The sequence below is a fragment of the Kribbella sp. NPDC054772 genome (assembly GCF_053611945.1).
Genome location: NZ_JBSHBJ010000037.1, coordinates 1 through 47,608, shown reverse-complemented (window position 1 = coordinate 47,608; position 47,608 = coordinate 1). Strand labels below are relative to the sequence as shown.

At 69.2% G+C, this 47,608-nt stretch carries 49 protein-coding genes; 9 read left to right on the top strand and 40 right to left on the bottom strand.

All coding sequences use genetic code 11. The features are described 5' to 3' along the window. Window positions 1-151 precede the first annotated feature (151 nt). Both metK and ACWGID_RS35805 read right to left on the bottom strand, forming a co-directional pair. Entirely contained in the window at window positions 152-1,345 is a 1,194-nt protein-coding gene (gene metK, locus ACWGID_RS35810) for a methionine adenosyltransferase (RefSeq protein ID WP_452203782.1), read from the bottom strand. A 188-nt stretch (window positions 1,346-1,533) separates the two neighbouring features. Continuing rightward, complete coding sequence (locus ACWGID_RS35805) at window positions 1,534-2,646, bottom strand: winged helix DNA-binding domain-containing protein (protein ID WP_452203781.1); 1,113 nt, start codon at window positions 2,644-2,646, stop codon at window positions 1,534-1,536. Between the two features lie 97 nt (window positions 2,647-2,743). On the opposite strand from ACWGID_RS35805, the gene ACWGID_RS35800 reads away from it, so the two are divergent. Further along, window positions 2,744-3,643 carry an N-acetyltransferase family protein gene (locus ACWGID_RS35800; protein ID WP_452203780.1) on the top strand — a complete coding sequence of 300 codons (900 nt, stop codon included), beginning with the start codon at window positions 2,744-2,746 and terminating at the stop codon, window positions 3,641-3,643. Window positions 3,644-3,646: 3 nt separating this feature from the next. Here ACWGID_RS35800 and coaBC read toward each other — a convergent pair whose 3' ends face one another. The 5 genes from coaBC to ACWGID_RS35775 all read right to left on the bottom strand — a co-directional run bounded on the left by coaBC (window position 3,647) and on the right by ACWGID_RS35775 (window position 6,752). Then, window positions 3,647-4,948: a bifunctional phosphopantothenoylcysteine decarboxylase/phosphopantothenate--cysteine ligase CoaBC gene (gene coaBC, locus ACWGID_RS35795; protein WP_452203779.1), complete on the bottom strand. Its 1,302-nt coding sequence runs from the start codon at window positions 4,946-4,948 to the stop codon at window positions 3,647-3,649. Window positions 4,949-4,983: 35 nt separating this feature from the next. Beyond that, complete coding sequence (gene rpoZ / locus ACWGID_RS35790) at window positions 4,984-5,286, bottom strand: DNA-directed RNA polymerase subunit omega (protein WP_355478349.1); 303 nt, start codon at window positions 5,284-5,286, stop codon at window positions 4,984-4,986. A 2-nt stretch (window positions 5,287-5,288) separates the two neighbouring features. Further along, window positions 5,289-5,882 (bottom strand): guanylate kinase, encoded by a 594-nt coding sequence (gene gmk / locus ACWGID_RS35785; protein ID WP_452203778.1) that lies wholly within the window; start codon window positions 5,880-5,882, stop codon window positions 5,289-5,291. Between the two features lie 64 nt (window positions 5,883-5,946). Then, window positions 5,947-6,261, bottom strand: a complete 315-nt coding sequence (mihF, locus tag ACWGID_RS35780) for an integration host factor, actinobacterial type (protein ID WP_387785175.1) — start codon at window positions 6,259-6,261, stop codon at window positions 5,947-5,949. 116 nt (window positions 6,262-6,377) lie between these two features. Continuing rightward, window positions 6,378-6,752 (bottom strand): hypothetical protein, encoded by a 375-nt coding sequence (locus ACWGID_RS35775; protein ID WP_452203777.1) that lies wholly within the window; start codon window positions 6,750-6,752, stop codon window positions 6,378-6,380. A gap of 248 nt (window positions 6,753-7,000) precedes the next feature. On the opposite strand from ACWGID_RS35775, the gene ACWGID_RS35770 reads away from it, so the two are divergent. Further along, complete coding sequence (locus ACWGID_RS35770) at window positions 7,001-8,014, top strand: hypothetical protein (protein ID WP_452203776.1); 1,014 nt, start codon at window positions 7,001-7,003, stop codon at window positions 8,012-8,014. Window positions 8,015-8,057: 43 nt separating this feature from the next. Here the strand turns inward: ACWGID_RS35770 and ACWGID_RS35765 are convergent, their stop codons facing one another. Continuing rightward, window positions 8,058-8,438, bottom strand: a complete 381-nt coding sequence (locus tag ACWGID_RS35765) for a hypothetical protein (protein WP_452203775.1) — start codon at window positions 8,436-8,438, stop codon at window positions 8,058-8,060. Window positions 8,439-8,470: 32 nt separating this feature from the next. Next, window positions 8,471-9,412: an EamA family transporter gene (locus ACWGID_RS35760; protein ID WP_452203774.1), complete on the bottom strand. Its 942-nt coding sequence runs from the start codon at window positions 9,410-9,412 to the stop codon at window positions 8,471-8,473. A 69-nt stretch (window positions 9,413-9,481) separates the two neighbouring features. Between ACWGID_RS35760 and ACWGID_RS35755 the strand changes: the two genes are divergently transcribed. After that, complete coding sequence (locus ACWGID_RS35755) at window positions 9,482-10,333, top strand: LysR family transcriptional regulator (RefSeq protein ID WP_452203773.1); 852 nt, start codon at window positions 9,482-9,484, stop codon at window positions 10,331-10,333. Window positions 10,334-10,437: 104 nt separating this feature from the next. Here the strand turns inward: ACWGID_RS35755 and pyrF are convergent, their stop codons facing one another. The 8 genes from pyrF to pyrR are packed head-to-tail and all read right to left on the bottom strand — an operon-like array spanning window position 10,438 to window position 20,077. Continuing rightward, on the bottom strand, window positions 10,438-11,277 hold the full coding sequence (pyrF, locus tag ACWGID_RS35750; RefSeq protein ID WP_452203772.1) for an orotidine-5'-phosphate decarboxylase: 840 nt from the start codon (window positions 11,275-11,277) through the stop codon (window positions 10,438-10,440). After that, a complete protein-coding gene (locus ACWGID_RS35745; RefSeq protein ID WP_452203771.1) occupies window positions 11,274-12,350 on the bottom strand; it encodes a quinone-dependent dihydroorotate dehydrogenase in 1,077 nt (358 codons plus the stop codon). Before ACWGID_RS35745 ends, pyrF begins: the two co-directional genes overlap by 4 nt. Further along, window positions 12,343-15,648: a carbamoyl-phosphate synthase large subunit gene (carB, locus tag ACWGID_RS35740; RefSeq protein WP_452203770.1), complete on the bottom strand. Its 3,306-nt coding sequence runs from the start codon at window positions 15,646-15,648 to the stop codon at window positions 12,343-12,345. Before carB ends, ACWGID_RS35745 begins: the two co-directional genes overlap by 8 nt. Then, a complete protein-coding gene (gene carA, locus ACWGID_RS35735) occupies window positions 15,648-16,778 on the bottom strand; it encodes a glutamine-hydrolyzing carbamoyl-phosphate synthase small subunit (protein WP_452203769.1) in 1,131 nt (376 codons plus the stop codon). Before carA ends, carB begins: the two co-directional genes overlap by 1 nt. After that, entirely contained in the window at window positions 16,775-17,260 is a 486-nt protein-coding gene (locus ACWGID_RS35730) for a PH-like domain-containing protein (protein WP_452203768.1), read from the bottom strand. The genes carA and ACWGID_RS35730 overlap by 4 nt, the downstream gene beginning before the upstream one ends. Then, window positions 17,257-18,549 carry a dihydroorotase gene (locus ACWGID_RS35725; protein WP_452203767.1) on the bottom strand — a complete coding sequence of 431 codons (1,293 nt, stop codon included), beginning with the start codon at window positions 18,547-18,549 and terminating at the stop codon, window positions 17,257-17,259. Before ACWGID_RS35725 ends, ACWGID_RS35730 begins: the two co-directional genes overlap by 4 nt. Next, window positions 18,546-19,481, bottom strand: coding sequence for an aspartate carbamoyltransferase catalytic subunit (locus ACWGID_RS35720; RefSeq protein ID WP_452203766.1), 936 nt, complete (start codon window positions 19,479-19,481; stop codon window positions 18,546-18,548). The genes ACWGID_RS35725 and ACWGID_RS35720 overlap by 4 nt, the downstream gene beginning before the upstream one ends. After that, window positions 19,481-20,077 (bottom strand): bifunctional pyr operon transcriptional regulator/uracil phosphoribosyltransferase PyrR, encoded by a 597-nt coding sequence (gene pyrR, locus ACWGID_RS35715; protein WP_452203765.1) that lies wholly within the window; start codon window positions 20,075-20,077, stop codon window positions 19,481-19,483. The genes ACWGID_RS35720 and pyrR overlap by 1 nt, the downstream gene beginning before the upstream one ends. A 206-nt stretch (window positions 20,078-20,283) precedes the next feature. On the opposite strand from pyrR, the gene bldD reads away from it, so the two are divergent. Continuing rightward, window positions 20,284-20,799 (top strand): transcriptional regulator BldD, encoded by a 516-nt coding sequence (gene bldD / locus ACWGID_RS35710; protein ID WP_130449595.1) that lies wholly within the window; start codon window positions 20,284-20,286, stop codon window positions 20,797-20,799. 324 nt (window positions 20,800-21,123) lie between these two features. Here the strand turns inward: bldD and nusB are convergent, their stop codons facing one another. Next, window positions 21,124-21,534: a transcription antitermination factor NusB gene (nusB, locus tag ACWGID_RS35705; RefSeq protein WP_387785197.1), complete on the bottom strand. Its 411-nt coding sequence runs from the start codon at window positions 21,532-21,534 to the stop codon at window positions 21,124-21,126. Between the two features lie 33 nt (window positions 21,535-21,567). Next, window positions 21,568-22,131 (bottom strand): elongation factor P, encoded by a 564-nt coding sequence (gene efp / locus ACWGID_RS35700; protein WP_452203764.1) that lies wholly within the window; start codon window positions 22,129-22,131, stop codon window positions 21,568-21,570. Window positions 22,132-22,275: 144 nt separating this feature from the next. Here efp and ACWGID_RS35695 point away from each other — a divergent pair, with 144 nt between their 5' ends. Further along, window positions 22,276-23,025: a hypothetical protein gene (locus ACWGID_RS35695; RefSeq protein WP_452203763.1), complete on the top strand. Its 750-nt coding sequence runs from the start codon at window positions 22,276-22,278 to the stop codon at window positions 23,023-23,025. On the opposite strand, the gene fxlM is transcribed toward ACWGID_RS35695, so the two are convergent. Further along, the gene (gene fxlM, locus ACWGID_RS35690; protein WP_452203762.1) at window positions 23,009-24,175 is read right to left on the bottom strand and encodes a methyltransferase, FxLD system; all 1,167 of its coding nucleotides are present in this window, start codon (window positions 24,173-24,175) and stop codon (window positions 23,009-23,011) included. The two genes, ACWGID_RS35695 and fxlM, sit on opposite strands and share 17 nt — an antisense overlap. Before the next feature lie 6 nt (window positions 24,176-24,181). Further along, window positions 24,182-24,679, bottom strand: a complete 498-nt coding sequence (locus ACWGID_RS35685; RefSeq protein ID WP_452203761.1) for a MarR family winged helix-turn-helix transcriptional regulator — start codon at window positions 24,677-24,679, stop codon at window positions 24,182-24,184. A gap of 73 nt (window positions 24,680-24,752) precedes the next feature. On the opposite strand from ACWGID_RS35685, the gene ACWGID_RS35680 reads away from it, so the two are divergent. Next, window positions 24,753-25,682 carry an EamA family transporter gene (locus ACWGID_RS35680; protein WP_452203760.1) on the top strand — a complete coding sequence of 310 codons (930 nt, stop codon included), beginning with the start codon at window positions 24,753-24,755 and terminating at the stop codon, window positions 25,680-25,682. Here the strand turns inward: ACWGID_RS35680 and ACWGID_RS35675 are convergent. The 3 genes from ACWGID_RS35675 to ACWGID_RS35665 form a co-directional block, all read right to left on the bottom strand. Next, window positions 25,641-26,258 carry a helix-turn-helix domain-containing protein gene (locus ACWGID_RS35675; RefSeq protein WP_452203759.1) on the bottom strand — a complete coding sequence of 206 codons (618 nt, stop codon included), beginning with the start codon at window positions 26,256-26,258 and terminating at the stop codon, window positions 25,641-25,643. The two genes, ACWGID_RS35680 and ACWGID_RS35675, sit on opposite strands and share 42 nt — an antisense overlap. 68 nt (window positions 26,259-26,326) lie before the next feature. Then, the gene (aroQ, locus tag ACWGID_RS35670) at window positions 26,327-26,764 is read right to left on the bottom strand and encodes a type II 3-dehydroquinate dehydratase (RefSeq protein WP_452203758.1); all 438 of its coding nucleotides are present in this window, start codon (window positions 26,762-26,764) and stop codon (window positions 26,327-26,329) included. A 5-nt stretch (window positions 26,765-26,769) separates the two neighbouring features. After that, complete coding sequence (locus ACWGID_RS35665; RefSeq protein ID WP_452203757.1) at window positions 26,770-27,360, bottom strand: TetR family transcriptional regulator; 591 nt, start codon at window positions 27,358-27,360, stop codon at window positions 26,770-26,772. 55 nt (window positions 27,361-27,415) lie between these two features. On the opposite strand from ACWGID_RS35665, the gene ACWGID_RS35660 reads away from it, so the two are divergent. Continuing rightward, on the top strand, window positions 27,416-29,254 hold the full coding sequence (locus ACWGID_RS35660; protein WP_452203756.1) for a HelD family protein: 1,839 nt from the start codon (window positions 27,416-27,418) through the stop codon (window positions 29,252-29,254). Here the strand turns inward: ACWGID_RS35660 and ACWGID_RS35655 are convergent. From ACWGID_RS35655 to ACWGID_RS35635, 5 genes are read right to left on the bottom strand one after another with little or no spacing between them, the layout of a single operon-like run. Further along, window positions 29,246-30,334, bottom strand: a complete 1,089-nt coding sequence (locus ACWGID_RS35655; protein ID WP_452203755.1) for a Gfo/Idh/MocA family protein — start codon at window positions 30,332-30,334, stop codon at window positions 29,246-29,248. The two genes, ACWGID_RS35660 and ACWGID_RS35655, sit on opposite strands and share 9 nt — an antisense overlap. A 33-nt stretch (window positions 30,335-30,367) precedes the next feature. Further along, window positions 30,368-31,456: a 3-dehydroquinate synthase gene (aroB, locus tag ACWGID_RS35650; protein WP_452203754.1), complete on the bottom strand. Its 1,089-nt coding sequence runs from the start codon at window positions 31,454-31,456 to the stop codon at window positions 30,368-30,370. Next, window positions 31,453-31,953 carry a shikimate kinase gene (locus ACWGID_RS35645; protein WP_452203753.1) on the bottom strand — a complete coding sequence of 167 codons (501 nt, stop codon included), beginning with the start codon at window positions 31,951-31,953 and terminating at the stop codon, window positions 31,453-31,455. The genes aroB and ACWGID_RS35645 overlap by 4 nt, the downstream gene beginning before the upstream one ends. Continuing rightward, window positions 31,950-33,149, bottom strand: a complete 1,200-nt coding sequence (gene aroC, locus ACWGID_RS35640; RefSeq protein WP_452203752.1) for a chorismate synthase — start codon at window positions 33,147-33,149, stop codon at window positions 31,950-31,952. Before aroC ends, ACWGID_RS35645 begins: the two co-directional genes overlap by 4 nt. Window positions 33,150-33,199: 50 nt before the next feature. Then, window positions 33,200-33,403 carry a hypothetical protein gene (locus tag ACWGID_RS35635; RefSeq protein WP_387785222.1) on the bottom strand — a complete coding sequence of 68 codons (204 nt, stop codon included), beginning with the start codon at window positions 33,401-33,403 and terminating at the stop codon, window positions 33,200-33,202. Between the two features lie 125 nt (window positions 33,404-33,528). Here ACWGID_RS35635 and ACWGID_RS35630 point away from each other — a divergent pair, with 125 nt between their 5' ends. Further along, entirely contained in the window at window positions 33,529-34,641 is a 1,113-nt protein-coding gene (locus ACWGID_RS35630) for an ADP-ribosylglycohydrolase family protein (RefSeq protein WP_452203751.1), read from the top strand. Here the strand turns inward: ACWGID_RS35630 and ACWGID_RS35625 are convergent, their stop codons facing one another. The 10 genes from ACWGID_RS35625 to ACWGID_RS35580 all read right to left on the bottom strand — a co-directional run bounded on the left by ACWGID_RS35625 (window position 34,642) and on the right by ACWGID_RS35580 (window position 45,506). Further along, window positions 34,642-36,228 (bottom strand): FAD-dependent oxidoreductase, encoded by a 1,587-nt coding sequence (locus tag ACWGID_RS35625; protein ID WP_452203750.1) that lies wholly within the window; start codon window positions 36,226-36,228, stop codon window positions 34,642-34,644. It lies immediately after the preceding gene. Window positions 36,229-36,317: 89 nt separating this feature from the next. Next, window positions 36,318-37,025, bottom strand: coding sequence for a prepilin peptidase (locus ACWGID_RS35620; protein ID WP_452203749.1), 708 nt, complete (start codon window positions 37,023-37,025; stop codon window positions 36,318-36,320). Between the two features lie 11 nt (window positions 37,026-37,036). Then, on the bottom strand, window positions 37,037-38,086 hold the full coding sequence (locus ACWGID_RS35615) for a DUF2330 domain-containing protein (RefSeq protein WP_452203748.1): 1,050 nt from the start codon (window positions 38,084-38,086) through the stop codon (window positions 37,037-37,039). 13 nt (window positions 38,087-38,099) lie between these two features. Further along, a complete protein-coding gene (locus ACWGID_RS35610) occupies window positions 38,100-39,656 on the bottom strand; it encodes an FAD-binding protein (RefSeq protein ID WP_452203747.1) in 1,557 nt (518 codons plus the stop codon). After that, a complete protein-coding gene (locus ACWGID_RS35605) occupies window positions 39,643-40,464 on the bottom strand; it encodes a shikimate dehydrogenase (RefSeq protein ID WP_452203746.1) in 822 nt (273 codons plus the stop codon). The genes ACWGID_RS35610 and ACWGID_RS35605 overlap by 14 nt, the downstream gene beginning before the upstream one ends. A gap of 2 nt (window positions 40,465-40,466) precedes the next feature. Then, a complete protein-coding gene (mltG, locus tag ACWGID_RS35600; RefSeq protein WP_452203745.1) occupies window positions 40,467-41,657 on the bottom strand; it encodes an endolytic transglycosylase MltG in 1,191 nt (396 codons plus the stop codon). An 11-nt stretch (window positions 41,658-41,668) separates the two neighbouring features. Further along, complete coding sequence (ruvX, locus tag ACWGID_RS35595; protein WP_387785239.1) at window positions 41,669-42,127, bottom strand: Holliday junction resolvase RuvX; 459 nt, start codon at window positions 42,125-42,127, stop codon at window positions 41,669-41,671. Window positions 42,128-42,187: 60 nt separating this feature from the next. Then, window positions 42,188-44,857 carry an alanine--tRNA ligase gene (gene alaS, locus ACWGID_RS35590; RefSeq protein ID WP_452203744.1) on the bottom strand — a complete coding sequence of 890 codons (2,670 nt, stop codon included), beginning with the start codon at window positions 44,855-44,857 and terminating at the stop codon, window positions 42,188-42,190. 5 nt (window positions 44,858-44,862) lie between these two features. Next, window positions 44,863-45,099 carry a DUF6167 family protein gene (locus ACWGID_RS35585; RefSeq protein ID WP_452203743.1) on the bottom strand — a complete coding sequence of 79 codons (237 nt, stop codon included), beginning with the start codon at window positions 45,097-45,099 and terminating at the stop codon, window positions 44,863-44,865. Next, window positions 45,096-45,506 carry a DUF948 domain-containing protein gene (locus ACWGID_RS35580; protein ID WP_130388436.1) on the bottom strand — a complete coding sequence of 137 codons (411 nt, stop codon included), beginning with the start codon at window positions 45,504-45,506 and terminating at the stop codon, window positions 45,096-45,098. Before ACWGID_RS35580 ends, ACWGID_RS35585 begins: the two co-directional genes overlap by 4 nt. A 178-nt stretch (window positions 45,507-45,684) precedes the next feature. Between ACWGID_RS35580 and ACWGID_RS35575 the strand changes: the two genes are divergently transcribed. Further along, a complete protein-coding gene (locus tag ACWGID_RS35575) occupies window positions 45,685-46,278 on the top strand; it encodes a hypothetical protein (protein ID WP_452203742.1) in 594 nt (197 codons plus the stop codon). A 401-nt stretch (window positions 46,279-46,679) separates the two neighbouring features. Here the strand turns inward: ACWGID_RS35575 and ACWGID_RS35570 are convergent. Next, a partial coding sequence (locus tag ACWGID_RS35570; RefSeq protein ID WP_452203741.1) for an AAA family ATPase occupies window positions 46,680-47,608 on the bottom strand: 929 nt, incomplete at its 5' end.

Genomic DNA, 47,608 nt, shown 5'->3' with positions numbered 1-47,608 from the left:
CCGTGGTTGTGTCCCGGGCGGGGGGGTTGTTTTTTTTTTAAACCCCCCGGGGGGCGCCGCCGTGTTGTGGGTCCCGGGGGGCCTTTGCCCCCAGCGCGGCGAGGTGCCGTGCCGAGTGCCGCGCAGTAGGCGGGGGACCGGGAGACATGCCCTACTTGTTGACCGCTGCTTTCAGGGCCTCGACGCGGTCGGTGCGCTCCCAGGTGAAGTCCTCGCCGGTGCGGCCGAAGTGGCCGTTCTTGGCGGTCTGGGCGTAGATCGGCCGGAGCAGCTCGAGGTCGCGGATGATCGCGGCCGGGCGCAGATCGAAGACCTCGCGGACGGCGTCGGCGATCTTGCCGACCTCGACCTTCTCGGTACCGAACGTGTCGACGTAGAAACCGACCGGCGCGGCCTTGCCGATCGCGTACGCGACCTGGCACTCCACCCGGTCCGCGAGCCCGGCCGCGACGATGTTCTTCGCCACCCAGCGCATCGCGTACGCCGCCGAGCGGTCCACCTTCGACGGGTCCTTGCCGGAGAACGCGCCACCACCGTGCCGCGCCATGCCGCCGTACGTGTCGATGATGATCTTCCGCCCGGTCAGGCCGGCGTCGCCCATCGGGCCGCCGATCTCGAACCGGCCGGTCGGGTTCACCAGCAGCTTGTAGTCGGTCGAGTCGATGTCGAACTGCTCGAGCACCGGGTCGACGACGTGCTTCTTGATGTCCGGCGTCAGCATCGAGTCCAGGTTGATGTCCGCCGCGTGCTGGCTGGACACCACCACGGTGTCGATCCGGACCGCCTTGTCACCGTCGTACTCGACCGTGACCTGGGTCTTGCCGTCCGGGCGCAGGTACGCCAGGGTGCCGTTCTTGCGCACCTCGGCGAGCCGCTCGGACAGCCGGTGCGCGATCGTGATCGGCAGCGGCATCAGCTCCGGCGTCTCGTTCGACGCGTAGCCGAACATCAGGCCCTGGTCACCCGCCCCCTGCAGGTCCAGAGCGTCCTGGGACGCGGCCGACCGCGTCTCGTACGCCGTGTCGACACCCTGTGCGATGTCCGGCGACTGGCTCCCGATGGCGACCTGCACCCCACAGGACGCACCGTCGAAGCCCTTCAGCGACGAGTCGTAGCCGATCTCGAGGATGCGCGACCGCACGATCCCCGGGATATCGACGTAGGCCGTCGTGGTGACCTCACCCGCGACGACGACCAGACCCGTGGTGATCAGGGTCTCGACCGCGACCCGGCTCTTCGGGTCCTCGGCCAGCAACGCGTCGAGGATGGAGTCGCTGATCTGGTCAGCGATCTTGTCCGGGTGACCTTCGGTCACGGACTCGGACGTGAAAAGGCGCCTCGCCACAGTTCTCCCTCGAATTCCTCTTGTGCCGCCCGGCTACGCGTTGGCACGGCCGCGCGATCCCCCCATGCACCGGCGGTTGGCGATGCATCTTGGGAAGTATGCCAGCAGTCTCACCCGAAGGCCCGGCGACGCTCCGAAATCATCCGGAATACGAGACCTTCATCCATATTCTGGACAGGCGCAGTATTTCACGCGTGCGGGCCGACCGCCACGTCGCCGAGTGTGAGCGACGGCGTACCACCGAGGATCGCTCCCAGCCGGTCCACCTCTGCGTCCAGGAGGGCGCGGCGGCGCCGGTCGAGCGGGGTCAGGGCCTCGACGGTGACCTGCAGTTTCTTGCCGGCCTTCTTCTGGTGCCAGACCCCCGCCACGACACCGTCGACGAGCAGCAGCGGGTAGTTGCCGGCCTGACCGCGGGCGGTCGCGCGCTCGAAGGCCCGGCCGGGGAACAGCAGTTCACGCGGGAAGCTGCCGACGCCGTACGCGTCGAAGTACGGCAGCAGCCGCACGCCGCTCGCGCGCTCGTCGGGGAAGTCCTCGTCGCCGGGTGCGACGTACGCGATCTCGCCGTTGAGCACGACCTGCGGCAGGCCGTCGAAGTACGGCTTGACCTGCGTCGGCGTGGTCTTGAGCCAGCGGGCGAACTGCTGCGGCGTCGCGGGACCGTACGAGTACAGGTAGCGGTGCAGCAGTTCGGTGAGTGCCTTCTCGGCGGGCATCGGGTCGAACGGCCGCAGCCGATGCGGGTTCGAGTACGTCGTGAGCCGCCCGCGCATCGGCCCGTGACAGAGGACACCGGCGTGCGCCGCGACCGAGATCGCCTGCCGCCATCGCGACCACTCGCCCTGGAACGCGGGCAGCGTCGGTTCGTGCGCCCACGGCCCGGTACGACGTACCACTTCCTCGGACAGCTCGTCGACGGTCAGGTCGTCGTGCGCGAGCGCCTCGCCGATCGCGACGATCACCTGGTCGACCTCGTCCGGGGTCATCCGGATCGGCGGCGGTTGCTGCGACGCCGGCGGAAGCGCGGACAACGCCCCGGTCCACATCGGGAGGTCGTCGAGCGGCAGCAGATGCACGGTCCCGCGCGGCCCGAACGTCTTCACCAGCCCCTCGTCCTGCTGAACGGTCGCCCGCGTCGCCCCGTCGACCCGCAACGCCACCGACACCTCCCCCGCCGCCGCGATCTGCGCATGCGCCCCACACATCGCCCGTACGACGTCCACCGCGCTCTCGGCCGACTCGCTCAGAAAGTGCCGCCGCATGCGCCGCGCGACCACGGCGTCCCAGGTGATCTCCATACCCTGACCCTATGAAAAGAAGCGGTCAGGTTCTGTCCTCAGCCCGCAGCGGCAAAAATGCGGAGCCCCTCGCGGCAAGGTGAGGCAAGCTGACGTCATGACGACCATCCGGACCGCGATCACCGACGCCGACTACGAAGCCTGGCGCGCGGTGCGGATCGCGGTGCTGCCGTACGAGCGCTGCCCGTCAGTCGCCGAACTGCGTGACCTCGACCGCCCCGGCCGGCTGATGCTGCTCGCGGAGCTCGACGGCGAGGTGGTCGGCAGCGGACTGGCGGACCGCTCGGGCGACGGCGAGCGGGCGAAGCTGACGGCGCGCGTCCACCCGGACTTCCGCCGACGCGGCGTTGGCTCGGGTCTGCTCCGGGTGCTCGCCGACCATGCCGTTGCCCAGGGGTACGACGTCGCGGGCGCCAGCGTCGACGACGCGGAGTCCCGGCTCTTCGCCGAGCGGTACGGCTTCGTGGAAACGAACCGGGAGGTCGAACAGCTGCGGAAGATCGGCGACGAACCTCAGCCGGCGGCGCCGACGGAGTACACGATCGTCTCGGTCGCCGAACGCCCGGAACTGTGGGCCGCGGCCTATCACCAGGTCGCGCTGCCGACGATCCCGGACATGGATCCGACCGCGCTGAAGGTTTCCATCACCGAGTGGGAGACCGAGTGGATCAACGATCCGGCCGCGATGTTCGTGGCCGTCGCCGGTGAGGACGTGATCGGCGTCGCAGGGTTGATGCTCGATTCCGATCGCCCGGAGCGCGCGGAGGTCGCCTACACCGCCGTACGCCGGGAGTGGCGCGGCAAGTCGGTCGCCGCCACCCTCAAACGCACCAGCATGGCGTGGGCCGCCGAGAACGGAATCACCGAGATCTACACCTGGACCCAACGCGGCAACGACGCAATGCGCAGCCTCAACGAGCATCTCGGCTTCACCTACGGCATCACCAGCATCACCATGCGAGCCCCACTCCCCCTCAGGTGGGACTCAGGACACTAGCTCTTACGACCAGTGGGTGGCGACCAGGTTCCAGATGACGCCGGCGAGGGCGTCCTTGCTGCCGGACGGGACCGGGAGGGCGCTGCCGGTGCGGTCGAGGATGACGGCTTCGTTGACGTCGCTGCCGAAGACCTTGCCGCCGGAGACGTCGTTGACGACGAGCAGGTCGCAGCCCTTGCGTTCGAGCTTGGCGCGGCCGAGCTCGAGGACGGTGTGGTCGGCGTCGCCGGTCTCCGCGGCGAAGCCGACGATCACCTGACCGGCGCGGGCACGGTCGTGCGCGACCGTCTGCAGGATGTCCGGGTTCTGCACCAGGCTGACCGCGGGCACGGAGCCGTCGGCGGTCTTCTTGATCTTGTGCTCGGCGACGTCGGCCGGGCGGAAGTCGGCCGGGGCCGCCGCCATCACGATCGCGTCGGCGTCACCCGCGCGCCCGGTGATCTCGTCGTACAGATCGCGGGTGCTGGTCACCGGGACGACCTGGACGCCGGCCGGGTCGGGCAGCTCGGAGTTGGCCGCGACCAGCGTCACCTTGGCGCCGCGGGCGGCGGCGATCCGGGCGAGTGCGTACCCCTGCTTTCCGGACGACGAGTTGCCGAGGTACCGGACCGGGTCGAGGTGCTCCCGGGTGCCGCCGGCGCTGATCAGGACGTGCTTGCCGGTCAGATCGGCGACCGACTGACCGGCCGCGCGGGCCGCCTCGTCGGCGAGCATTAGCTGGCTGATCGCGAAGATCTCCGACGGCTCCGGCAGCCGGCCGCGGCCGGTGTCGGCGCCGGTCAGCCGCCCGACGGCGGGCTCCAGGACCGTGATCCCGCGGGAGCGCAGGGTCTCCACGTTCGCCTGCGTCGCCGGGTGTTCCCACATCTCGGTGTGCATCGCGGCCGCGAAGAGGATCGGGCAGCGCGCGGTGAGCAGCGTGTTCGTCAGCAGGTCGTCGGCCAGGCCGTGCGCGGCCTTGGCGATCAGGTTCGCGGTCGCGGGGGCGACGACGACCAGCTCGGCCGCCTTGCCGATCCGGACGTGCGGCACCTCTTCGACGTTGTCGAACGGGTCGGCCGTCACCGGCTGCCCAGACAGCGCGGCCCAGGTCGCCGCGCCGACGAACTCCAGCGCAGCCTCGGTCGGCACCACCCGCACACTGTGCCCCGACTCGGTCAGCCGCCGCAGCAGGTCACAGACCTTGTACGCCGCGATGCCGCCGCCGACCCCGAGCACGACCTTCGGCTTGTGTGCGTCGTGCGAAGGCACCACGACAGCCCCCGGGTCGCTGGGGACACCGGGGGTTTCACCGGTTGCGGACATCTGCGTCGACTCCGTTCCCGGTCGTCAGCGGGGTCTTACTCGGACTTCTCCGCCGCCGCGGCTTCCGCCTCGGCCTCGGGGTCGATGTCGGTGCAGGTCAGCACGCCGTCGTTGATCTCGCGCATCGCGATCGACAGCGGCTTCTCCTGGACGTGCGTCTCGACCAGCGGTCCGACGTACTCCAGCAGGCCCTCGCCGAGCTGCGAGTAGTAGGCGTTGATCTGCCGCGCCCGCTTGGCCGAGTACAGCACCAGCTTGTACTTGGAGTCGGTGTGGGTGAGCAGGTCGTCGATCGGCGGAGAGGTGATGCCGATGGCGACGGGCTGGTTGCCAGACAAGTTCAGCTCTTTCCAGAGATGGAGGGTGATCGAATCAACTTTACCAACTGATCGGCGGCCTCCCGAACCGAGGCGTTCACGATCGTCACGTCGAACTCCTTCTCGGCCGCGAGCTCGAGCACCGCGGTCTCGAGCCGGCGTTCGCGCTCCTCCTGCGTCTCGGTGCCGCGACCGACCAGGCGGCGTACCAGCTCGTCCCAGCTCGGCGGGGCCAGGAAGACGAACTGCGCCTCCGGCATCGTGTCGCGGACCTGGCGAGCGCCCTGCAGGTCGATCTCCAGCAGCGCCGGCCGACCCGCGGCGAGCTTGTCGAGCACCGGTTGCTTCGGCGTGCCGTAGCGGGCCGCCTTGTGCACGACGGCCCACTCGAGCAGCTCGCCGTCGGCGATCATCCGGTCGAATTCCGCGTCGGACACGAACAGGTAGTGCACACCGTGCACCTCGTTCGGCCGGGGCTTGCGGGTGGTCGCCGAGACCGAGATCCAGACGTCCGGGAACCGCTCGCGGATGTCGGCCGCGACGGTCCCCTTGCCCACCGCCGTCGGCCCGGCCAGCACGGTCAAATGGGCCGGGGTCTCACCTGGGTGCGTGGTCATCGTCACACCAGTGTCCAACGAACCGGGCAGTGTTTCGGTCTGGCTCACCCTGGATCACTCAGCTTCACTCAGCGAATTCGCGCTCGAGCGCGGCGATCTGGTTCGAGCCGAGGCCGCGCACCCGCCGCGTCTCCGAGATCCCCGCCCGCTCCATGATCTGCTGGGCGCGGACCTTGCCGACGCCCGGGATGCACTGCAGCAGCTGGCTCACCCGCATCTTGCCGATGACCTCGTTGGTCTGCCCCTCGTGGAGCACCTCCGTCGGAGACGCTCCCGAATGCCGGATCCGGTTCTTGATCTCGGCTCGTTCACGCCGCGCCGCCGCGGCCTTGTCCAGAGCGGCCGCACGCTGCTCCGGGGTCAAAGTAGGAAGTGGCACCGTTTCACCTGTCCCGTTGTATGGCTTCGCATGGGAACCTAACACGGGTTCAGCCCGCGGCCGGGGCGCGGTACAGGGAGTCGCGCGGCAACACCGCGTTTGGAACGATCAGTTGATCAGTTCAGCGCCGGGAGGTCGACCTTGCAGCTGTCCTTCGCCTGGCTGGAGATGTTCTTGTACGCCGTCATCACGGCGCCCGTCTCCTTGCTCAGCTTGGCCAGCTCGACCCGGTCCGAACCGGCCTTCTGCGCCTTCTCAGCGAAGCTCACGACGACGCCCCAGTCGTCCTTCACGTCCTTCGGCGCGGACTCCTGGAGCTTCTTCGCGTCGTCCAGGATCTTCACGTAGTCGACCGGCTTCTGCGGGTCGACGTCGACGGCCTTGGTGGCGTACTTGGCGAGGTCCACACAGTAGGCCTGCTCGTCGGTACAGGCGGTCAGCACACCGGCTCCGGCGGCCAGGGTGGCAACAAGGGCGAGAGAACGCTTCACGGCTTCATCCTCGGGGGTCGGGAGGTCGTGTCCCGCCGACGCTACCGGGAGTCACCAACCCATCCGAAACGAATACGTTCCGCAGCCCAGCGAAACGAGGCGCGAGTGCGGGTGGGACGGGCACCTGCAGCAAGATGCAATCTGTGAGCAACCGCTTGCCCACCGGAACCGGCCCCTGAACCATTTCGACCATCAGGGCGAACACAACCGATCGTCGCCCGATGCGTGAGGCAAAGGGGTGGTGACCGGTGACACGTCTGCGTGCAGCAGCTCTGGCCGGTGTCATGGCAACACTGTCGACGGTAGTAGCAGTAATCGGCGTGACCGACGCCGACGCGAAAAGTCCGGAGCCGATCCGCCGGAACGCGATCGCGAGGCATTCGTTCGACATCCCGACCGCGGCGGACAAGGTCCGCGAACTGTCGCGAACGAGTTCGGCCTGGGCGGGCGACTACGCCGGGGACATCGCGTTCATCCATCCGGGCGACCACAGCCTGGTGGTGCTCGTCAGCGATCACGTCGACGAGATCTACGACCGTGTACCGGCCGCCTTCAAACCGTTCGTGACCGTCAGCCTTGGCGGTGTCGCCGACATGGCAGGGTCACCTGCCGACGACAGAGGGGGCTGGACCGGTGGGAACTGGATCGATGGCTGGAACAGCGGCAGCGCTTCCTCGGGCTGCACGGAAGGCTTCACCTGGCGGACCTGGGGCGGCGCAGTGCTCGGGAGCACGGCGAAGCATTGCGTCGCGCCGACCTCGTCCGACCCGTACAACGACTGGTCCAACAACGGCAGATGGCTCGGCAAGCGCACTCAGGACGGGACCGGGACGCTCGACGTGACGCTGCTGACGCCGTTGGCCGGCACGTCGTTCAATGCGAGCATCTGGGTTCGACTGTCTGCCAGCGCGGTCGAAGAGCGGATCGTTAGCACCGCTACCGTCAACGCGGAGGGGCAGGCCATCGCGTTCTACGGAAGAACGTCCCGAGGCGGCAGCGGGACGATCCTGATGCACGGGGCACCGCTGTACAACTCATGGATCTACACCGACGCGAAGGCGGTCCGGCCCGGTGACTCCGGTGGACCTGTCTACCGGACGAACAGCAACGGCACCGTCGACGCCCGCGGGACAGTGTCCGGAGCCACCTGGGAGGACAAGGACGGTGACCGGAAGTACGACCCGGACGAGACGACCGGGATGATCTTCATCGACGCCGGACTGACCTCGTCCGGCTTGCGCGCTTCGATCTCCACCCCGTGATGGCTGTGGGACGGCGCGCGCAGCGCCGTCCCACAGTCCGGGATCAGTTGTTGCCGGCGCCCGGGAGGTCCATCTTGCAGGTGTCCTTGGCCTGCTTGGTGATCGCCTCCATGGAGGTCTGGATCTTGGGGCCGTCAGACTTCGCGAGTTCCAGCAGCTTGGTCGTGTCGCCTTTGGCGTCCTGGGCCTTCTCCGCGTAGTCGATGACGGCCTTCCAGTCGTCCTTCAGGTCGTCCGGCGCGGACTTCGACACCTTCTTCATCGAGTCCAGCATCTTGCCGACCTGGTCGGAGTCCTTGATGTCGACGCCCTTCGCCGAGTCGACGTAGCCTTTCAGGCTGTCGCAGTAGTTGCCGCCCGAGCAGGCCGTCAGGGTGCCAACACTCATCGTCACAACGGCCGCGAGGGCTGCGAGCTTCCGCATCGTGTTCCTTACTGTGTCGCGCGAGAAGACCGTTACTTCCCGTCCGCGGACACCTTTCCGAACGCCGGGGTCATCGCGAGTTCCGGCGCGCCGTGAAGAACATCGCACGAGTCGACTGGAACCGGGTTGTGATCTGCCGCGTCGCGCCCGAACGAGACCGCCACAGCGTTCGCCGCAACGATCACCAGGATCGCGACCCAGTCGACAACCGCCGGTCGTTGGTGCAGCACCACCAGCCCGACCATTGCCGCCAGCACCGGGTTGACGCTCATGAACACCCCGAAGAACTGCGCCGGCACCCGCCGCAACGTCAACAGATCAACGAGGAACGGCACCGCGGACGACATCACCCCGGCCACCAGCGCGTACGACGCCGCGGCCACCGTCGGCGGATGATGCCAGAGCACGACCGCACCGATCGGCACGTACGCCAGCCCGGACAACCCGGCCGCCGCGGCCGAACCCGTTGCGCCCGGCAACTCTCGGCCGACGACGCGGTTCAGCAGGATGTAGAACGCCCAGCACGCCGCGGCGAGCAGCCCCAGCCCGATCCCGAGGTAGTCCGTCGTCGCCTGCGGCCGCATCAGCAGCAGCACCGCGGGCGCCGCCACCAGCGCACACACCAGGTCGAGCACCCGCCGCGATCCGAGCAACGCGACGGCCAACGGACCGAGGAACTCCAGCGTCACGCCGAGCCCGAGCCCGACCCGGTCGATGGCCGTGTACAGCGACAGGTTCATCACCGCGAACACGGCCGCCAGACCCACCACCGGCCGCCACTGCCGGGCCGTGATCGACCGCAGTCGCGGCCGTCCGACCGCGAGCAGCACGATCGCCGCCACCCACTGCCGGATCGCCACCACGCCCGCCGGACCGATCACCGGGAACGCCAGCGCCGCCACGGACGCGCCGATCTGTGTCGAGAACCCGCTCCCGAGCATCATCGCCACACCGACCAACCGATTTCGCCTCACGATCACGAGAGTCGGTGCGGCGATGAGATTCGCAAAATGCATCGATCGGCGGATCTATACGCTGGAGTCATGGATATCCGGCAGCTGCGGTGTCTCGTCGAGATCGTGGACTCCGGCACGTTCACCGACGCCGCCATCGAGCTCGGCATCTCGCAGGCCGCGGTCTCCCGGAACCTGCTCGCCCTGGAGCGTGAGCTCGGCGTCCGGCTGCTGCACCGCACCAGCCGTTCCCTCACCCCGACCACCGCCGGCGTCCGGGTGCTGGCCCGGGCTCGGCACATCCTCGCCGAACTCGATGAGCTGATCACCGAGGCGACCAGCGGTCACACCCGCCTGCGAGTCGGCCATGCGTGGTCGGCGTTCGGCAGCCACACGCGCGAGTTCCAGCGCCGGTGGGCGGCCGACCATCCTGGCGTCGAGCTCCAACTGATTCGCACCAACACGACGACCGGCGGCCTCGCCGAGGGCCTCTGCGATCTCGCGGTCGTCCGCAGTCACCTGGACCTACGCCGCTTCGCCCACGTCCTCCTGACCGAGGAGCAGCGGTACTGCGCTCTGCCCGCCGACGACCCGCTGACTCGCAAACGGTCGGTGACGCTCGATCAACTGCGCGAACGGACGCTCGTCATCGACCGCCGTACCGGAAGCACCACGGTCGACCTGTGGCCGGAGAACGCGCGACCGCCCATCGAGTACACGCAAGACGTCGACGACTGGCTGGCGGCCATCGCGTCCGGCCGGTGCGTCGGAATGACCGCACAGGCGACCACAACGCAGTACCGCCGCGACGGCGTCACCTATCGCCCGGTGCGCGATGCACCACCAATCGACGTACACCTCATCTGGCACCGCGAGGACCCGCACCCGGCAACCCAAGCAGCCGTGGAGCTACTGACCACGCTCTACCAGTCTGCGACCTGACGGCATCTCGACAGGAGGTGTCGGCTCATCTGATGCGATTGGCCGCGCCGCTGAGCGTGACCACGGCCGGTGAAGCCGGACACCTCCTGTCGAGATGCCGATACTCAGTAGCCGAGGACTGTTCGGTAGGCGTCGTTGGCGCGGGTGGCGGCGGCTTGGAGGGCGGTTGCGTCGGGGCCGGCGCCGAGGATCTCTCGGGAGCTGGCCGGTACGACGTTGCGTACCGCGGAACCGAAGATCTTCGTGAGGCCCTCGGCGGTACCGCCCTGGGCGCCGAGGCCGGGTGCGAGGAGGGGGCCGTTGATGTCGAGGTTCTCCGTGGTCGGGTTGATGGTCGCACCAACCACCGCGCCGAACGAGCCGAGGTCGTCGCTGTCCGCGTTCAGCTCACGCAGTCCGTCCAGCACGGCCCCGCCGACGGTGGCTCCGTCCGCGGTGCGCGCCGACTGGAACTGCGGGCCCTCGGGGTTCGAGGTGAGGGCGAGTACGAACAGACCGGCGCCGGACTCGCGGGCCTCGTCGATGGCCGGCTGTAGCGAGCCGAACCCGAGGTACGGGCTGACCGTCAGCGCGTCACACGCCAGCGGCCCCTTCTCCGCGAGGTACGCCGACGCGTAGCCGGCCATCGTGGTGCCGATGTCGCCGCGCTTCGCGTCGATGATCACCAGCGCGCCGGCCTCGCGGAGCCGGACCGTGGCCTGCTCGAGGACCGCGATCCCGGCCGACCCGAAGCGCTCGAAGAACGCGGACTGCGGCTTGAACACCGCGACCCGGTCGGCGAGCGCGTCGACGACGCCGTACGTGAACGACGCCAGGCCCTCCGGGGTGTCCGGGAGGCCCCAGGCGTCCAGCAGGTGCGCGTGCGGGTCGATGCCGACACACAGCGGACCACGGGTGTCCATGGCCGCGCGCAGCCGGGCGCCGAACGGTTTGTTGTTGCTCATGGCAAGCTCCTGTTGATCTGGCGGATCAGGCCGGGTCCCCGGTAGATCAGCCCGGTGTACACCTGGACGAGGCTCGCGCCCGCGTCGAACAGGCGGGTGGCGTCGGAGGGTTCGAGGATGCCGCCGACCCCGATGATCGGCAGCGCTCCTTGCGTCTCGTTGTGGATGTGGGCGACGACCTTGGCCGAGGTCTCGGTCAGCGGGCGCCCGGACAGACCACCGGCCTCGGCGGCCAGCGGGTGCGACTCGACGCCGGGGCGGCCGATCGTGGTGTTGGTGGCGATGATCCCGGCGACGCCGACATCGGTGCAGACCTGGAGCAGTTCGTCGATCGCGGACGTGGTCAGGTCCGGCGCGATCTTGACCAGGATCGGTTTCGGCGCCAGCCCGGTCAGGCTCAGCGAAGCGGCCTCGGTGTGCAGCGCCGTCAGCAGTTCGCGCAGGTGCCCGGCGTCCTGCAGAGCACGCAGTCCGGGCGTGTTCGGCGACGACACGTTGACCGCGAAGTAGTCGCCGTACCGGTAGAGGCGGCGGAGCGAGGTCACGTAGTCCTCGACCGCCTCCTCGAGCGGCGTCACCTTCGACTTCCCGATCGAGATTCCGAGCGGGTACCCGAGATCGCCGTACGCCGCCAGTCGCGCGGCCAGCGCCTCGCTGCCGAGGTTGTTGAAGCCCATCCGGTTGATGACGGCCTCGTGGTCGACGAGGCGGAACAGCCGCGGCTTCTCGTTCCCGGGTTGCGGATGGGCCGTGACGGTGCCGACCTCGACGAAGCCGAACCCGATCGCCGGCCAGGCGCGCAGGGCGATCCCGTTCTTGTCCATGCCCGCCGCGAGCCCAACCCTCGACGGGAACCTGATCCCGAAGACGGACACCTCCGCGGCCGCTCCGAACACCTTGGAACCGAGCGCGGCAGCGCCCGGGACGCGCCCGAGCAGGCCCATCCCGTTCAGCGTCTGCTCGTGCGCGACCTCCGCGTCACCGCGACCCAACCGGTACAGCACCGGCCGGACGACCCGCTCGTACGCCGACCGCCGCGCCCCGGACCGAGCCGGTACAGATCGGTCAGGCACCGTGGATCCTCGGCACCCAGTCCTGGAGCGACCGGACCCCGATGTCGCCAGACCGCTGCGACTCGATGCCCTGGACCGCGGCCGCGAGCCCCTGCACGGTGGTGATACACGGGATGTTCCGCGCCACCGCCGCACTCCGGATCTCGTACCCGTCGAGCCGCGGCGAACCGCCCTGGGTGATCCCGATCGGGGTGTTGACGATCAGGTTCAGCTCACCGTCCTGGACCATCTGGACGATCGTCGGCTCACCGTTCGGGCCGGGACCCTGGCTGCTCTTGCGAACCGTGACCGCCTCGACGCCGTTGCGCCGCAGGACGTCCGCGGTGCCCTCGGTCGCGTAGATCTGGAAGCCGAGGTCCGCGAGCCGCTTGACCGGGAAGATCATGTGCCGCTTGTCCCGGTTCGCGACCGACACGAACACCTTGCCGTCACCCGGCAGCGGCTGCGACGCCCCCGCCTGCGACTTCGCGAACGCCGTCCCGAAGGTGTCGTCGATACCCATCACCTCGCCGGTGGACTTCATCTCCGGCCCGAGCACCGTGTCGACCGACGAGCCGTCGATCGTCCGGAACCGGTTGAACGGCATCACGGCTTCCTTCACCGCGATCGGCGTGGTCGGCGGCAGCGTGCCGCCGTCGCCCTCGGCCGGCAGCATGCCCTCGCCGCGCAGGTCGGCGATGGTCGCGCCGAGCATCACCCGGGCCGCGGCCTTGGCCAGCGGCGTCGCGGTCGCCTTGGACACGAACGGCACCGTCCGGGACGCCCGCGGGTTCGCCTCCAGCACGTACAGCACGTCGCCGGCCAGCGCGTACTGCACGTTCAGCAGACCGCGTACGCCGACACCGCGGGCGATCGCCTCGGTCGACCGGCGAATGTTCTCGATGTCCGCGTTCCCGAGCGTGATCGGCGGCAGCGCGCAGGACGAGTCGCCCGAGTGCACGCCCGCCTCCTCGATGTGCTCCATCACGCCACCGAGGAACAGTTCGTTGCCGTCGTACAGCCCGTCGACGTCGATCTCGACCGCGTCGTCGAGGAACCGGTCGATCAGCACCGGGTGCTCCCACGAGCCCGAGCCGGCGCTCAGCCGGTCGAGCGCCGCGGTCAGCTCGGCGGAGCTGTAGACGATCTCCATCCCGCGACCGCCCAGCACGTACGACGGCCGGACGAGCACCGGGAACCCGATCTCCTCCGCGACCGCGTGCGCGGCCTCGGCCGACAGCGCCGTACCGTGCTTCGGCGCCGGCAGCTGCGCGTCCGCGAGCACCTTGCCGAACGCACCCCGCTCCTCGGCCAGGTGGATCGCCTCCGGCGACGTCCCGACGATCGGTACGCCGGCATCCGCGAGCCGCTGCGCCAGACCGAGCGGCGTCTGGCCGCCGAGCTGGACGATCACGCCGGCCACCGGGCCCGCCTGCATCTCGGCGTACACGATCTCGAGCACGTCCTCGCAGGTGAGCGGCTCGAAGTACAGCCGGTCGGAGGTGTCGTAGTCGGTCGAGACCGTCTCCGGGTTGCAGTTCACCATGATCGTGCAATAGCCGGCTTCGCGGAGCGCCATCGACGCATGCACGCAGGAGTAGTCGAACTCGATGCCCTGCCCGATCCGGTTCGGCCCCGAGCCGAGGATCAGTACGGCGGGCTCGGTGCGCGGCGCGACCTCGGACTCCTCGTCGTACGACGAGTAGTGGTACGGCGTCTCGGCCTTGAACTCGGCCGCGCAGGTGTCGACCGTCTTGTAGACCGGCCGGATCCCGAGCGCCTGCCGGACACCGCGGACCACGTCCTCGGTGAGCCCACGGATCTCGGCCAGCTGCAGGTCGGAGAACCCGTGCCGCTTGGCGAGCTTGATCACCTCGGGCGTCAGCCGCGGCGCGGCCGCGACCTGCAGCGCGGTCTCGTGGATCAGGTACAGCTGGTCCACGAACCACGGGTCGATCTTCGTCGCATCGAAGATCTGCTCCGGCGTCGCCCCGGCCCGGATCGCGTCCATGACGATCCGCAGCCGGCCGTCCTGCGGCGTCTTGATCGTCTCCAGCAACGGCTCCAGCTCGCTGGCCGGCTGACCGGCCCAGGAGAACCGGGCCTCCGGCTTCTCCAGCGAGCGCAGCGCCTTCTGCAACGCCTCGGTGTAGTTGCGGCCGATCGCCATCGCCTCGCCGACACTCTTCATGTGCGTGGTCAGCGTGGCGTCCGCGGCCGGGAACTTCTCGAACGCGAACCGCGGCACCTTCACCACGACGTAGTCCAGCACCGGCTCGAAGCTGGCCGGCGTCTGCCGGGTGATGTCGTTCGGGATCTCGTCCAGGGTGTAGCCGATCGCGACCTTCGCGGCGATCTTCGCGATCGGGAAGCCGGTCGCCTTCGACGCCAGCGCCGAGGACCGCGACACCCGCGGGTTCATCTCGATCACGATCAGCCGGCCGTCCGCCGGGTTCACCGCGAACTGGATGTTGCAGCCGCCGGTGTCGACGCCGACCTCGCGGATGATGCCGATCGCGAGGTCCCGCATCACCTGGTACTCGCGGTCGGTCAGCGTCATCGCCGGCGCGACCGTGACCGAGTCACCGGTGTGCACGCCCATCGGGTCGACGTTCTCGATCGAGCAGATGATCACGACGTTGTCGGCCTTGTCGCGCATCACCTCCAGCTCGTACTCCTTCCACCCGAGGATCGACTCCTCGATCAGTACCTCGGTGGTCGGACTCGCGTGCAGGCCGGCGCCGGCGATGCGGCGCAGGTCCGCCTCGTCGTACGCCATGCCGCTGCCGACGCCGCCCATCGTGAACGACGGCCGGACGACCAGCGGGTAGCCGAGCGCGGCCGCCGCGCCCATCACGTCGTCGATGGTGTGGCAGATGCGCGAGCGCGCGACCTCGGCGCCCAGCTTCTCGACGATGTGCTTGAACGACTCCCGGTTCTCGCCGCGCTGGATCGCGTCGACCGACGCGCCGATCAGCTCGACGCCGTACTTCTCCAGTACGCCGTTGTCGTGCAGCGCGATCGCCGCGTTCAGCGCGGTCTGCCCGCCGAGCGTCGCGAGCAGCGCGTTCGGGCGCTCCTTCTCGATCACCTTCTCGACGTACTCCGGGGTGATCGGCTCGACGTACGTGGCGTCGGCGAACTCCGGGTCGGTCATGATCGTGGCCGGGTTGGAGTTCACCAGGACGACCCGGAACCCCTCCTCCCGGAGCACCCGGCAGGCCTGGGTGCCGGAGTAGTCGAACTCGCAGGCCTGACCGATCACGATCGGGCCGGAGCCGATCACCAGCACCGACTCGATGTCTGTACGACGTGGCATCAGGCCCGCCCCTCCATCAGTTCTACGAAGCGGTCGAACAGGTACGCCGAGTCGTGGGGACCCGCCGCCGCTTCAGGGTGGTACTGCACAGAGAACGCGAGCACCCGGCCGTCGCGACCGGTGAGCTTGAGTCCTTCGACGACGTTGTCGTTGAGCGAGACGTGCGACACCTCGGCGGTCCCGTACGGCGTCTCGACGGTCTGATCGATCGGCGCGTCCACGGCGAACCCGTGGTTCTGCGCGGTGATCTCGACCTTGCCGGTGGCCCGGTCGAGCACCGGCTGGTTGATGCCGCGGTGCCCGTACTTGAGCTTGAACGTGCCGAGTCCGAGGGCCCGGCCGAAGACCTGGTTGCCGAAGCAGATCCCGAAGTACGGCTTGTTCTGCTCGAGCAGTTGCTTGAGCAGCGTGGTCGGGTGCTCGGTGGTCTCCGGGTCGCCGGGGCCGTTGCTCATGAAGATGCCGTCCGGGTTCACCGCGAGGACTTCCTCGAGCGTCGCGGTGGCCGGCAGCACGTGCACCTCGATACCGCGCTCGGACATCCGCTGCGGCGTCATCGCCTTGATCCCGAGGTCCAGCGCGACGACGGTGAACCGCTTCTCGCCCACGGCGGGCACGACGTACGGCTCGAAGGTCGTCACCTCGCTGGCGAGGTCGGCACCGACCATCGGTGGCTGCTCGAGCACCTTCTTCAGCAGCTCCGCCGGGTCCAGGATCTCGGTGGAGATGCCGGCCCGCATCGCACCGCGCTCGCGCAGGTGGCGGGTCAGGGCGCGGGTGTCGATCCCCGAGATACCGACGATGTTCTGCGCCTTCAGCTGGTCGTCGAGCGAGCGCTTCGCGCGCCAGTTCGACGGCACCCGGGCGGGGTCGCGGACGACGTACCCGGAGACCCAGATCTTCTGCGACTCGTCGTCCTCGTCGTTGATCCCGGTGTTACCGATGTGCGGCGCGGTCTGGGTGACGATCTGCCGGTGGTACGACGGGTCGGTCAGTGTCTCCTGGTAGCCGGTCATCCCGGTGGTGAACACCGCCTCGCCGAAGGTCTCGCCGGTCGCCCCGTACGACGTACCGGCGAACGCCCGGCCGTCCTCGAGGACCAGCAGCGCTTGCAGGGCCGGCTGGCTCATTGTGCTCCGATCAAGGTCGAGATGGATGCGGTCAGGGCTTCGGTGTCGGCCTTGCGACGCGGGCGGAAGCCGGTGTCGAGCTCGTGGCCGTCGTGGGTCCAGGTGACCACCACCAGGCCGGACTTCTCCGCGGTCACCTTGCCGGCGATGCCGCGGTCGGTCCGGACGCCGGTCACCTGGTCCGCGGGGATGAAGACATCCGCCGCGCCCTGCCGGTGGAAGATCAGGCCGTCCGCACTGACGGCCAGGTCCGCGATGCTGCGGACGCCCAGTTCGTGCACGGCGATCCGGTCCATCCAGTCGCCGGCCGTGGTCGTAGCGACGTAGACACCTTCGGTGCCCCGCGTCTTGTCCTCCGGCACCGCGGGCAACGGCGCCAGGTCGGCCTGCCGGGACTGACGGTTGCGCCAGCCCCGGTACATACCGAAGTAGCCCGCCGCCAGGATCAGCAGCGTGCCGAGAATGCCCAGAACGGCCTTCACCGAGTGAGCTCACCGTCCAGGACGGTCGGCGTACCGCGGAGGAAGGTCGCGACGACCTTGCCCGGCAGCGTCATGCCCTCGAACGGGTTGTTCCGCGACAGCGACACCGACGCATCCGGTACGACGATCTGCTCGACGCGCGGGTCGTACAGCACGATGTTCGCCGGGGCGCCCGCCTCGAGCGGACGACCGTGATCAGCGGCTTGGCCGATCGCAGCCGGGCGGTAGCTCAACCGGTCGGCGACATCCGTCCAGCTGAGCAGGTTGGTGTCCACCATCGCGTGCTGTACGACGCTCAGCGCCGTCTCGAGCCCCGTCATACCGGGTGAGGCCGCGCTCCACTCGCAGTCCTTGTCCTCGACCGGGTGCGGCGCGTGGTCGGTGGCGACGATGTCGATGGTTCCGTCGGCCAGGCCCTCGCGGACCGCCTCGACGTCCGCCTTGGTGCGCAGCGGCGGGTTCACCTTGTAGACCGGGTTGTAGGAGGCGGCCAGGTCCTCGGTCAGCAGCAGGTGGTGCGGGGTGACCTCGGCGGTCACCTCGAGACCGCGGCGCTTGGCGGCGCGGACAATCTCCACCGAGCCCTTGGTGGACAGGTGGCAGATGTGCAGCTTCGAGCCGACGTGCGCGTTCAGCAGGATGTCGCGAGCGATGATCGCCTCCTCGGCGACACTCGGCCAGCCGGTCAGGCCGAGGACGCCGGACAGTGCGCCCTCGTTCATCTGCGCGCCCTGGGTGAGCCGCGGCTCCTGCGCATGCTGCGCGATCACGCCGTCGAACGCCTTCACGTACTCCAGCGCGCGGCGCATCAGCGCGGCGTCCCAGACGCAGTCGCCGTCGTCCGAGAACACCCGGACCCGGGCCGCCGAGTCCGCCATCGCGCCGAGCTCGGCGAGCTGCGTGCCCTTGCGTCCTACCGTGACCGCGCCGATCGGGTACACATCGGCGTACCCGGCGTCGCGGCCGAGGCGCCAGACCTGCTCGACGACGCCCGCGGTGTCCGCGACCGGGTCGGTGTTGGCCATCGCGAAGACCGCGGTGAAACCGCCCTTGGCCGCGGCCCGGGTGCCGGTGAACACCGTCTCGGCGTCCTCGCGGCCGGGCTCCCGCAGGTGGGTGTGCAGGTCGACCAGGCCCGGCAGCGCGACCAGCCCGGTGGCATCGATCGTGGTCGCGTCCGCGGGTGCGTCCAGGTTGGTGCCGACAGCAACGATCTCGCCGTTGTCGATCAGCAGATCCGCCACCTCACCGCCCACGATGCGCGCGCCGGTGATCAGGTATGCGGTCATGCGTTCTGCTCCTCTTCGTTACTTCCTGACAACAGCAGATAAAGGACGGCCATCCGGATCGCCACGCCGTTCGTGACCTGCTCGACGATCACCGAGCGGGTGGAGTCGGCGACCTCGGCGCTGATCTCCATCCCGCGGTTCATCGGGCCCGGGTGCAGCACGACCGCCTCGTCGGGCAGCTGCGCCATCCGGTTCCGGTCCAGGCCGTAGCGCCGGCTGTACTCGCGGGCACTCGGGAAGTAGGCGTCGTTCATCCGCTCCCGCTGCACCCGCAGCATCATCACCGCGTCGCTCTTCGGCAGCACCGCGTCGAAGTCGTACGACGTGACGCACGGCCAGTTCGTCATGTCGACGGGCAGCAGCGTCGGCGGGGCGACCACGGTGACCTCGGCGCCGAGCGTCGACAGCAGCAGCACGTTCGACCGCGCGACCCGGGAGTGCAGGACGTCGCCGACGATCGTGATCCGCCGCCCCTCCAGCGAGCCGAGGTGGCGGCGCATCGTGAACGCGTCCAGCAGCGCCTGCGTCGGGTGCTCGTGGGTGCCGTCGCCGGCGTTCACCACCGAGCCGGTCATCCAGCCCGACTTCGCCAGCAGGTGCGGCGCGCCGGACGAGCCGTGCCGGCAGACGACGCCGTCGGCGCCCATCGCCTGCAGGGTCAGCGCGGTGTCCTTGAGGCTCTCCCCCTTGCTGACGCTCGAACCCTTGGCGGAGAAGTTGATCACGTCCGCCGACAGCCGCTTGGCGGCAGCCTCGAACGAGATCCGGGTCCGGGTGGAGTCCTCGAAGAACAGGTTCACCACGGTGCGCCCGCGCAGCGCGGGCAGCTTCTTGATCGGGCGGTCGGCCAGCGACCGCATCTCCTCGGCGGTGTCGAGGATCAGCTGCGCCTCGTCGCGACTCAGGTCGCCGGCGCTCAGCAGGTGCTTCATCAGCCCATCGCTTTCTTGTCCGCGATCAGTACGGCGTCCTCGCCGTCGAACTCGTCGAGGTGCACGGTGACGCGCTCCACGAGCGAGGTGGGCAGGTTCTTGCCCACGTAGTCGGCGCGGATCGGCAGTTCGCGGTGGCCGCGGTCGACCAGGACCGCGAGCTGCACGGCCCGCGGGCGGCCGATGTCGCCGAGGGCATCGAGCGCCGCGCGGATGGTGCGGCCGGAGAACAGCACGTCGTCGACCAGCACCACGACCTTGCCGTCGATGCCGTCCGGCGGAATGTCGGTGTGCTCGAGGCCACGGGGTGGTTTGAGACCGATGTCGTCGCGGTACATGGTCACATCGAGTGACCCTGTGGGCACGCTCTGCCCCTCGACGGCCTGGATCCGGGCGGACACCCGCTGCGCCAGCGGGACCCCGCGGGTCGGGATTCCGAGCAGGACGACCGGGTCGGCGCCGCGGTTCCGCTCGAGGATCTCGTGGGCGATCCGGGTCAGTGCCCGGGATATGTCGGAAGCGTCGAGGACCTCGCGGCTGCTGCGTTTCGGCGGCTGCGCGACCTCGGGGTGCTCTGCGCTCTGGGCAGGGCTCATCGCTACCGTTCCTCCTTTCCCGCCTCTCGGGACGGGTCTTTAAAGGACGTTCGGACCGCTTGACATGGTATCGGAAGTGACACGCCGTCTTGACGCTGGCCTACACTCCGGAATATTGTTACTCTGTGTAATCGAGGGGGGTTTCACCTACCGGCCCGTTTCCGGCGGGCCGGACATGACGAAACTAGTCGGAGGGAAGAACCAGCGTGCCTAGCGAATACGCGAAGACACTGGGTGGCAAGCTACGTGCCATCCGCCAGCAGCAAGGGCTGTCGCTGCATGGTGTAGAAGAGAAGTCCAAGGGTCGCTGGAAGGCGGTCGTCGTCGGCTCGTACGAGCGCGGCGATCGAGCCGTCACGGTCCAGAAGCTCGCGGAGCTCGCCGATTTCTACGGCGTGCCGATCCGTGAACTGCTTCCTGGGTCCGCCAGCGCGGCGGCTGCGGCCGCGGCTCCGCCCCGGTTGATTCTCGACCTGGAGGCTCTGCAACACCTCGACGCGAGCGAGGCCGGTCCGCTGACGCGGTACGCGGCCACGATCCAGGCTCAGCGTGGGGACTACAACGGCAAGGTGCTGTCGATCCGTCAGGACGACATGCGGACGCTCGCGGTCATCTACGACGAGTCGCCGACGACACTGACCGAGCGCTTCATCTCCTGGGGTGTACTGAACCCGGAGGCGAAGGGCGAGGTCGAGGAATCGTCCGAGGCCGCCGGCGCCTGATGCGGCGCTGACGACTGACTGAAGGCACGGTCGGGGCTTGTAGCAGCTGGCCCGCGGCCGCCCGCCTTCTTCAGCTGACCGAACAGAGCGGTAAGCAGCACCACGACAACGCAGGAACACAACGCAGTACGACTGAAGGTCCAGCGGCGGGTATCCACCTCACCCACCCGCCCGGGACACGGGGACGCACCAGCGGCCCGGGACCGTACCGAGACGGTCACCGGGCCGGGACAGAAGAACGAAAGACAGAGAGGGCTCGCCCCCCTCGCTCTCTCGGACGCCCGTTCAGGCGCCCAGATCAGACGCCCAGATCAGACGCCCAGATCAGACGCCCAGGGTCGGCTTCAACTGCAGCAGTCTGGCCAGCAGGCCGTTCACGAACGTCGGCGACTCGTCCGTCGACAGATCGCGCGCCAGCGCGACCGCCTCGCTCACCGCGACCACGTCCGGGACCTGGTCGTCGAACAGCAGCTCGTAGGCACCGATCCGGAGAATGTTCCGGTCCACGGCCGGCATCCGGTCCAGCGTCCAGCCGACCGAGTGCGTCTCCAGCAGGTCGTCGATCTGCTCGGCGTGCTTCGCGACCCCCTCGACCAGCGCCACGGTGAACTCGTTCACCGGCGGGTCGTTGTCGGCCACCCGGTCGGCCAGGGTGCCACCGACCGGCAGCCCCCTGACCTCCGACTCGAACAGTACGTCGAGCGCGCGTTTGCGGGCCTTGCTCCGGGCAGACATCTGCTGTGTCTCGGCTTTCCTAGTACTGCGCGGTCAGGAGGTGACGCGGCCGAGGTAGTCCCCGGTCCGGGTGTCCACCTTGACCTTCTCGCCGGTCGTCAGGAACAACGGCACCTGGATGTCGTACCCGGTCTCCAGGCGGGCCGGCTTGGTGCCGCCGCTGGACCGGTCGCCCTGCAGGCCCGGCTCGGTGTATTCGACGAGGAGCTCGACCGAGGCCGGCAGCTCGACGTACAGCGGGAGGTCGTCGTGGACCGCGACGATCGCGTCCTGGTTCTCCAGCAGGAAGTGCGAGGCGTCGCCGACGACCTCGGGCTGGATCTGGAGCTGGTCGTAGGTCGACTTGTCCATGAACACGTAGGCCGTACCGTCGTTGTACAGGTAGGTCATGTCACGCTTGTCGACCGTGGCGATCTCGACCTTCACATCGGCGTTGAAGGTCTTGTCCACCACCTTGCCGGACAGCACGTTCTTCAGCTTGGTCCGGACGACGGCGCCGCCCTTGCCCGGCTTGTGATGCTGGAACCACACGACGGACCAGAGCTGGCCGTCCAGGTCGAGCACCATGCCGTTCTTGAGGTCGTTCGTCGTTGCCACGCGGGTATACCCTTCGGGATCGATCAGCGGTAACACGAGATTGTAGCGGTCACTCCCGTTTCCTCCGATTCCAGCACTGCCCTAGACCTTGCGGGCCTTAGGCTGGACGTCTAGACCGTCCACCGAGGCGCCAGGAGGCCGGCAGTGACGGAGTTCGTGATCTTCGTCGTGGTGATGATCGTGGTGAGCCTGATCACCAAGGCGAGGCAGCAGTCCACCCGGCGCGACGGCAAGCCGAATCCGCGGATGCAGGCGCTGATCGAGAAGCTCCAGGCGCAGCAGGGCGGCAACCAGCCGGTCCAGTTCCAGGGCCAGTTCACCCAGGCCGCCGGCCAGGGCGGCCCGCCACAACAGGTCCAGGCCCAGGCGCCGCAGCAGTCCGGCCCGCTGTCGCCGTACCCGCAGGCGGGGATGTACCAGCCGCAGGCGCAGTACAACCCTGCCCAATATGGCCAGAGGGCTTATCAGCCGCCGGGGCATCGGCCGCAGCAGAACAACCTGCCGACGTCGACGCCGGATCTGGATGCCCGGGTGCGCGAGCTGATGAACGCGAACAACGAAGTCGGCGCGATCCGCCTGCTCGGCGCGGAACGCGAGCTGGGGATCCTCCAAGCGCAGGCGTACGCCCGCGGACTCATGCAGCCCACGACACCACAGGCCGCGACTCCCGATCAGTCCAACGACTCCGAAGAGTCCGGCGAGGACACGGACGGGGAACGGTACGTCGGGTCGGCCGCGTTCGCGGAGTCGATCTTCAACCTCGACGACAGGGACGAGAACGTCTGGGCCAGCGGATGGGTCGACACGCCCGAGCCCGACGACCGGTCCGACATCGACGAACTGTGGCAGACGGTCGCCAACTCAGCGCGGCCCGGAGCTACTCCGCCCAAGTGACAGTGATGTAGCTGTCCCGCCGGGCGATGTGAAAGCCCACCGGAAGCTCATCTGCCCACGCATGCACCTGGAACGACGGCCCGGGGCCATGCCGGTGCCGCGCGTCCCAGATCCGCACTTGGTCGAGCATTCGGCCGATCAGCTCCAGCGCTCTTGGTCCGTGTCCACTGCACCCCAGTTCGACATGTACGTCGTCCCGTCCGGGCCGCGTCGACAGGTAGACCAGGCTGTCCGCGGTCGCGACCGCTGCGACCCACGACCACTCCCCGCTGGACATCACGCAGTACCCGGGCAAGGTGCCGGCCAGCCACAAGTAGAGGTCGAGCAACGGCTCCTCACGATGCACCTCCACCCCGGACCACGTCTGCAGTCGCGGCAGCGCCAGTACGTCGACCTTCGGATGCGGCTCATCCGATTGGTCCTCGTCGAACGTCAACTCCAGCTCGCCGAGCGGAACGAGCCGCTCGTAGTTCGCGCCGGCCCCCTGCATGCTGACGAACCCGCACATCGTCGTCGACCGGCTCTCCAGATGGTCACCGACCCGATCGAACGCGACGGAACGCGTCTGCCCCCGCATCCGCAGTGGTACGACGATCCGCCCGCGCGGCCGCAGTTGCCGCAGCCACGCGCTCGCGATCTCCCACGCGGTGACAGTCACCACGATCCGGTCGTACGGCGCCCGCTCCGGATCACCGAACGCCCCGTCCGCCCGGACGACGGCGACATCGCCGTACCCGGCCTCGTCGAGCAACGCCCGCGCCCGCTCGGTCACCTCCGGGTCGATGTCGACCGTGGTCACCGAACCACCCGGGCCGGCCAGCTCTCGCATCAGTGCGGCGTTGTAGCCACCCGAACCGATCTCCAGCACCCGGTCCCCCGGCTGGATCGCCGCCTGCTCCAGCATCAACGCGATGATGCTCGGCTGCGACACCGAACTCGTCACCACACCGGACCCGTCGCGTTTCATCAGTACGACGTCATCGGCGTACGCGACGTCGAGTGGAGCCTGCGGGACGAACACGTGCCGCGGGACCGCCTGGAACGCGGCGGCGACGCGCTGGTCGCGGATCGTGCCTTCGGTGACCAGATGCCTGATGAGGGCCGCGCGCAACGACCCCGTCTGCACCGAGTCGTTCCCGAGGTCCGCCATAGGGCTTCAGTCTCGCTTGTCCCCGAGTGACTCCAACAGTGCCCGCAGCAAGCCCGCCAACCGATCACGGTCGGCCGCCGAGAGACCGGCGAGCAACTGCTCCTCGGTGTCGACATGCGTCGGCAGCACCTTGTCGATCAGGTCCAGACCTTCTTGGGTCAGCGTCACCTGGACGCCACGCCGGTCGGTCTCACTGGGAGCACGGGTCACCAGACCCCGCGCCTCAAGCCGGTCCAGCCGCTGGCTGATCGCTCCCGAGGTGACCATCGACGAGTGCATCAGCCCGGCCGGGGTCAGGCTGTGCTCGTCGTTGCTGCGCCGCAGCGTCGCCAGTACGTCGAACGAGGCACGGTCCAGGTCGTGCTTGCCGAAGTTCCGCCGGAGCTCGGCGTCGAACATCGCGCCCAGCCGGCTCATCCGCCCGATGATGCCCATCGGCGACGTGTCCAGGTCGGGCCGCCGCTCCCGCCACTGCTCGAGCACCAGGTCGACGTGATCTGCCATCTGCCCAGCCTACCGCCGATTGCTTAGCGGTGAGAGATTTGCGTATTGCTTAGCGCTGAGATACTTTGTCTTAGTGCTAAGCAATCGACGGTTCACTCTTCTCCTGGTCACGGCGATCGCGCCGATGCTCTGGGGCACCACCTACCTGGTGACCACCGAGCTCCTCCCGGCGCACCGTCCGTTGCTGGCCGCGCTCCTGCGCGCGTTGCCGGCGGGTCTGCTGCTGATCGCGATCACCCGGGTGCTGCCGCGCGGCAGTTGGTGGTGGCGCTCGCTCGTTCTCGGCACGCTCAACATCGGCGCCTTCAACGCCCTGCTGTTCGTCGGCGCCTACCGGTTGCCTGGTGGCGTGGCAGCGACCGTCGGCGCGATCCAGCCACTACTAGTCGCGCTGCTGTCAGCCGGTCTGCTCCGCCAGCGCTTGTCGCTGCGCACTGTCCTCACTGCGATGGCAGGCGTGTTCGGCGTCGGTCTGCTGGTACTGCGAGCCACTGCGCAGCTGGACGCGGTGGGTGTGCTCGCAGCTGTCGGCGGTGCGGTCGTGATGGCGTTCGGCGTCGTACTCAGCAAGCGCTGGACGTCTCCGGCTCCCCTGCTGGCGACCACTGGCTGGCAGTTGGCCGCCGGTGGACTGGTACTGCTTCCAGTCGCCTTCCTCGTCGAGGGCGCACTCCCCGCTCTGACACTGCGGAACGTCCTGGGTTACTCGTACTTGTCACTGTTCGGCTCCGCCGTCGCCTATGCACTCTGGTTCCGTGGACTGCGGGCGCTCGCTCCGACCGAGGTGACGTTCCTCGGACTGTTGAGCCCAGTTGTCGCCACCACACTCGGGTGGCTGGTCCTGGATCAGCGTCTGACCGCACTCCAGGCGATCGGCGGTGCCATCGTGCTGGCAGCACTGGTCAGCGCACAGGTCCGGTGGTCATCGCGGCCGCAGAAGCGGACCAGCTGGGTGAAGCCGTCAGATCAGGCCTTCGCGGAGTGCGTACGCGACGGCGTGTGAGCGGTTACGCAACTGCAGCCGGCTGGTCACGTCGTGCAGGACGTTCTTGACCGTCCGCTCCGAGTAGGACAGCTCCCGCGCGATCTCCTGCGTGTCCTTGCCGTCGGCCACCAAACGCAGTACCTGCGTCTCGCGGTCGGACAAACCGGTAGGCGACAGCCGGCGCGGCGCGGGCGCCTGACCGAGCAGTCGACCGAGGAGGTCCGGCGGCAGACTGCCGTCACCCGCGGCGGCAGCCTGCACCAGGTGCACGATCCGATCAGCGGTCGCGTCAGTACGCCGCAGTACGCCGGACACTCCCAACTCGACCGCAGACATCAGCGCGTCGTCGTCGATCGCACTGCCGATCACGACGATCCGGCGAAAGCCTCGCTGCGTCGCGGCGCGCAGTACCTGGACCGCGGCCGCGTCCAGCGCGTCGACGGCGACCAATGCGACCGCTGACGGGTCAGCGCGCTGATCGCTGACCAGGCTGACCTCCGGCCGCTCGCCGAGCGCGTACATCAGCCCGAACTGCGACAACGGATCCAGCGCCTTCACCCACACCGGAATCGGAATGCACTGCTGCGTCGTCATCCTTGCCACTCCCCTGAGCGTTGCCGAATCCAACTGACAACTACTCGATGCCCGAAAGGGCAGATTGGTTACGAGTCCAGGGTGGTGAGTGCGCGCAGGGCCAGCCGGTACGAGTCGAGACCGAAACCGGCGATGGTCCCGGTCGCCACTCCGGCGACGACGCTGGAGTGCCGGAAGTCCTCGCGGGTCGCCGGGTTGGTGAGGTGGATCTCGATCAGCGGCGCGGTCCGCTGGGCGATCGCGTCGCGCAGCGCGTAGGAGTAGTGGGTGAACGCGGCCGGGTTCAGGACGACCGGGATCCGGCCGTCGGCCGCCTCGTGCAGCCAGCCGACCAGCTCGGCCTCGTCGTCGGTCTGCCGCACCTCGACCGCGAACCCGAGCTCGGCACCGGTCTTCTCGCACACCCCGACCAGCTCGGCGAAGGTCGTCGTACCGTATTTCTCCGGTTCGCGGGAGCCCAGGCGCCCGAGGTTCGGGCCGTTCAGCACCAACACTCGCTCAGTCACAGCACTCACCCTAGTGGTCGGACCCGCGCGAACGCGGCGTTGGCCTCGTCGACGGCGACCGGGTAGCGATCGGTGGCGGACTGCCCAGCGGAGACGGCCAGCCAGTTGCGGTAGCCGAGGATCCGCTGGGTCGAGAGCAACTGGGCCGACAGCAGCTCGGCGGCGAGATCACCCCCGAGCGCCTCGGCCAGCGCGTGCTCGTCGTCGTCCATGAACTCGCGCAGCCGGGTCGCGAGCGCCGGCGTGGTGAAGACGAGGCGGTAGTACGCGATCACCTGCGGGTGGTCGTTCAGCCCGGTGGTCGGCTCGCGGTCCGCGAGACCGGTCAGGAAGTACTCGCGGAACGCGTCGACCGGCGGCGCGGACGCGGCCCGCACGACCCGGGCCGCCTCGCGGCGATGGTCCGCGATCCGGTGCATCACCAGGTCTTCCTTGGTCGGGAAGTACTTGAACAGCGTCGGCTTGGACACGTCGGCGGCCGCTGCGATGTCGGTCACCGGCACCTCGTCGAAGCCGTGCTCGAGGAACAGTGCGATCGCCGCCTGCGACAAGGCGTCGTACGTCTGCTGCTTCTTGCGTTCGCGGAGTCCGGTCACGACATCATGTTAACCTAGGCAAAAGATTGACCGAGTTAATCTTTGTGGAGGACCGATGCGAGACCTGAACGCCGAGCGCGAGTACGCCGTGCACTGCCGGGAGGCACTGCGGCGGATGGTCGCCGGGGCGCGCGAGAACGTGGCCGTCGGCGAGCACACCGGCCAGACCTACTACCTGGGCCGGCGGCACGTGTCCGACGCGATCGGCCGGCCGCCGATGGTGATCGACTGGCGCGCACCGGTGTCGGCCGCCTCCTACCAGGCGTCCGCCGTCGAACCCCGAGGTATCGAGATCCGCCGCCGCTTCGGCTGGTCGGCCAACACCCTGACCAGCTTCGAGGACGAACTCCTCCGGTCCGGTACGCCGGTCTCCAGCGATCTCGTACGGCGCGAGATCGAGCGCGCCCGCGTCGGTCCGATGCGGGACATCGTCGCGACCATCCAGCCCGAACAGGACACCCTTGTCCGGACCGACCTCGACCTCTCGGTCTGCGTGCAGGGCGCACCGGGCACCGGCAAGACAGCGGTCGGCCTGCACCGGGCCGCCTACCTCCTCTACGCGCACCGCTCCCGGCTGCAACGCAACGGCGTCCTCGTCCTCGGCCCGAACCGGGCCTTCCTGCACTACATCTCCGCGGTCCTCCCGACGCTCGGCGAGGTGGATGTCGAGCAGACGACGATCGAACAACTCCTCGACCGCGAGATCCGCGCGACCGACGACCAACGAGCCGCCGAGATCAAGCACGACGTCAAGATGGCGCGGGTACTGCGGAACGCCGTGTACCGCAGGATCGGCAGGCCCGAGCAAGCGGTCGTAGTGCGGGACGCGTCGTACAAGTGGCGGGTCAACCAGCACGAGTTCAGCGAGATGGTGAGCGACGCCGAGGCGGACGCAACGACGTACCTGACCGGGCGCGAGCGGGTCGTGGCGCGCGTCGTCGCCGCGCTCCAGCGGCAGGCCGAGGCGCGGGGGCAGAACTGCAACGGTGTCTGGCAGCGGCGGATGGCGCGGGCGGTGCAACCGGATGTCGAGGCAGTGTGGCCGATCGTGAAGGCCGACGAGACGCTCGCCGAATTGCTGAGCGATCCGCAGCCGGCCGCGGACGGCATCCTGACGCCGGAGGAGCAGCGCGCGATCACCCGGCCGCGACCGCGGAAGGCGAAGAGCGCGCGCTGGACGGCCGCGGACGCCGTACTGCTGGACGAACTCAGTGCGTTGCTCGACCGCGGAACGATGTACGGGCATGTCATCGTCGACGAGGCGCAGGACCTCTCCCCCATGCAGTGCCGCGCGATCGCCCGGCGCAGTGAGCACGGCTCGATCACCGTGCTCGGCGACCTCGCCCAGGGCACCACGCCCTGGGCCGCCACCGACTGGCCGACGCAACTCATGCAGCTCGGCAAGCCCACGGCGGAGATCGTTGCCCTGAGCACCGGGTACCGCGTACCCGCGACCGTGGTCGACCTCGCGAACCGGCTGCTCACCGCACTGGACGTCGACGTCCCGCCGACCACCTCGTTCCGCTCCGACGGCAGACTACGGATCACCCACGTTCCGGACCCCTCCATCGCGTGTGTGGACGCCGTGCGCGAAGCGCTCACGCTGGAAGGCTCGGTCGGCGTCATCGCTGCCGACCACCAGAGTCCGGTCTTGGCCGACGCTCTGAAGGCGGGGGGTATCGAGACCTTCGCCGCGGACGGCGACGGCCGCGTGACCGTCGTACCGGCGAGCCTGGCGAAGGGCCTCGAATACGACCACGTGATCGCCGTCGAGCCCGCCGACATCGTCGCCGCCGAGCCCCGCGGCCTCAACCGCCTCTACGTCGTCCTCACCCGCGCGGTCTCCCGGCTCGACATTCTGCACACGCGGGACCTGCCGGCCGAACTACGCTGACCAGGGTGCGCCGGGTCCGCCCATGCGTGCGGCGTACTCCGATCCGTTGGCCAGCTCGCCACGGCGGATCGGCTTGTCGGTGAACGCGGACGCATAGATCGCGGCGGCCAACTCGATCGTGTTGCGCGCCTCGGTGAGCGGGACCGGCACCGGCTGGCCGGCTTCCTTCGCGTCGAGGATCGCGGTGAGCTGCGCGGTGTGGCCGCTCGCCACGTCGGGCAGGTCGGTCGACCATGCGTCCGCGACCGCTTCGTGCCCGGGCGCCGGCGTGACGGTCCAGTCGGGGTTCTTGTAGCCGTACAGGTGTTCCAGCTCTACGGTCGCGTTCTCGCAGTCGAAGCGGAGCTGGGACGTCTGGCGGGCGGACACCAGCGAGTTCACGACCGAGGCGACCGCTCCGTTCTCGAACGTCACGAGCGCCATCGACACGTCCTCGGTCTGCGTCGGGCGGGCCTGCCGGGCCGCGAGCGCGGTCACCTTCTCCCACGGGCCGAGGATCGAGAGCAGCAGGTCGTACTGGTGGATGCCGTGCCCCATCGTCGGGCCGCCACCCTCGACGTCGAACGTGCCACGCCACGGCACCGCGAAGTACGCGTCGTCGCGATACCAGACGGTGTTGCACAGGGCAACCAACGGCCGGCCGAGCACACCGTCGGCGAGCAGCTCCCGCAGCCGCACCGCGCCGGAGCCGAAGCGGTGCTGGAACACGCAGGCGACCTGCGCCTTGGACTTCTCCTCCGCCGCGAGCAGCTTGTCGAACTCGTCCAGCGACAGCGTCGGCGGCTTCTCCATGTACACGTCGACGTCCGCCGCGAGACACTCGGCGGCCAACGGCACGTGCGAGTTCGGCGGGGTGCACAGGTGCACCAGGTCCAGCTGCTCGGTCGCGAGCAGGTCGGTCAGGCTCGAGTACGTCGCCGGGATGTCCCACTTGGCGGCGAACTCCTTGGCCCGGTCCAGATCGACGTCGACGGCGGCGACCAGTTCGGCCCGCTCCGCCAGCGCCGTCACGGCCCGGGCATGCGAGCCTGCGATGCCACCGGTTCCGACGATCGCGATCCGATGCTTGCGCTCAGTCATATGGAAAGCCCTTTCCGAGGCGTTTCCAGAACCCTAACTGATCTCGCCGTACGCCGCGACCAGGAGGCTCGGGTCGGGCGCTTCGAGGATGGTGGGCTTGGCCAGGGCGTCGAGGACGACGAAGCGGAGGCGGTCGGCCCGGGTTTTCTTGTCGAGCTTCATCGCGTCCTGCAGGTGCGGCCAGGCGTCGGCGCGGTAGCTGACCGGCAGGCCGAGCGACTCCAGGACGGCGCGGTGCCGGTCGGCGGTCGGGTCGTCGAGCCGGCCGGCCGCGCGGGCCAACTCTGCGACGAAGACCATGCCGATGCTGATGGCGGCGCCGTGCCGCCACTTGTACCGCTCGGTGCGCTCGATCGCGTGGCCGAGGGTGTGCCCGTAATTCAGCGCCTCGCGACCGATCTGCCCGCCGGCGGTCGTGGTCCGTTCGCGCAGGTCCGCGCCGACAGTGTCGGCCTTCACCTGGATCGAGCGCGCGATCAGTTCCTCGGTCGCGCCGTACGACGGGCTCGTGGCGCCGGCCGGATCCTTCTCGACCAGGTCCAGGATCACCGGGTCGGCGATGAACCCGCACTTCACGACCTCGGCGAGACCGCTGACGTAGTCGTTCTTCGGCAGGCTTTCCAGCGCGGCCAGGTCGCAGAGCACACCGGCCGGCTCCCAGAACGCGCCGACCAGGTTCTTGCCCTCGGCGGTGTTGATGCCGGTCTTGCCGCCGACCGCCGCGTCGACCATGCCGAGCAGGGTGGTCGGGATGTGCACGACCTTGACGCCGCGCAGCCAGGTCGCCGCGACGAACCCGGCGAGGTCGGTCGTTGTCCCGCCACCGACGCTGACGATCGCGTCCGAGCGAGTGAACCCGGCCTGACCGAGGACGGACCAGCAGTACGCCAGCACCTCGGCGGTCTTCGCGTCCTCGGCGTCCGGGATCTCGATCGCGTGCGCGGTGAAACCGGACGCGGTCAGGTCGTCGCGGATCGCGTCACCGGTCTCGCGGAGCGCCCGCGGGTGGATCACGGCGACCCGCTGCGTGCCCTCACCGAGCAGTGCCGGCAGCTCACCGAGCAGGTTGTTGCCGATGACAACGTCGTACGGCGCGGCCGCCTCGACGCGAATCCTCGTCACGAGAGGTGCTCCAGGATCTCGTCGGCGATCTGCTCCGGGGTCTTGTCGTCGGTCAGCACGGTCTGCTTGGCGACTTCGCCGTACAGCGGGCGGCGGGCCTCCATCAGGTTCCGCAGCTGGGTGCGAACGTTGCCGAGCAGCAGCGGGCGGGCGACGCCGAGGCCGACGCGCTTCACCGCCTCTCCAAGGCTCACGTCCAGGAAGACCACGTGGTGCCCGGCCAGGTCGGCGCGGGTGCCGGCGTCGAGGATCGCGCCGCCGCCGAGCGACAGCACCTCGCCGTCGTCCTGCAGTGCGGTCGCGATCGCGGACCGCTCGAGCTTACGGAAGTGCGCCTCGCCCTCGTCGACGAAGATGTCCGAGATCGGCTTACCCGCCTCGGCCTCGATGTCGGTGTCCGTGTCGCGGTGCCGCGCGCCGAGCCGCTCGGACAGCACCGCCGCGACAGTGGACTTACCCGATCCGGGCGGGCCGACCAGGACGACGACCGGGCTCACTCCCACTCCCGCGGGGTGATGGTGGTCGGCAGGTTGGCCAGGTAGGACTGGTGGTTGCGCGCGGTCTCGGGGACCGAGTCGCCGCCGAACTTCTCCAGCGAGACCTCGGCCAGCACCAACGCGACCATCGCCTCGGCGACGATCCCGGCCGCCGGTACGGCGCAGACGTCCGAGCGCTGGTGATGCGCGGACGCGGCCTCGCCGGTCGCGGTGTCGATCGTGCGCAGCGCCCGCGGCACGGTCGCGATCGGCTTCATCGCGGCGCGCACCCGGAGCGTCTCGCCGGTGCTCATACCGCCCTCGGTTCCGCCCGAGCGACCGCTGGTGCGGCGGACCGAACCGTCCTCGGCGACGATCTCGTCGTGCGCCTGCGAACCCGGCGTCCGGGCCAGCTCGAAGCCGTCACCGAGCTCGACACCCTTGATCGCCTGGATCCCCATCAGGGCGCCGGCCAGCTTGGAGTCGAGGCGGCGGTCCCAGTGCACGTAGCTGCCGAGACCCGGCGGGAGACCGTCGACGACGACCTCAACAACGCCACCGAGGGTGTCGCCGGCCTTCTGCGCGGCGTCGATCTCGGCGACCATCTGCTTGCTCGCGTCGGCGTCCAGGCAGCGCACCGGGTCCGCGTCCAGCTTCGCGACGTCGGAGTACGCCGGGATCACGCCGTACGGCGCCTTGACGGTGCCGAGCTCGACGACGTGGCTGACGATCGTCACGCCGTACGCCTGGCGAAGGAAGCGGGCGGCGACCTCGCCGAGCGCGACCCGGGCCGCGGTCTCCCGGGCGCTGGCGCGCTCGAGCACCGGGCGGGCCTCGTCGAAGCCGTACTTCTGCATGCCGGCCAGATCGGCGTGACCGGGGCGCGGACGGGTCAGCGGCGCGTTCCGGGCCAGGCCGGCGAGCGTCTCGGCGTCGACCGGGTCGGCGCTCATCACCTGCTCCCACTTCGGCCACTCGGTGTTCCCGACCTGGACGGCGACCGGGCTGCCGAGGGTGAGCCCGTGGCGGAAGCCGCCGAGGAACGTCACCTCGTCCCGCTCGAACTTCATCCGGGCACCCCGGCCGTAGCCGAGACGCCGACGGGCCAGGGCGTCGGCCACGTCATCAGTGGTGACCTGAACCCCGGCAGGGAGACCTTCGAGTACGGCGACGAGCGCTTGTCCGTGCGACTCGCCGGCGGTGAGCCAGCGCAGCATGCCGCTGATTCTTCCACGCCCGGCTCACCCCACGGACAGCGGTCTCAGACTCAGCGGCAGGTCTGGCTCTCCTGGGTGTTCAGCCCGTGACGGACGGAGAGCACCATGTCGAAGGTCTTGATGATCGGAGAGTCCGCGCAGCTGGTGCTGGCGCTGGCCGCCTGACCGCCGGCGATCGCGGCGCCCGTGAGCGCGGTGGTGGCGAGGGCCGCCATGGCCAGGCGCCCTGCGGTACGACGGAATCGGGTGGTCATCGTGAACTCCTCCGAAGAACTGGTTGCCTTGTACCAACGACACTAGAGGCCGGAGGCTCCGCACGAACTGGCCTCAGATCCCGTCTTGGGGGTAGCGCTGGCACCACCCCCGATAGGGTCCAAGGGTGAACCGTGAGGCGGAGGAGACGTGGCGCGGGCGGGTGCGGGGGTGCCTGCTGGGTGGGGCGATCGGGGACGCGCTGGGTGGACCGGTGGAGTTCCAGGACGGTCGCTCGATCGTCGGGAAGTACCCGGACGGGGTGCGCGAGTACGTCGACGGCGGGGCCGGTTGGCCGCCGGGGACGATCACCGACGACACCCAGATGACGTTGTTCACCGTCGAGGGGCTGATCCGCGCGAGCGTGCGGAGCGACCGCGGGACCGGTTTCACGGTGGCCGTCGTGCAGCACGCGTACGACCGGTGGCTGGACACGCAGACGTTGCCCGGTCCGAGCGGCGAGCGGGACGGCTGGCTGCAGGCTGAGCAGTGGCTGTACGCGCGGCGCGCACCGGGCAACACGTGTTTGACCGCGCTCACGCAGGCCCGCAAGGGCGAGCCGCGCATCCCCCAGTTCGGCGCGTTGGCGGTGAACGACTCGAAGGGGTGCGGTGGAGTCATGCGGGTGGCGCCGTTCGGGCTGCTCCCCCAGTTCCCGGTCGACTGGTTGTTCGACTCGGCCGCGGACGCCGCCGGGTACACGCACGGCCACCCGAGCGGGAAGCTCGCGTCCGGCGCTCTCGCCGCGATCGTCCACGAGCTCTGTACGGGCGCCTCCCTGAACGACGCCCTCGACCGCGCGACTGCCCTTCTGGTCCAGCGCGAGGGCCACGACGAGACCAGTACGGCGCTCGCGCTCGCCCGGCACCTGGCCGCGACAGCACCCGCCGGCCCGGTCACGGTCGAGCGGCTCGGCGGCGGGTGGGTCGCCGAGGAAGCACTCGCGATCGCGGTCTTCGCGGCGCTCGCGTATCCGGAGCCCGACCAGGTCCTCGACGCGTTGGCGCTGGCCGTCACGCATTCGGGTGACAGCGACTCCACCGGCGCGATCTGCGGGAACATCCTCGGCGCCCTGCACGGCGAGACGGCTCTCCCCGCAGAGCTCGTCTTCGCCGTCGAGGGGCGCTCGGTCATCACCACGCTGGCCGATGACTTCGCGCTGGAGTTCACCCAGGGCAAGCGGCTGCACGGCGACTACGGCCCCCACACCGCGTGGAGCAGTCGCTACCCGGGCTGGTGACTACGCCGGCTCGATCGACAGCTTGTGGTGGAAGGTGTTGCGCGGGTCCCACTTCGCCTTGATCTGCTGCAGCCGCGGGTAGTTGCCGAGGTAGTACAGGTCGTGCCACGGCACCCCGGACTTGTTGTACGCCGGGTCCGCGAGGTCGGTGTCCGGGTAGTTGATGTACGAGCCGGCGTTGATCGCGTTCGGCACCGGTACGCCGCCGGTCTCGCGGTAGATCTCGCCGTACACCTTGCGCAGCCACGCGAGGTGCGTCGCGTCGTCGGTCGCGGCGTCCCACGCGGCCGCGAGCACCATCTTGCAGACCACGTCGCGTTGCGCGGACGCGGTCGCGTTCGACGCGACGGTGTTGACCTTGCCGCCGTACGGGACGAGCAGCAGGGACGAGCCCGGGCCCTTGTACGCCGCGTCGGTCAGGCCGCGGTACATCGCGAGGATCTGCTCGTCGGAGTAGCCCTTGCGCAGATAGCCGGCCTTGTACTTGCCGCGGTTCGGCGCCGGTGTCTCCGCGATCGACCGCTGCATCGTGGTGTGCAGGAACGGCCCGACGCCGGTGTCGATCACCTGCGGCTTGTTCTGTACGCCGGCCACCATCGCGGCGTTGAACGCGTTCATCAGCTCGGCCGAGTTCGGCGCGGCGGCGTCGATCTGGGTGGAGAGCAGGAACTGGCCCGCGCTGTTGTGCGTGAGGATGAACGGCGCGTAGAGCGTCGCGTACGGCGAGTCCGCGGTGTTGTGCTGCTCGAAGAACGTGAACCAGTTCCGCACCGTGCGGGTGAAGTCGGCCTGGGTGGTCTTCGACCAGTCGTACAGCAACAGGCTGGACCGCAGCGCCGCCGGTGCCTTGGGCAACGATTCGGCGGGCGTCCGGCCCGACGTACCGTTCGACCGCATCAGGTACCGCGTGACGACGCCGAAGTTCCCGCCGCCGCCTCCGGTGTGCGCCCACCAGAGGTCGCTGTGCGCGTTGTCGCGGGTCGCCACCACCGAACGCGCCCGGCCGCGGGCGTCGACGACCACGACCTCCACGCCGTACAGGTGGTCGACGACCGAGCCGTACTTGCGGGACAGCGGTCCGTACCCGCCGCCGCTGAAGTGACCGCCGACCCCGACCCCGAGGCAGCCGCCACCGGGTACGGTCACGCCCCAGCCGTAGAACAGCTCCTTGTACACGGTTTCGAGGATCGCGCCCGCGCCGATCGAGAAGGCCCGGTACCGCTGATCCCAGGTCACCTCGTCGTACGTCGACATGTCCAGCAACACCTCGATGTCGCTGGAGTCCACGAAGTCCTCGAAGCAGTGTCCACCGCCACGGACCGCGATCCGCTTGCCGCTACGGACCGCCTCCTGCACCGCCGCGACGGCGTCCTCGGTGGACCGGATCACCCGCGCGTACTCCGGCGTACCGACGAACCGCCGGTTCTGGCCGCGCTGGACGAGATCCTGGTACCGCGCGTCGCTCGGGCGGATCTGGTCACTGGAACCAACGCTCGGCGGAGCTGCTGCGTTCGCCGTCCCCGGTACGGCGAATGCGGCGCCCGCGACGGCGGTTCCGGCCAACAGACCACGACGACTGACTGGCATTGAGATTCCCTCCCAGAGTTCGAATACCTCGACCCTATGAAGCGGAGCGATCCCCGCACATCAACCATCTGGAGGAGTCCGGGACTCATCTATCCGGCGTACAGGTGCTCCAACGGCGCGCCGAGCAGCACGCCGGCCAGCGCCCCGACGAGCATGAACGGCCCGAACGGGACCATCTGTTTGCGGGTCATCACCTTGGCCGCGATCAGCACGATCCCGACCACGGCACCGAGGAAGAACCCGCCGTACAGACCGGAGACGAACTGTCCCCAGCCCAGCCAACCGAGCGCCAGCCCGAGCAAGCCGGACAGCCGGACGTCGCCGAACCCGACACCGCGCGGGAACGCGAACCACAGCACGTAGAACACCGCGAACCCGATCGCACCGGCGATCGCTGCCCGGCGCAACGAACTCCAGTCGCCGGTCGCCACCGCCGCGCCGAGCAGCGCGACACCGACGACGGCGTACGTCGGCCAGATGATCACCGATGGCAGGAAGCGCGTCCGAGCGTCGATGTACCCGAGCACTGCGCCGGCCACCGCGAGCAGCAGCCACGCGGGCAGTACGGCGTCCAGCCCGAGCATCCAGCCGAGCACTCCCCCGGCCACAGCCGCGAGCCCACCGCACCAGTACGCCGCGCTCCGGCCGGCCAGTGACGCGTACGGGACCTTGGTCTCGCCCTCGTCCAGCACGGGCTCCGGGATGCGGCGCATCAGCCAGGGCCCGAGGACAGCCGCCGCGGGTCCGCAGGCGACGACCCCGATCCCCGCAGCGAGCAACGCGTTGTCGGCCGGCACGATCCAGGAGCCTAGACGATGCGTTGGGCGGAGCGCCGTACCTGCGTCCGCGCGATCACCGCCGCGCCGCCGCCGATGAGCAGCAGTCCGCCGAAGATCACCCCGAGGGTGCTCCAGAACCCATGGTTCGTGGTGATCACCTCGACCCGTTGGAACTCGTCGTCAGTGGCCGCGGGCGCGAACGTGAAGTCGTCGGTGATCCGGCCCGGCTCGCGGTAGGTGACCGTGTACGCGGTCAGGAAGTCGGCCGGCTTCGTCAGCGTCGCGTCATCCTCGACCCGGCCCGCGAACAGCAGCTCGGGGCGGACGTCGGCGTCCGGGAGCTTGGTGGCGTCGACCCGGTGCTCGGCGGCGACGTACACCGTCACGGTCTGTGCGGTGGTCGCCCCCTTGCTCAGCCGCATCGGGTACACGATCCGGTCCGACGCGAACGTCAGCGCGAGCGGCGGGGTCGAGCCGATCAGCGACTCACCGTCCCGCTTCGGCGCGAGCTTGACCGCCACGATCTCCCACTTCTCCGACAGGTACGGCGTGAGGTTCGCCGCGAGTGTCGCGGGAACGACGTACCCGTTGGTGCGCAGCCAGTCGGTCACGGCCGCACCGCTCGAGCCGGTGAGCCGCGCGACCGCGAACGGCCCGAGCACCATCTGCTGCTGGACGTTCACCCCGCTCGCGGCCGGGGCGCCCGCGGAGTCGCCGCGGCCGCCCATGAGCCCCAGCCCGCGCCCGCGGAACGGCCAGTAGGTCGTCTTGGACACGATCTTCGGCCGCGTGATCCGGTCCAGCCGGTTGAACAGCGTGTCGTCGCCGAGCTCCACCTTCGCGGCGGCCGGCACCGGCATGATCCACGCGGCCTTCTTCGACGAGCCGTTGATCTCCATCGAGAGCGTGATCTTCTCGGTCCTGCCGGAGTACTGGACGAGCGCGTTCTCGCCGTACGAACGGGCCCGGGACTGGGCGTCCGGCATGAAGCCGCCGCAGGCGCAGGCCCAGGCAGGCGTCACCCCGGCAGCGACGAATCCAACAGCCAGCACGCCCGCGAGCACCCGCCAAAGTTTCACGGGCGAAGACTAGCTAAGCGAAGGTGTACGGCGTGTGGAAGAAGTTGCCCGGGTCGTACTTCCGCTTCGCGGCCTCCAGCTTCGCCACGCTGCCGCCGTAGTACGAACTCACCGCTCGTCCGGTCTCGAGGTAGTTCACGTAACCGCCGGCGGTGGCGGACCGGACGGCGCGGTGGCCGTTGGAGATGAAGGTCTGCGCGCTCTTGCCCTGCGACGACGAGTACCACTGGATCACGGCCAGCGCGCTGCGCCACGGCCACGCCGAGCCGCCCGCCGGCTGCTCCGTCGCCTGACCGCCGAGCGGGTCGAGGATCGCCGACGCCGGCGTTCGAGCCCGGGCCGCCGCCTTCACTGCGCCGAGCAGCGAGGTGATCGTTGCCGCGTCCATCGGTCCCTTGAGGACGTCGGAGCCGGCCTGGAACCCTTGGCGCGGACTCGTCGACCCACCGCCGAGGTACTTCACCGCTTCCATGTGTGACTTCACCGTGATCGAGCGAGACGACGCCTTCGCGCCGACGAACGACTCGAGCTGCGCGGCCGCCGCGTTCGCGTTGCCGGTGGTGGAGACACCGAGCACGTGGACCGACAACGTACCGTTGCTGTTGGCATCGATGTGCAGGTTGCCCCAGGACGTCGCCCGCGCGGTCTGGGCGAACTTCTGCCAGCCGCGGACGACGGCCGCCGCCTGCGACTCCGGCCAGCTCAGCCGGAAGAACCCGAGCTTGGTCCCCGGGATCGTCGCGAACTGGAACGACGTCACCACCCCGAGATTGCCACCGCCGCCGCCCCGCAGGGCCGCGAACAGGTCCGGCTCGGCGGACGCGCTGACCGTGTGCGCCTTCCCGTCCGCGGTGACGACGCCCATCGAGACGACCCGGTCACAGGTCAGCCCGAATGTGCGGGTGTGGATCCCCATGCCGCCGCCGAGCGTGAGGCCGGCGACACCGACGGTCGGGCAGGTCCCGGTCGGCAGTGAGCGGCCGTAACGGTCGAGGAACGCGTGCACGTCGTACAGGTGCGCGCCCGCGCCGACGGTGAGGACGCCGTTCGAGTAGCTCATGCCTTTGAGCGCGCCGACATCGACCTGCATGCCGTTGGCGATCGTCGACGCGCCGACGTACGAGTGCCCGCCGCTCTTCGGGACGAGCACGAGTTTGTTGGCGCGGGCGAAGTTGATCGCCTTCTGGACGTCGGCGGGGTTCGCGGCCTTGACCACGGCGGCCGGGCGGACGCTGTCCCAGCGCGGGTTGAAGAGCTGGTGCGCGGCGGCGTACCCGGACGAGGCCGGCAGGTAGAGGCGGCCCTGGAGCGAGCGGGCGAAGCTGTTCCAGTTCGGGACCGCGGACGTGAGCGTCGGGGCAGACGTACTGGGCGTGCTGCTCGGGGTCGAGCTCGGAGTGGTCGAGCTCGGCGCTGATGTGGTCGGTGTGTTCGACGTAGTGGCCGTAGCCGTCTGCGAAGGGCTCGTCGACCCCCCGGCGTCCTTCTTCGAGTTCCCACAACCGGCCAGCGTCACAGCGGCGGCGGCACCGCCGGCCTTCAGTACCGTACGGCGGTCAAGCAGGCTCACGATCCCCCAACTCCTCACGAGCAGCCGTTCTCATGGCCGCCAGAGGAGCCGGCGACCTACCCGTCATCATCTCCACTTGGAGGGTCGCCTGATGCACGAGTAGGTCAAGTCCGTTCAACAGCTCGGTACCGATCCGGTGCGCCGCGATCGCGAGCTTGGTCGGCCACGGGTGATACGCGACGTCGAACACCACCGGCGCGACGCCGGCGAAGTGCTCTGCCCACGGGTCGACCGCGCCGCCGGGCAGCGTCGACACGCACAGGTCGAAGCCGCCGATCTGCTCGACCTGGGTGAAGTCGGCGACCGACGTCCGGAGCTCCAGCTCCGCGGCCAGGTCCCGCAACCGCTCCGCCTTCGAGAGGTCCCGGACGACGAGGGTCACCTCGCTGACCCGCAGCCCACGCAGCGCCGCCAGCGTCGACGCCGCGGTCGCACCGCCACCGATCACGACCGCCGTCTCGGCCGCCGTGATCCCCCGCTCGGCGAACGCGTTCACCAGCCCGGGTACGTCGGTGTTGTGCGCGGACCGGGATCCGTCGGGCTCGAACAGCATCGTGTTCGCCGCACCGATCAGCTCCGCCACGGGATCGACGGTGTCGACCAGGTCCAGCGCCACCCGCTTCAACGGCATCGTCAGCGACAGCCCACGGACGTCGTCACCGAGCGACGCGACGAACCCGCGCAGCTCGTCCTCCTCGACCTCGAACGCGTCGTAGGTCCAGTCCATCCCGAGCGCGGCGTACGCCGCCCGGTGCATCGCCGGGGACAACGAGTGCGCGATCGGCGAACCCAGCACAAGACACCGCATGATCAGCAGCGACCCTTGTGGGCCTGGCACCAGGTCTGGAACTTCGCCACGTTGGCCTGGTGTTCGGCGTACGTGGTCGCGAACGCGGTCTCGCCGGTGTCCAGGTTGACCAGCGTGAAGTACTTCCACGATCCCGGCGCCGGGTTGATCGCCGCGCTGAGCTGCTCGCGGGTCGGCGAGTTGATCGGCGTCGGCGGCAGGCCCTTGTGGTTGTAGGTGTTGAACGGCGAGGTGTTCTTGCGCTGCTCGGGCGTCGTGAACACGCCGCCGTCCTTGCCGACCACGTAGTGCACCGTCGAGTCCATCCCCAGGTACATCCCGGCCGCCATCCGGTTGTAGATCACCCGCGCGACCTTCGCGTAGTCCGCCGGTTTGTTGGTCTCGGCACCGATGATGCTGGCGACGATCACCGCCTGGTACGGGTCCAGACCCTTGCGGGACGCGCTGTTCGCCAGGTCCAGCGACGACGCGGCCTTCGCGTAGTTCGCCGTCATCATCTTCAGCATCGAGACCGCCGTCGCGCCCTTCGGCACGTCGTACGTGCCCGGGAACAGGAAGCCCTCGGCGCTGTTGTGCGCGTACGACGGGAGACCGAGCGTGGCGGGCTTGGCCAGCGCGCCCGCGACGGAACCGCTCGGCAGCTTGAGCTTCGGGTTCTGCAGGATCAGCGCGACCTCGGCCATCGTCTTGCCGGCCGGGACGCTGAACCGGGTGATCCGGACCGACTGCGCGGTGTTCAGCATCAGCTCGAGCGCGGCCTTGGCCGACATGTGCTTGCGCAGCGTGTACGTCGCGGCCTGAATCTGCAAGGCCCGCGGATCGTCGCGGGCCGCCCGCTCGAAGGCGCGGGCGCTCTTCACGACTTCCTTCTTCTCGAGCGTGTCCGCGATCGAGCTGGAGCCTTGGCCGTTGGAGATCTCCACGATCACCGTGCCGGTGCCCTGCCCTGAGTAGTCGGGCGCGGAGAACACGTTCGCGAGGGCGTCCTTGCCCTTGCCGAAGCCGACCACGGCACCGGCCACGATCGCGCCGACGACGAGCAGCGAGATCAGTCCGGCGAAGCAGCCGAAGGCGCGGCGGCCACGGGCCCGGCGCCGGTTGGCCCGGCGCTCCACCCGCGTCTCGGCCCGCAGGCCGAGCCCGCTGCCCAGATCGTCGCGTTGCTCCTCGCCCTCGTCGACATCTTGGTCCACCGATGGTCCGTTCACAGGGGCCTCCCGGGTGGGTTGCCGGTCTCGCGCTCGAGGTCGAGCGCATGTTGCAGAATCACGACCGCCGCGGCCTGGTCGACCACCGCGCGCCGTTTGGAGCCTTTCTTTCCCCGTTCCCGCAGCATCCGTTCGGCGGTGACGGTGGTGAACCGCTCGTCCACCAGCCGCACCGTCGTCCCCGAGTTGTTCACGTGCACCTTGTCCCGCACCTGCTCCGCCGTTTCCCGGATCTTCACCGCGGCCGGTCCCTCGCCCCCCGACAGGGAACGCGGCAGGCCGACCACGATCTCGAACGCCTCCAGTTCGGCGGCGAGTGCGGCGATCCTATCCAGATCTCCCGGCCCGCGGCGGACAGTCTCCACAGGCGTGGCGAGGATTCCGTGCGGATCGCTGCTCGCGACGCCGATCCGGGCGTCGCCGATGTCCAGGGCGATCCGCACTCCCGTTCTCATCTGCACTGTCTCACAGTCGGGCTCACAGCCAGCGCTGCGTGATCGGTGCGAAACCGTCGGTCAACCGGTCACCTGGTGCCCGATCGCGTGCTCGACGGCACTCAGCGCGTCGCCGGCACCGGCCGGATCCGTACCGCCACCTTGCGCGACATCGTCCTTGCCACCGCCCCGGCCACCGAGCTTCTCGGCCGCGACCCGGACCAGGTCGCCGGCCTTCAGCCGCCACTCGCGGGCGGTGTCGTTGAGCGCGACCACCACGCCGGGCTTGCCGTCGTTGACGCTCAGCACCGCGACCACGGCGGGCTTGTCGTTGCCCAACCGGCCGCGGACGTCGAGCGCCAGCTTGCGCAGGTCGCCGCCGTTCACGCCGTCGGGCGCGCGATGACCGACGTACTGGACGCCGAAGACGTCCTTCGGGTTGGCCGCCAGCTCACCCGCGGCCTGCAGCACCTGCGCGGCGCGGACCTTCTCGAGCTCCTTCTCGGCGGCGCGCAACCGCTCCGACAGGTCGGCGACCTTCGCGGGCAGCTCCTCCGGCCGGGTCTTCAGGTTCTCGCTGAGCAGCCGGACCAGCGCCCGCTCGCGGCCGAGGAAGTGCAGCGCCTCCATGCCGACGAACGCCTCGATCCGGCGCACGCCCGCGCCGACCGACGACTCGCCGGTGACAGTCACCGCGCCGACCTGCGACGAGTGCTTCACGTGCGTGCCACCACAGAGCTCACGCGACCACGGGCCACCGATCTCGACCACGCGGACCTGCTCGTCGTACGTCTCGCCGAACAGCGCCAGCGCACCCCAGTCCCGGGCCTCCGGGAGCGTCATGTACTGCGCCGACACCGGCAGGTCCTGCCGTACGGCGAGGTTCGCGACCTCTTCGATCTCGGACCGGGTGGCCGCGTCGAGCGCCGACGACCAGGCGAAGTCGAGCCGCAGGTAACCGGGCTTGTTGTACGAACCGCTCTGCAACGCGTTCGGGCCGAGCACCTGGCGCAGCGCGGCGTGCACGACGTGCGTCCCGGAGTGCGCCTGGCAGGCCGAGACCCGCCACTCGTGGTCGACCGCGGCGTGCACATCGGTCCCGGGACGCAGTACGCCCTCGAGGATCTCGACCTTGTGCACGACCAGGCCCTTGACCGGCCGCTGCACGTCGAGCACGTTCAGCTTCAGGCCGTCACCGATGATCAGGCCCTCGTCCGCGATCTGGCCACCGGACTCGGCGTAGAACGGGGTCTTCTCCAGCACGACCTCGACGGTCTCGCCCTGCTCGGCGAACGAGGCGACCGCACCGTCACGGAGCAGACCGCGGACCTGCGAGTCCGTCGCCAGCTCCTGGTACCCGGTGAACTCGGTGACGCCCTTCTCGCGCAGCTCCCGGTACCCCGAGGTGTCCGCGTGACCGGCCTTCTTGGCGCGGGCGTCCGCCTTGGCACGCTCGCGCTGCTCCTTCATCAGGGAGCGGAAGCCCTCGGTGTCGACGTTCAGGCCCTGCTCGGCCGCCATCTCGACGGTCAGGTCGATCGGGAAGCCGTACGTGTCGTGCAGCTGGAAGGCCTTCGCGCCCTCGAGCTGGTGCGCCCCAGAGGCCTTGGTGTCGCGCACCGCCACGTCGAAGATCGTCGTACCGGCTGTGAGGGTACGGCGGAACGCCTCCTCCTCGGCGTACGCGACCTGGCTGATCCGGCCGAAGTCGGGCTCGAGCTCCGGGTACGACTTCTTCATCTGCTCGAGGCTCACCGGGAGCAGCTCGACCAGGCTCGGGTCCTCGTAGCCCAGCAGCCGCATCGAGCGGATCGCGCGGCGCAGCAGCCGGCGCAGGACGTACCCGCCCTGCTCGTTGCCCGGGGTGACGCCGTCACCGATCAGCATCAGCGCACTGCGGACGTGGTCCGCGACAACCCGGAACCGGACGTCGTCGACGTGTTCGGCGCCGTACTTGCGGCCGCTCAGCTCCGACGCGCGCTCGATCACCGGGTAGATCTCGTCGATCTCGTACATGTTGTCGACGCCCTGCAGCAGGTAGGCCACCCGCTCCAGGCCGAGACCGGTGTCGATGTTCTTCTTCGGCAGCTCGCCGAGGATCGGGTAGCCCTCCTTGCCGCCACCCTCGCCGCGGATGTTCTGCATGAAGACCAGGTTCCAGAACTCCAGGTAGCGGTCGCCCGCCTCCCAGTCCCGGTCGGCGCCGAACTCCGGGCCGCGGTCGATCAGGATCTCCGAACACGGGCCGCACGGACCCGGGATCCCCATCGACCAGAAGTTGTCCTTCATGCCGAGTCGGACGATCCGGTCGTCCGGCAGGCCGGCGACCCGCTTCCAGAGCTCGATCGCCTCGTCGTCGTCGTAGTACACCGAGGCGTACAGGACGGACTCGTCGAAGCCGTAACCGCCCTCGTTCTGCGGTTTGGTCACCAGCTCCCAGGCGTACTCGATGGCCTTCTCCTTGAAGTAATCGCCGAAGGAGAAGTTGCCGTTCATCTGGAAGAACGTGCCGTGCCGGGTGGTCTTGCCGACCTCGTCGATGTCGAGCGTCCGCACGCATTTCTGCACGCTCGTCGCGCGCGGGTACGGCGGGGTCTGCTGGCCGACGAAGTACGGCACGAACTGGGCCATGCCGGCGACGTTGAAGAGCAGGTTCGGGTCCGGCGACGGCAGCGGCGCGCTCGGCACCACGGTGTGGCCCCGGTCCTCGAAGTACTGCAGGAACCGCCGCCTGATCTCACTGGTTTCCATGGGTGTTACCGGTAGTCCTCACGATCGTTGGTGTTCTCAATACCCAGCGCGTCCCGCAGCTCGGTCTCCCGCTCGGCCATGCCCTCGCGGACCTGGTCGCCGAAGTGCCGGACTGCGGCGGCCAGCTTGGCCGTGGACTCCTGGACACTCTCCGGAGCGAGGATCTGGACCCGCTTCTTCAGCCGGGTCACGGCGTACACGCCGACGGCGATCCCGATGATCAGCCAGAAGATCCGCTTCACCGCTTCCGCGCCTTCCGCTCGGCCTTCATCTCTTCCTTGACGCGCCTGGACACGTCCTTGCGCTGCTGCTCACCGAGCGCCCGGCGGACGCCGTAGGTGAACGCGGCCGCCTTCACCAGCGGGCCACCCGCCGTCGCCGAGAACAGCGACATCAACGCGGCCGCGTTGGTCGTCACGGTGGTCGCGTTGTCGGTGATGGTGTCCACCTTCGCCAGCTGGGCGTTGGTGGTGGCCACGGTGGTGGTCACCTCGCCGAGCAGCGGGACACTGGAGTCGGAGACGCCCTTGACCATGATCCGGGTCTCGTCGAACACCTTGCCGAGCTTCAGGATCGGATAGGCCAGCAGGCCTACCAGGATGAGCAGCGCGCAGGCAGCTATCAGCCCCGCGACTTCACCGACGCTCATGGAAAACGATCCACCTTCCCGTAGCGACTCCGTGCGACCTTGTGGACCGCCCGACCTTATCGCGGGCAATAGCGCACTCCGCTTCAGGACACCATCCCGCACATCACAGTCGCTCACCAAACCGGGTCAGTTACCGGATGAATCGTCCGTTTGGGTGTGTTGCGGCGGGATCGGGAGGGTGGGAGTCACGGTGCCGGTGATGATCGGTATGCCGGGCAGCGTGGGGAGGGTCGGAAGGGTCGGGGTCGCCGGGATCGTGGCGGTCGTCGGCGGGGTGGCCGGGGTGGCTGGCGTGGATGGCGTGGATGGCGTGGTCGGGGTCGTTGGTGTGGTCGCTGTCGTCGTCGGGGTCGACGGTTTCGGTGTGCTGGGCTTGGGCGTGCTGGGTTTCGGCGTACTGGGTTTCGGAGTCGTCGGGGTCGGCGTCGAGGGCTTGGCGGTCGTCGTCGCGGTGCTCGTCGTCTTCGGGGGCGTCGTCGGTGTTGTCTTCGGGAGCGTCGACTGGGTCGTCTTCGGGGTGGTTGGCGTCGGCGAGGTCGTGGTCGACGTCGTGGTCCCGGAGCTCTGCCCCGCGGAGTCGGAACTCGCGCGGTCCGAGGCCTGGATCCACCACGGTGTGGTGGGATCGGTAGCGGTCGCCGACGGGGTCGCCGGGATCGGGACGAGCGGCTTACCGACCGGCGAAGGCGGGCGGCCGTTCGATCGCGACGTACTCTCGCTGAGGCCGGCCTCGGGGGTGGACTCGGCCGACGGGGTCTGGGCCTGGGTCTGACTGCGGGCCGGGTCGGTGGATCCGAACGGGACGAAGTACGCGAATCCCGCAACGCTCACCAGAGCTGCGGCTCCGATGCCCAACTTCATCATCGGGGGACGCCGGCGGATGTGCCTCGGACTGGGGTGACTCACAACTGAACCTTTCGCCCCCAGGCCGTCAGGCAGCCTACCCAGTCGAACGCTTCAGTCGAAGCTCACCATCAGTACCCGACCGGCGCCGCCCGGTGTGCGTCCCGTCCCTGGGTACGCCGCAATCACCGCCCTACCAGCGCAAACGCCGCGGCCGGTCGCCGTCCGTGAACAGCGTCCTGGCCCCGATCGCGTGATTCTCCCGGTACGCAGAGGCGACGATCGTCCGTACTGCGAACACCCGCGTCCTCGCAGTACGACGATTTGCGGCTATTTGCGGTCTCGGAGGATCTTCCGGATGGCCGCGACCCGATCCGCGTACGCCGCTTCGCCGCCGCGCCGGGTCGGCGTGTAGTAGTCGGTGCCGTCGATCACGTCCGGGGCGTACTGCTGCGGAAGGACACCGCGCGGATCGTTGTGTGAGTACTGGTACGACGAGCCGTGGCCGATCTTCTTGGCGCCGGCATAGTGCGCGTCGCGCAGGTGTGGCGGAACCGGGCCGACCTTGCCGGCCTTCACGTCCGCGATCGCCGCGTCGACGGCCATGATCACCGCGTTGGACTTCGGCGCGAGCGCGAGCGCGACGACCGCCTGGGCGAGGTTGATCCGCGCCTCCGGCATGCCGATCAACTGCACCGCCTCGGCGGCCGCGACCGCGACACCGAGCGCGGTCGGGTCGCCCATGCCGATGTCCTCACTCGCCGAGATCACCAGCCGGCGGGCGATGAACCGCGGGTCCTCCCCCGCCTCGATCATCCGGGCCAGGTAGTGCATGGCGGCGTCCACGTCCGAGCCGCGGATCGACTTGATCATCGCCGAGGTGACGTCGTAGTGCTGGTCACCGGCCCGGTCGTACCGCACCGCGGCGCGATCCACCGCCGTTTCCAGCGTGACCAGGTCGATCACCGCCGGCGTCGGTACCTCGTCCTCACCAGCAGACTCGGGGGCCGTGGCCGCCGCGAGCTTCAGCGCCTGTTCGTGCTTGGCGCGGGCTCCACCGGCCGCTGCTTCGAGGTACGTGAGGGCGCGACGGGCGTCTCCTCCGGCCATCCGCAGCAGGTGGTCGCGCGCATCGGCGGCCAGCTCGAACTCGCCGTTCAGCCCGCGCTCGTCGGTCAGCGCGCGGTCGAGCAGCATCGCGATGTCGTCGTCCGTCAGCGACTCCAGCGTGAGCAGCAGGCTGCGGGACAGCAGTGGCG

What these genes read in the sequence shown, in the direction of transcription:
- ACWGID_RS35805 (WP_452203781.1), bottom strand. Translation starts at nt 2,646, where the DNA reads ATGGAGATCACCTGGGACGCCGTGGTCGCGCGGCGCATGCGGCGGCAC.
- ACWGID_RS35800 (WP_452203780.1), top strand. Translation starts at nt 2,744, where the DNA reads ATGACGACCATCCGGACCGCGATCACCGACGCCGACTACGAAGCCTGG.
- coaBC (WP_452203779.1), bottom strand. Translation starts at nt 4,948, where the DNA reads ATGTCCGCAACCGGTGAAACCCCCGGTGTCCCCAGCGACCCGGGGGCT.
- gmk (WP_452203778.1), bottom strand. Translation starts at nt 5,882, where the DNA reads ATGACCACGCACCCAGGTGAGACCCCGGCCCATTTGACCGTGCTGGCC.
- ACWGID_RS35765 (WP_452203775.1), bottom strand. Translation starts at nt 8,438, where the DNA reads ATGCGGAAGCTCGCAGCCCTCGCGGCCGTTGTGACGATGAGTGTTGGC.
- ACWGID_RS35755 (WP_452203773.1), top strand. Translation starts at nt 9,482, where the DNA reads ATGGATATCCGGCAGCTGCGGTGTCTCGTCGAGATCGTGGACTCCGGC.
- pyrF (WP_452203772.1), bottom strand. Translation starts at nt 11,277, where the DNA reads ATGAGCAACAACAAACCGTTCGGCGCCCGGCTGCGCGCGGCCATGGAC.
- carB (WP_452203770.1), bottom strand. Translation starts at nt 15,648, where the DNA reads ATGCCACGTCGTACAGACATCGAGTCGGTGCTGGTGATCGGCTCCGGC.
- carA (WP_452203769.1), bottom strand. Translation starts at nt 16,778, where the DNA reads ATGAGCCAGCCGGCCCTGCAAGCGCTGCTGGTCCTCGAGGACGGCCGG.
- ACWGID_RS35725 (WP_452203767.1), bottom strand. Translation starts at nt 18,549, where the DNA reads ATGACCGCATACCTGATCACCGGCGCGCGCATCGTGGGCGGTGAGGTG.
- ACWGID_RS35720 (WP_452203766.1), bottom strand. Translation starts at nt 19,481, where the DNA reads ATGAAGCACCTGCTGAGCGCCGGCGACCTGAGTCGCGACGAGGCGCAG.
- pyrR (WP_452203765.1), bottom strand. Translation starts at nt 20,077, where the DNA reads ATGAGCCCTGCCCAGAGCGCAGAGCACCCCGAGGTCGCGCAGCCGCCG.
- nusB (WP_387785197.1), bottom strand. Translation starts at nt 21,534, where the DNA reads ATGTCTGCCCGGAGCAAGGCCCGCAAACGCGCGCTCGACGTACTGTTC.
- fxlM (WP_452203762.1), bottom strand. Translation starts at nt 24,175, where the DNA reads ATGGCGGACCTCGGGAACGACTCGGTGCAGACGGGGTCGTTGCGCGCG.
- ACWGID_RS35685 (WP_452203761.1), bottom strand. Translation starts at nt 24,679, where the DNA reads ATGGCAGATCACGTCGACCTGGTGCTCGAGCAGTGGCGGGAGCGGCGG.
- ACWGID_RS35675 (WP_452203759.1), bottom strand. Translation starts at nt 26,258, where the DNA reads ATGACGACGCAGCAGTGCATTCCGATTCCGGTGTGGGTGAAGGCGCTG.
- ACWGID_RS35660 (WP_452203756.1), top strand. Translation starts at nt 27,416, where the DNA reads ATGCGAGACCTGAACGCCGAGCGCGAGTACGCCGTGCACTGCCGGGAG.
- ACWGID_RS35655 (WP_452203755.1), bottom strand. Translation starts at nt 30,334, where the DNA reads ATGACTGAGCGCAAGCATCGGATCGCGATCGTCGGAACCGGTGGCATC.
- aroC (WP_452203752.1), bottom strand. Translation starts at nt 33,149, where the DNA reads ATGCTGCGCTGGCTCACCGCCGGCGAGTCGCACGGACAAGCGCTCGTC.
- ACWGID_RS35635 (WP_387785222.1), bottom strand. Translation starts at nt 33,403, where the DNA reads ATGACCACCCGATTCCGTCGTACCGCAGGGCGCCTGGCCATGGCGGCC.
- ACWGID_RS35625 (WP_452203750.1), bottom strand. Translation starts at nt 36,228, where the DNA reads ATGCCAGTCAGTCGTCGTGGTCTGTTGGCCGGAACCGCCGTCGCGGGC.
- ACWGID_RS35605 (WP_452203746.1), bottom strand. Translation starts at nt 40,464, where the DNA reads ATGCGGTGTCTTGTGCTGGGTTCGCCGATCGCGCACTCGTTGTCCCCG.
- ruvX (WP_387785239.1), bottom strand. Translation starts at nt 42,127, where the DNA reads ATGAGAACGGGAGTGCGGATCGCCCTGGACATCGGCGACGCCCGGATC.
- alaS (WP_452203744.1), bottom strand. Translation starts at nt 44,857, where the DNA reads ATGGAAACCAGTGAGATCAGGCGGCGGTTCCTGCAGTACTTCGAGGAC.
- ACWGID_RS35580 (WP_130388436.1), bottom strand. Translation starts at nt 45,506, where the DNA reads ATGAGCGTCGGTGAAGTCGCGGGGCTGATAGCTGCCTGCGCGCTGCTC.